Raw genomic sequence first — 57121 nt, forward strand, 5'->3', positions numbered from 1 at the left:
AGTAGACCCCCACTCCTACGAGGCAACCAGCCAGGACCGCCTTAAAATCAAGGACGCAGACATGGTGCTGCTCAACGGCGGCGGCTACGATACCTTTATGGAAGACATGGCGGGTGCTGACTACCCCGACCAGGTCATCGTTAACGCTGTGCGCGTCTCCGGGCTCTTTACCGAGGAACAGCTGGCGGGTGTTGAAGAAGAGCACGCCTCCATGGCACCGGGTGAAAAGCACAACCACGTGCACACCTACAATGAGCATGTTTGGTACGACCTGGACACCATGATTAAGGTGGCTGATGAGGTTGCAGCACAGCTGGGCAAGATCGACCCCGATAACGCCATCTCCTACACTGAAGCAGCGGATGCCTACACCGACGAGCTTCAGACTCTGCTCGACCGCACCAAGAAGGTTGCTACCAAAGAACGCACCTTCATCGCCACTGAGCCCGTACCCGCCTACATGCTCGAAGACGCCGGCTACACCGACGTCACCCCCTTTGATCTCTTCGCAGCGGTAGAAACCGACAGCGATATCGCACCGCTGACCATGCAGGAAGCCAAGGACATTCTGACCAACAACAAGGCAGACCTCCTCGCCTTCAATGAACAGACGCAGACCAACCAGACTAAGGAAATCTACACCTTCGCCCAGGACTCTGACGTCCCCGCCGCCTCCTTCACCGAGACCCTGCCCGAGGGCAAGAACTTTAAGGAATGGATGACGGAGAATATCGACAAGATTGAAAAGGCAACAGCGCAGCGTTCATGACACAGCAGCTAAACCAGCTCGCCCCCGCCATTGAGGTGCGTGGGGGCGGGCTCTCCTTTGGGCACAGAACCCTCTGGGAAGACCTCGACCTCACTATTGGGCAGGGCGAATACTTTGCCGTGCTCGGCCCCAACGGTTCCGGCAAGTCCACCTTTGTTAAGGTGGTGCTGGGCCTCACCCACCTGAGCCAGGGCAAAATCTCTGTGCTCGGCAAGCCCGCCAGCCTGGGTAACCCCGGCGTGGGCTATGTGCCCCAGCAAAAGGCAATCGGTGCCGAAACCCCGCTGCGAGCCCGCGACTTCGTGGGGCTGGGCGTAGACGGGCATAAATGGGGCTTCCGCCTCAAGGGCGCAGGCTACCGTAAAAAAGTAGACGAACTCCTCGAAGCGGTCGGCGCAACAGACTACGCCAACGTACCCGTGGGTCTACTCTCCGGCGGCGAACAACAGCGGCTCCGCATAGCCCAGTCCCTCGCTAACGACCCCAAAATCCTGCTGGCAGACGAGGCACTGCTTTCCCTGGACCTCAACCACCAGTACGCTGTCTCAGAGCTGATTCACCGCTACAACCAGGACCATCAGGCAACCGTTGTCTTTGTGACCCACGAAATTAACCCCATCATCGAGCACGTTGACCGTGTGCTCTACCTGGCGGGTGGACGCTTCACCGTGGGCACCGTAGAAGAGGTCATGCGCTCCGAGGTGCTAACCGACCTCTACCAGACCCCCGTCTCCGTGATTCACACCAACGGCAGGTATGTGGTGGTCGGCGGCGAACACTGCGCCGAAGAACACCACCACGGTAGCCAGTACGGCCAGGATCTGCATCACGGCACCCACCACGACCACCCCGGTGCCACCACGGAAGGCGGTAGGTAAATGACCCCGGTAGCTTTTTCCTTCTCCGATTTCCTCGACCGCGTCTTCGTCTTTGAACGCTATGGCGAACTGCTGGAACTGCTCAGCCAGTCCATCATCGCCGGTGCCGTCCTGGGCCTCATCGGCGGCTTCGTGGGGCTCTTCGTGATGATGCGCCAGCACGCCTTTGCCGTGCACGGTATCGCCGAGATGTCCTTTGCCGGCGCTGCGCTCTTCCTGCTTCTGGGCTACGACGTGGTGACCGGCTCGCTGGTCGGCTCCATCACCTCAGCCCTGCTGATTGGCTTTATGGGAACCAAGGCACACGAGAACGACTCGGTCATTGGTGCGCTCATGCCCTTTGGTCTGGGGCTGGGTATTCTCTTCCTGTCGCTCTACTCCGGGCGCTCAGCCAACAAGTTCTCTCTGCTGACCGGTCAGATAGTGTCGGTGGAGGCCTCCCAGCTCAACACCATGATTGTTGGAGCGGTCGTGATTATCGCTGCCCTCGCTATCCTGTGGCGTCCGCTTATGTTCGCCTCCCTGGACCCCATCGTCGCCCAGGCAAAGGGCGTGCCCCTGCGCGCCCTCTCGCTCATCTTCATGGTGATTCTGGGTATCGCCACCGCCCTGTCGGTGCAGGTGGTGGGCTCCCTGCTGGTTCTTGCCCTGCTGATTACCCCGGCAGCGGCAGCCCTGCAAATCACAGCCTCACCCCTACGCGCCCTGATTCTTTCAGTGCTCTTTGCAGAAACAGCCATGGTGGGCGGTATTCTTCTGGCCCTGGCAGGCTCCTTGCCTATCAGCCCCTACGTGACCACCCTGTCTTTCCTTATCTTCGTGGTCTGCCGCCTGGCGCGAGCCGTCCGCCAGCGCTACTCAGCCTCGGGACGCGTCCGCTCACCTGAAGCCGCAGCAGCACCTAGCCCTGCTGGTGGGCAGAGCAGTTAGCACAGACCCCTGTAATCTCAATGACGTGCTTCACCTCGGTGTAGCCGTTCTTTGCCGCAATCGCCAGTGCTAGCTCTTCAAGCTCGGGAATCTCAAATTCCCGGGCAGCCCCACAGATACGGCAGAGCAGGTGATGGTGGTGGTGCTCAGAATCGCAACGGCGGTAGATAGCTTCACCGTCCTCGGTCTTGAGAGCCTCTACCTCACCGGTGCCCACCATGGACTGCAAGAGACGGTAGGTGGTTGCCAGTGACACCTTATCGCCGCGCGAGAGCATGAGCTGGTACAGATCTTGAGCAGAAATAAAGTCTTCGAGGGTTTCGAGGGTTGCGGTGACTGCCCGGCGCTGTTTAGTGTTGCGGATTTCGGTAGGCTTGCTGGCTAACGACGTTGAGTTGGTGTTCACGGGTCATTCCCTCTCATTGTGCTCTTTATCAGTGCCTACTGTACACCAGCTACCTACCCGCAGGCCCGGCCCTGGTAGGCCCCGGTCCCAGAAAAAGTAAGCCTACTGGAATCAAGGCTACTGTAGCTACTAGGGTGGTAGGTATGAAACTTACGAAATACACCCACTCTTGCGTCAGGCTCGAAAAGGACGGCGCCGTGCTGGTGCTCGACCCCGGAAACTTCTCCGAGGTCGAGCAGGCACTGGACGGGGCCGACCATATTCTGGTCACCCATGTGCACCCCGATCACTTCGATGAGGGCAAGGTGGTCGCTTTTTTGCGGGAGAACCCGCAGGTAACCATTCACGCCCCTGCCGCTGTCATTGACACCGTTCTTGCGGCCCTGCCTGAGGCTCTTGCTAAGTCTGTTGAGACGGACGGGGAGCTGACTCTCTCGTCCTTCTCTATCAAAACTTTCGGTGGTAACCACGCTGTGATTCACCCCTTGCTGCCGGTGATTGATAACGTGGGCTACCTGATTGACGATAACCTCTTCCACCCAGGGGATTCTTTTGTGGTGCCCCACGGCATTGAGGTGGGTACTCTGCTGGTGCCGATTCACGCTCCCTGGAACAAGATCCAGGAGGTCATTGACTTCATTATTGCCGTGCGTGCCCCGCGGGCCTTCCAGATTCATGATTCACTGCTTGCAGAAAATGGCCGAAACATGATTGTTGGCCATGCAACCAACTTTGGTCAGAAGTACGGCACTACCTTTGAGTACCTGGCTCCCGGCCAGTCTGTAGAGATTTAGGAGCAAGCCCCATGAGCACTGTTTTTACCAAGATTATTAACCGCGAACTGCCTGGCCGTTTTATCTGGGAGGACGAGCAGGCGGTTGCCTTCTTGACTATCGAGCCCTTCCAGTACGGCCACACTCTGGTGGTTCCCAAGGCTGAGATTGATCACTGGGTTGACCTGCCCGAGGAGCTCTCAGCCCACCTTTTTGACGTGGCTCAGAAGGTGTCGAAGGGCCTGATGAAGGCTTTTGAGCCCACCCGGGTGGGCATGATTATTGCCGGTTTTGATGTGCCCCATACCCATATTCATGTGTGGCCGGCGGTGGATCAGAGCGAGTTCACTTTCGAGCAGGCTAACCGTAACCCCGATGCGGCTGCTATGGATGAGGCTGCTGAAAAGCTGCGGGCAGCCCTGACGGAGCTGGGCTACGGCGACTCGGTAGCTTCCTAGCCCCGTCGGGTAGGTACCATCTAAATCAGAAAAACCCACCTCGTTGGTGGGTTTTTCTGATTTAGATGGTCTTTTCTGGTGTAGTGGCTGAGTGTCTGTGGTGTGCGGTTCGTCGTTCTAAATATAAGTAAAGTGTGTTTGACATAGCTTCACGCCTGTGTGTAAAGTTTATTTTACATCAGCTGTATAGTAACCTTTACATGAGGAGATAAGATGAGCATCGACAAGACCCAAAGAACCTGGGGTCGTTCTCGCTTTGGCGGTAGTCAAGCAACCCTGATATTTGTCAGTATTCTGGGTGCAACTGTACTGGCCCAGCTGCTGGCCTGGGGTATTATTGCCCTTCAGTCTGAGCAGGTCACCTGGTGGTGGGTGCCGGTTGCCTCGTTAGCTTTTATTCCGGTGTTAGCCGCCACCTTTTGGGTGCTTCTGGTCGACCGAAACACCATCAAAGGAGCCACCCGTAACCCAGAATCCAGCATCGAAAACCACTGGTACGGAAAGGCAGCAGAAACTACCTTTCACCTCATGATTGCAGTGATGGGGGTGGGAGCCGGGGCTTTCGCTATCTTCGACTGGCAGGTATCGCCGTCTCTTCTGCTGGCGTCCGTCACCGTGCTGGCCATGCTGGTCTTCCTGGTGAGCTACCAGGTCTATAAGCGTAAGGGTGCATAGCCTGTGCAGAACCAGCTCAAAGAACTACGCGCTGAGCGGGGCTACTCTCAGCAGCAGCTCGCCGACGTGCTCGGAGTGTCACGTCAGACCGTCATCTCAATTGAAAAAGGACGCTTCGACCCGTCCCTGCCCCTGGCCTTCCAGCTGGCTGAAGTTTTCGGTTGCCGGATTGAGGATATTTTCTTTCCAGACGCACCCGAGAACAACTAGAAGAGAGAAATGACCAGGAAAATCGGAAAAACCCACCTCGTTGGTGGGTTTTTCTGATTTAGATGGTACCTAGGGCGAGGACGGGCGGGCCTAGGCGTTCTTGATAGCCTCCATGGCCTCGCGCAGGGCCTTAGCCACCCGCTTCTCGCTGACCGTGTAGGCAGTGCCGAGTTCCTGGGCGAAGAAGCTGACGCGCAGTTCCTCAATCATCCAGCCCACCTGCTCCAGCTCGGGAGTCGGTACCGTGCCTCCGGGCAGGGACTGCACAGCCTTATCGTAGGCGTCCTCAAGCTCCTGTACGGTTAGCATGAGCTGGTTATCCCGGTTAACGTTGGGCCCCAGTTTCTCAATGCGCTTGGACATCGCCTTGAGGTAGCGGGGCAGGTGGTGTAACTGAACCGCACCGGTCTCGGTCACAAACCCCGGGTAGACTAGGTTTTCCAGCTGGCTCTTCATATCGCTCATGGCGTGAATGACCGCAAGCGAGGTGGACTTCTTAATGAGCTTCTGAACCTTAGCTGTTTCCGACAGAATATCGGCAACCAGCTTAGTCATCACGAAGACCGTGTCAATGAGCTCAGCCCGCACGCTATTGAACAGGGCAGTGTACTCCGCCCTTGTAAAAGGCGGGGTAGCGGGTACCAGCTGGTCAATAGCGGCTACCGTGCAGTCGCTAATGAGCGCGTCAATTGACCCGTGGGGGTTCTGCGTAAAGACCAGCTTTTCGCGGTTGTTCAGGTGCTCAGAGACATAGCGCTCGGGCGAGGGAGTATTGAGTTTGAGCAGGCGGATGACGCCCCCGCGCTGGGCCCGGGTAGCTTCAGCTTTGGTGGGGAAGATTCGCACAGCAACGGATGCCCCCTCATCGACCAGGGCCGGGTAGCCTGCTACCGTCTGGGTGGCAATCATACGCTCGACCTTGCGGGGTAGATCCTGTTCCGGCCAGTCGGTCAGGCCCGAGACCTCCCGCACGGCTTTACTGCCCGGCGTCTGTTCCGGGGCGGACGCTTGTGCCCCCTTAGCACCTGCACCCCGGCTCCCAGCGCCGCTGGGAGCTGCTGAGAGAGCAGAGCCGCCGCGGGCGTCCTGACCTTTCTTACCACCAGCGGCCATTGCCGCCATCTTGCCCATGGTCTCGGGGCTAGCGCCCAGAGAAGCGGCCAGGGCGGAGCGAATCTCGGCGTGTAAAAGACCCTGGAGTTCAACCAGGTCCTTACCCTCACCCAGAATCTTGTTCTGGTGGTTGCGCACCTGGAAGGTGAAGCGTAGGTGCTCGGGTACCGCATCCCAATTGAACTCGGCCGGGTCTACCACATGCCCGCGCAGGCGGCGCAGTACCAGGGCCAGGGCCTCAGTAAGGGAATCAGTGGCGGGGGAGTAGTCGGCGTTGAGTTTCTCAACGGCCTGACGGGCAACGTCCGGTGCCGGAACAAAATTCTTGCGAATCTGCTTGGGCAGGGACTTAATCAGGGCCGTCACCAGCTCCTGGCGCAGGCCCGGAATCAGCCACTCAAAAGGAGCCGGTTCAAGCTGGCCTAAGAAGAGCACCGGAACCTGCACCGCGATACCGTCCGTCTGTGTTTGGGAGGAGCGCACCCCGCCAATCTGCACGCTGGGGGCATACTCGTAGCGCAGGTCAAGGGATAGCTCCCCGCCGGAGGTGCGGGCAGTCCAGGTGCGGGGGAAGAGGGATTCGTCGTAATCGGCGGCCTCTTCGTCAATCAGGTTTTCGGGGGTGAAATCCAGCAGGTGCTCGTTGACCCGGCGTTCCTCTTTCCACCAGCGGTCAAAGTGGCGCTCAGAAACAACGTGCTCGGGTATGCGGGCGTTGTAAAAGTCAAAGAGAACAGCGTCATCAACCCGCAGGTCGCGGCGGCGCAGGCGGGCCTCAAGCTCCTCAACCTCAGCCAGAGCCTTCTGGTTGCGGGCAAAGAAGCGGTGGCGGGTCTGCCAGTCGCCCTCCACCAGGGCAGACTGAATGAAAATCTCGCGGGCAGCTACCGGATCAACACGCCAGTACTGAATACGCCGGTCGGCAATGATGGGCAGCCCGAACAGGGTGACCTTCTCATGGGCCAGCACCGAACCCTGGCGGGCAGACCAGTGAGGGTCAGAATAAGAGTGCTTGAGCAGGGGACCAGCCAGCTCCTCAATCCACTCGGGCTCAATCTGGGCATTCACCCGCGCCCAGAGACGGGAGGTCTCGACTAGCTCGGCAGACACCAGCCAGACCGGGTTCTTCTTGAAGAGAGCTGAACCGGGGAAAATCGCAAAACGGGTTCCGCGGGCGCCCCGGTACTCGTGGCGGTTCTGCTCATCCTGCATACCGATATGCGACAGCAAACCCGAGAGCAGAGACTTGTGCACCTCGGTCTCACTGGCAGCCGGGTCAATATCGCGCCCTCCCTCAACCGTAATACCGGCCGACCGGCCAATCTCCCGCAACTGGGCAAAGAGATCCTGCCACTCACGAATACGCAGGAAGTTCAGGTACTCCCGGTGGCACATCTTGCGGAACTGGCTCGATGACAGCTCGGCCTGCTTCTCATTGATGTACTGCCACAGCAGAAGATAGGAGGTGAAGTCAGACTTCTCATCCTTATAACGGGCGTGCAGGGAATCTGCATCACCCCGGTGCTCGGAGGGGCGCTCGCGGGGGTCCTGGATGGTCAGGGCTGCCGCCAGCGCCATGATTTCCTTGGCAACACCCCGCTTGGAACCCTCCACAATCATGCGGGCTAGGCGGGGGTCAACGGGCAGGGCTGCCATGGCACGCCCGGCGGCGGTGAGCGGTGAGGACGGACGCCGCCCCCCTCTACCGCGTGCCCCGCGCGTATCGCGGGGGAGAGCGTCCGCCCCATCACGGCCGGGGGCAGCAAGTGCGCCTAGCTCGCGCAGTAGGTTGACGCCGTCGTTGATAGCGCGGGTTTCGGGCGGCTGAACGAAGGGGAACTTCTCAATATCGGCGGGGGACTTGACCACACCGATGGCCGTCATTTGCAGAATGACCGCGGCCAGGTTGGTGCGGAGAATCTCGGGGTCGGTGAACTCGGCCCGGGCCTGGAAGTCCTCTTCGGAGTAGAGGCGGATAGCGATACCGTCAGAGACACGACCACAGCGACCCGATCGCTGATTGGCTGAGGCCTGTGAAATACGCTCGATGGGCAGGCGCTGTACCTTGGTGCGGGCTGAGTAGCGCGAGATACGGGCGGTGCCGGTATCGATCACGTACTTGATGCCGGGCACGGTCAGGGAGGTTTCAGCCACGTTGGTTGCCAGCACGATGCGGGGCCTGCCACCGGGTTTGAAGACCTTGTGCTGCTCGGCCATCGACAGGCGGGCGTAGAGGGGCAGCACCTCGTAGTCGGCCAGGCGCCGGGTGGAGCGCACCATGTCTTCGATAGCGTCGGCTGCATCGCGAATCTCGCGCTCGCCCGAGAAGAAAATCAGGATGTCACCGGGAGCTTCTTCCGATAGTTCCCGGATGGCGTCAAGTACGCCCTCAATCGGGTCGCGGTCGTCGTCCTCGAGGCCGTCACCGGCGTCCGCTTCGTCCTCCCCGCCGTCACCGGCGTCCGCTTCGTCCTCCCCGCCGTCGCCAGTGCGGGGCTCGCTCAGGGGGCGGTAACGGATCTCGACGGGGTAGGTGCGACCCGAAACCTCAATAATGGGCGGAGCGTCATCTGGCAGGGTTGCCTCGGCGATTTCTTTTTCTTCGGGGCTGAGGGTCTCATCGACGATGCCGACACCGGGCACAAAGCTGGGGGAGAAGTGGCGGGCGAAACGCTCGGGGTCAATGGTGGCTGAGGTGATGACGATTTTCAGGTCGGGGCGCTGCGGCATAATGCGCTTGAGGTAGCCCAGAATGAAGTCAATGTTGAGCGAACGCTCGTGGGCCTCGTCAATGATGATGGCCGAGTACTGGCGTAGCAGCCGGTCATTCTGAATTTCGGCCAGCAGAATACCGTCGGTCATGAGCTTGATGGCAGAGCTTTCGCCCACCTCGGAGGTGAAGCGCACCTGGTAGCCCACCGTCTCGCCGATTTCCTGCCCCAGTTCTTCGGCGATGCGTTCAGCCACCGATCGGGCGGCCAAACGGCGGGGCTGGGTGTGGCCAATCATCCCCTTTTCCGCCAGCCCTAGTTCAAGAAGCATCTTGGGCAGCTGGGTAGTCTTACCCGAGCCGGTTTCACCCGCAACGATGGTGACCTGGTTGTCGCGAATCGCCGCCATGATGTCATCCCGGCGGGCAGAGACGGGCAGGGCCTCGGGGTAGGTGATTTTCTCAGGAATCAGCGGGGTGTAGGGACGGCGCTGGTTCGGTTTCTTCCCGCCCTGCTTGCCCCGGGGGCGGGAGCCTCGGGCACGGCGCTGGGAGCGGGCAGGTGCATCCGCCCCCTCACGAGGGCCGGATGCCTGCTTCCCCCTGCCACCGCGCTTTTCGGCGGTCTGGGGTTCGGTGGGCTCGGATGCGCGGACGCCCGCGCCGTGCATGGCAGCGGCGATGGCAGACAGCGAGGGGGCGGGGGTGCGGGAAGAATCTGAACTAGACATACTGCCCTCTATTTTAGGGCAGAGCCGGCACGAACGGTCAGGTTTCACTGGGCGCGTGAAGCCTGTCGGCTATAGTCGACAAAATCTTCAAAAAGGGAAATTTATCGACTATAGTCGATAAACTTCTGGAAGCTATTTCCGTATAAGGACGCCCCGCTCTCCTACCCTGGGGCAGGGGAGCGGGGCGCGGGCGTCCTGATGGAAAATTTAGAGGCTGGCAGCGACGGGCAGGACGAGCTCCATCATGTCGGTGAAAGCGGTCTGGCGCTGCTCGGCGGTGGTCTCGACCCCCTTGAAGAGGTGGTCTGAGACGGTGAAGACCGACAGGGCCTGCACACCGGCGGCGGCAGCCACAGCGTAGATACCGGCGGTTTCCATCTCAACAGCCAGCACACCCATCTCAGCCCACTTAGAGGCGTCGGAGAAGTCAGAGCGGTAGAAAACGTCAGAAGACAGCACATTACCCACGTTGAGGGTCTTGCCCTGGGCCTCGGCCTCCTTAGCCACAGCCGACAGCAGGGGCCAGGACGCGGTGGGGGCAAAGGTGCCGGGGAGCTTGTAGTGGTGCATGAAGTTAGAATCGGTCGAAGCTGCTGAGGCCACGACCAGGTCGAAAAGGTCAAGGCCCTCAGCCATGCCACCGCAGGTGCCGATACGGATCAGATTCTTCACGCCAAAGGTGTGAATCAGCTCGTGGGCGTAGAGGCTGGCCGACGGGATACCCATGCCGGTACCCATGACCGAGATACGCTGCCCCTTGTAGTCGCCGGTGAAGCCGAACATATTGCGTACGGTGTTGAACTGCACGACGTTCTCAAGGTAGGTATCGGCAATGAACTTGGCGCGCAGCGGGTCGCCGGGCAGCAGGATGGTTTCGGCAATTTCAGCGCCGTTCGGAGCAATGTGCGGGGTGTTGACGGCTTCTGCCATGTCACTCTCATTTCTGGTGCGAAAGGGTGGGGTTTTCGCCCCTAGTCTACCCGGCTTTATATAAGCAACCCTACTTAGTAACTTGGTAGGCTGGGGTGGGAACGCCGAAAGGAGTATTCAATGACGAAAGCACTCTATCTCACCGCTTGTAGCGGCTTTTGGTGCCTCAATCAGCGGCATCATCGGCCTGTTACGGAGCTTTGTGCTCCCAGAGCAAGAACTGATGCCCTATCTCATCGGTATGACGATTGGGGCAGTCGCCCTGACCTTCATCAGCCTGGCCGCCCTGCGCTTCCCCGGCCCCGACCTTCACCTGATCTACCGTCGGCAGTTTACCGTTCGCCCTTCCGGGGCCTTCCTGCTAGGCGCGGTCTTCGGGCTAGGAATAGGCCTACCCCGCATCGACCCGCAGGACTTCATTTTTGATGCTACCTTCTCCCTCTGGTTCGCCTTAGCCATCGGCGCGATAGCGGCAGTCTGGGTTGCTTTCCGTCGGCCATCCCCTGACCTACACTAGGTACATGGAGTTACGCTACTGGGCACTCACCGATGCCCCCGATCTTCTCTCGGTGTATCGTACGTCCTCTGATCTCGAGCGGCAGATGCCAGCCCTCGCCAGCGACGAGGACGCCCGAAGCCTCATCGAAACCAGCTACCTACCGGCTGAAAACCGGGCTACTTTCTGCCTCAGTGACGAAGGGCGGCCCGTAGGGCTGGTGGGTCTCAACTACACCGCTCGTACGGACGCCGGCGCCTGGGACAGAGCCTGGGTCTACTATTGGATTGCTGACCCCTACCGCGGGCAGGGGTACACAAAAGCAGCTCTCACTGCGGTATGCGCCTGGGCCCTGGGCGAGGCCAACCCCGCGCCTACCGCACCTGTCCTCGATACCGGCCTGCTGGCGTCCTTACCTTCGCCCTGCCTTCGCCGCTTAGAACTGGGCTACCGCACCAATAACCCCGCTAGCGGAGCCGTTGCCGCCGCAGCAGGGTTCCAGGTTGAAGGAATTGAGCGGGAGAAATTCCTCTATGCCGGGCAGACCTACGACGCAGTGATAGCCGCTAGGCTCCGCAAGGACGGACGCACCCCGACCACTACGCCCTCTACCTCGAAAACAAGCAGGGGTTTGAAGTAGAACTCGTCGCCCAAAACTAACCCGCACTTAGTCTGAAAACCCCGCAACTAGTTGCGGCTAAATCAGAATAAATGCGGGGAAGAAGGCGGGCGCCGGGCACAAAAAGAGAAGGTAGGCCAGCGCTTCGCGCATTCTGGCCTACCTTCTCTTTTTGTGCCCTCGAAAGGATTCGAACCTTCGACACCCAGCTCCGGAAACTGGTGCTCTATCCACTGAGCTACGAGGGCAACTCCGAATACTCACTGCACACAGTGAAACTCAGACCTGATTACTCTATCAGAAACCCCGCCCCACAACACAAACCGATTACAGTAGGAACAAAGACCAGCGCACCGAAGGGCTGAATCAATGACCACACTCACCGGCAACTACGCGGGAACCAACCACCCCTCCCAGACCTTTGACTTCTACCCGCCCAGTGCACCCACCGGTGAACACCACCCCGTGCCCCTGCTCATCTACGTCCACGGCGGAGCCTGGAGATTCGGCGATAAATCCTCCTTCCTGCTAGCTGACAACGGTCTACATCGCGTCCGCGAACGCTTCGCCCACGCCGGCTACGCCACAGCCTCCATCAACTACCGGCTCAGCCACGAAGCCCTCTTCCCCGCCCAAATCAACGACCTTAAAACAGCTATCCGCTACTTCAAAACCAGGGCCGAAAACTTCGGAATAGACCCCAACCGTATCGTCCTCGCAGGCGGATCAGCGGGTGGGCACCTGGTTCAGCTGGCCGCCGCCACAGGCCACCTGAACGAGCCCTACCTCGAAGGTCTCTCAGCCAGCGCGCTCGCTGCCCGAACCATCGCCGGTGAGCCGGACTCGTCCGTCCGCTGCGCCGTCTCTATCTACGGGGTCAGCGACCTGCGCACCATCTTCGACGATCGTGTGGCCTGGGGCTTCCCCTACGACCACCCCGAAGATGACGGCGCCGAATGGCGGCTACTCGGCTCCACCTACCCCGCCCTGGCAGGCACCCCAGCAGAGGTTAACTGGGCCAAAGCCCACCCCATCGATTACGCCCAAGAAGCCCAGAGAACCGGCGAACGTACCCACGCCCCGGTCTACTACATCCATGGCACCGCAGACACCTGCGTGCCGCCCAACCAGTCCGTTGATGCCCACCGTGCCCTCTCAGCCGCCGGAATCGCCACCGAACTCACCCTGATTGGCGGGGCGGAGCACTCCGACCCGGCAATCTACGCCAGCGAGAGCACCTGGGAACATATCATTCGCTGGGTAGGTCTACAGCTCACCCTGTAGACTTGACCCTATGACTCCCGAAGAACTCTCAAGTGCAATTGACGGCGCGCTGACCGCAGCGTTCGAAGCCGGCGAACTGACCCTAACCGACGGCGAAACCGCCCCCGCTGTGCGCGTAGAGCGCCCCAAGAACCGCGACCACGGCGACTGGTCCACCAACATCGCCCTGCAGATTTCTAAGAAGGTGGGGAAGAACCCCCGCGAGGTAGCCCAGATTCTGGCTGACCGAATCACCGAGATTGCCGGTGTGGCAAGCGTAGACATCGCTGGCCCCGGCTTCCTCAACATCACCCTGGATGCCGCCGCCGCCGGTGAGCTGGCCAAGACTATCGTTGAGCAGGGCTCAGCTTTTGGTACCAACGAAACCCTGGCCGGCCAGACTATCAACCTGGAGTTCGTTTCCGCTAACCCCACCGGCCCCATCCACCTGGGTGGTACTCGCTGGGCTGCCGTGGGTGACTCCCTGGCCCGTATCTTTATCTCCCAGGGCGCCAAGGTCGTGCGTGAATACTACTTCAATGACCACGGCAACCAGATTGACCGCTTTGCTCGCTCCCTGCTGGCCCGTGCCAAGGGTGAGGAGGCTCCCGAGGACGGCTACGGTGGCGAGTACATCACCGATATCGCCAACCGGGTGCTTGAGGTTCGTCCCGATGCCCTTGATGCCGAAGATCCCCAGGAAGTTTTCCGCGCTACCGGTGTTGAATTCATGTTCGAGGACATCAAGGCATCCCTGCATGACTTCCACGTCGATTTTGACGTCTACTTCCACGAGAACTCCCTCTTTGAGAACGGCAAGGTAGATGAGCTGCTTGAGAAGCTCAAGGAGTCCGAGAACCTCTACTTCAAGGACGGCGCCTGGTGGCTCAAGTCCACCGACTTCGGCGACGACAAGGACCGCGTGGTCATCAAGTCCGACGGTAATGCCGCCTACATCGCCGGTGACATCGCCTACTTCCAGGACAAGACCAAGCGCGCCGAGAACCCCGCTGACCTGGCAATCTACATGCTGGGTGCTGACCACCACGGTTATGTAGCCCGCCTCAAGGCCGCTGCCGCTGCCCTGGGCGATGACCCCAACATGGTTGAGGTCATGATCGGCCAGATGGTTAACCTGGTCAAGGACGGCAAGCCCGTGCGTATGTCTAAGCGCGCCGGTACCGTCGTGACCCTGGAAGACCTGGTTGAAATCGTAGGTGTGGATGCAGCCCGTTACTCCCTGACCCGCTACTCTGTTGACTCCAACATCGATATCGACCTGGATCTGCTGACCAAGCAGTCCAACGAGAACCCGGTCTTCTACGTGCAGTATGCCCACGCCCGTACCTGCGCTATTGCCCGCAACGCTGAGGCAGCCGGCGTCACCACCGAATCCGTCGATACCTCCCTGCTGAACTCAGAGGTAGACTCAGCCCTGCTGGCTGCCCTGGGCCAGTTCGCCGGTGCCGTCAAAGAAGCCGCTGACTTCCGTGAGCCCCACCGTGTGGCCCGCTACCTGGAAACCCTAGCCGGTGCTTATCACCGCTGGTACGGTGTCTCCCACGTTGCCCCCAAGGGCGATGAAGAGGTCACCGACCTGCACCGCACCCGCCTGCTGCTGAACAACGCAACCCGCCAGGTACTGGCCAACGGCCTGGGCCTGCTGGGAGTGAGCGCACCGGAGAAGATGTAAATGGGCGCAGAAACCGCACTGTTCAAGCCCGACTGGCTGAGCTACCCGTCCGCCCCGGCCGACCTCGACCCGGTGATTTGGATGCCCTCCTTCACCCGCTCTGAGGCCGGTGAACTCGAGGTGGACGGCACCCCCATCAGCCGCCTGGTCGCCGACTTTGGCACCCCCGAGTACGTCTTTTCTGAGACTACTTTCCGTTCCCGTGCCGCTGAGTTCCGTTCCGCCTTTGAGACGGCTTTTGAGAAGCACGGGGCTGAGGTCTCGGTCTACTACGCCGGTAAGTCCTTCCTGGCGACCGCCGTGGCCAAGTGGGCTGAGGAAGAGGGCTTGTGCCTGGATACCGCAAGCGGTGGCGAGCTGGCTATCGCCATGCGGGCCGGGGTGCCCGGCGCGAAAATCGCCCTGCACGGTAACAACAAGTCGGCGGGCGAGATTGCCCGCGCCCTGCGTTACGGGGTAGGACGCCTGGTGGCAGACTCGGTGCCCGAGGTGCAGCTGATTGCGCAGGTAGCAGCTGAGCTGGGCGTTACCGCCCCGGTTATGCTCCGCGTGACCCCGGGCGTGCACGCCTCGACCCACGACTTCATTGCTACCGCCCACGAGGATCAGAAGTTCGGCCAGTCTCTGGCAGCCGGTACCGCACCGCTGGCAGGTCTGTCGCTTGAAGAGCTGACCGAGCTGGGAATTACCGCTGATGATGCCTACGCCACTGTGGCTGCCGCTCTGGCCCTGGCCAGTGAGCACATTGACCTGCGCGGTTTGCACTGCCACATCGGCTCCCAGATTTTTGAGGCCGAGGGCTTCGGTAAGGCCGCTGAGAAGGTGCTGACCTACATGCAGCAGCTCAACGAGCGCTTTGGCGTGGTGCTGCCCGAAATCGACCTGGGTGGCGGCTACGGTATCGGCTACACCGAGCAGGATGACCCGCGCGGTTCAGCCGATATCGCCACCGAACTGGCTGACATGGTCTCTAAGACCTGCGCCAACGTGGGCATGGCCATTCCCCACCTCTCCTTTGAGCCGGGCCGCTCCATCTCGGGCCCCTCGGGTATCACCCTCTACACGGTCGGTACTATCAAGGACGTGGCGATTGAGGACGAGAACGGGGATACCCGTGTGCGCCGCTACGTCTCGGTCGACGGCGGTATGAGCGATAACCCCCGCCCGGTGCTCTACGAGTCCGACTACGCCGTAACCCTGGCTAATCGGGCCCCGGCAGGGGAACAGATTCTCTCCCGCGTGGTGGGTAAGCACTGCGAGTCCGGCGATATCGTGATTCGCTACTGCTACCTGCCGGCTGACCTGGCAGCGGGAGACATCCTGGCTGTTCCGGCCACCGGCGCCTACAACCACGTTATGGCCTCCAACTATAACTACCTGACCCGCCCGCCGGTCATCGCTACGGCGGCGGGCAAGGAGCCGCGCGCTATTATCCGCCGCGAAACCGAAGAGGACATGCTGGTCCGCGACCTGGGTCTAGTTTAGGTTCCTTCACCAGGGCGCCGCCTGCCAGCTTCCCTGCCACGAGGCAGGGGAGCAGTGGGGCGGCGTCCTGCCATCAACCACTCCGTTAGAAAATAAAGTTCATACTCTGGGTTACGCTGTCTTAACCGCTAGCATGGTGAGCGTACCCCTGAACCTATTTCCCATCTACGTCAGGAGACGCTCTTGGGCAACACCACCATCAAAGTAGCGCTACTAGGCGCCGGTAACGTCGGCTCACAGGTAGCCCGCATGTTCACCGAAGATGCCGAGTCCCTACAAGACCGCATTGGTGCGCCGGTTGAGCTCATCGGTATTGCCGTGCGCGATACCTCAGCCAAGCGCCACTATGAGGCTGCACCCGAGCTCTACACCACCGATGCCGAGGCGCTGATTGACGCTGCCGACGTGGTCATTGAACTCACCGGCGGTATTGAGCCTGCCCGAACCCGCATCCTGCGCGCCCTGACCGCCGGCAAATCGGTGGTATCAGGTAACAAGGCCCTGCTGGCTAAGCACGGTGTAGAACTGGCTGCTGCCGCGGCCAAGAGCGGGGCCCAGCTCTCCTACGAGGCCGCGGTTGCCGGTGCTATCCCCATTCTGCGCCCCCTGCGCGACTCTCTGGCCGGTGACCAGATCACCCGCGTGCTGGGTATCATGAACGGCACCACCAACTACATCCTTGACCAGATGGATACCACCGGCGCCCAGTTCACCGACGCTCTGGCCGAGGCCCAGCGCCTGGGCTACGCCGAAGCTGACCCCACCGCCGATATTGAGGGCCACGACGCTGCCTCAAAGGCCGCAATCGTTGCCTCCCTGGCCTTCCACTCTGACTTCACCATCGACGATGTTCACTGCGAGGGCATTACCTCTATCACCGCCGACGACGTGGCAGCAGCCGCTGCCGACGGCTACGTCATCAAACTCCTGGCGGTCTGCGAAAAGGACGGCGAGGGCGTCAATATCCGTGTGAATCCCACCCTGGTGCCCCGCACCCACCCGCTGGCGTCCGTCCACGGTGCTTTCAACGCTGTCTTCGTGCAGGCTGAAAACGCCGGTGAGCTCATGTTCTACGGCCCGGGCGCAGGCGGCGCCCCCACCGCCTCTGCGGTACTGGGTGACTTTGTTTCTCTGGCCCGCCGCCTGGTGCTCGGTGGCCCCGGTATCCCCGAGTCCTCCTTTGCCCAGCTGGTTGCCACCCCCATGAACGACGTTGTCTCCCGCTACTCGGTGGGCATCGTCGTGGAAGACAAGTTGGGTGTTCTTGCCAACATCGCCCGTATCTTTGCCGAACACGGTGTCTCTATCGAGACCATGCGCCAGGCTAAGGGCACCGGCGACGGAACCAGCGCCTCCATCCGTATCGTCACCCACCGCGCCACTGACGCTAACCTGCGTAAGACCATGGCTGTGGTGGACGCCCTCGATACCGTCCGCGACATCACCTCCGTTATCCGCGTAGAAGGCTAAGCACCGATTCTTATGTCACTTCCCATGATTGACGGCTCAGACGAGCCCTTCGTCCAGCCCGATGTAATCCCCCTTGGAGCGCGCGTGACCGTCAAGGTCCCGGCCTCTTCAGCCAATCTTGGCCCCGGCTATGACTCCCTGGGTCTGGCCCTGGCCCACTACGATGACCTGACGGTCACCCGCATGCCCGGGGTGGGGGAGTTGGCCTTCGATCTCACCGGTGAGGGGGCGGACGAGGTTCCGCAGGACGCCAGCCACCTGGTTATCAAGGCCATGGTGACTGCCTGGAAGGCCGTGGGGCTTTTTGAGCTTCCCTCCCTGCACGTTCAGGCCCATAACCGCATCCCGCATTCTCGCGGTATGGGGTCGTCCGCTTCGGCCATCGTGGCTGGCGTGACCGCAGCGAACGGCCTGCTCCCCGCCGAACTCCAGCTTGATGACGAGGCCGTACTACAGATTTGTTCGGGTATGGAAGGCCACCCCGATAACGTGGCCCCCTCCCTCTATGGCCACGTCGTAATCTCCTACGGGGACGACTCGGGCTGGCACTCCCTGCCTGTACCGGCCCATGAGAACGTACTGCCGGTCATCGCAATTCCTGACTACGAGGTGCCGACCAAGGTAGCCCGCGGCCTTATTCCTGAGACCGTTCCCCACCGGGAAGCCGCTGCTAACTCCGGCCGCGCGGCCCTGCTGACCCAGGCACTGGCGTCCTACCCCGACTACCTGCTGCCCGCAACCAGCGACCTGCTGCACCAGTCCTACCGCGCCGTTGCCATGAAGCCCTCAGCGGCCCTGGTTAAGTACCTGCGTGGCAAGGGATTTGCCGCGGTCATCTCGGGGGCAGGCCCCACTGTCATGGGCCTGGCCAACGGGGCGGACGAACGCGCCCGAGTTCGCGAAGCCATTGAGGCCTTCGCCACCGAAAGCGAGCCTAATCAGCACGAGAACCGGGCTGTAAGCTGGCGGGTGCTCGATATCGATATCGACACTAAAGGTGTTATGCTTACTTATGAGGAAACCGCCTAGCGCGCTCTAGCACTATTTGTGCCGGGCTCGCCTGTGTTGGCCTCATCCCACGGTTTGGCAGGTCTGTAGAAGCCTCAGCAGGTTCAACCGTTTATTTACGTCTTTCACTGACTAGTGGTGGCGTTCCTTCCCCGGGTATCCCGTCAGCTACCGTGTGGTGCAGCCGGGCACCCGAACCCGGGTCACCTGATACTCTCGCTTTCCCAGCGACAGCGTCACCTGACCCCTGAAACTATCCCTCGCCCGCTCTGGGCATGGCGCATCTGTTGCGCCAGAACAAACCGCGAAATCAACGACATTTCGAGAGAAGGAATCTTCGTGGCAGAAAACACCGACCTGACTGCAGGTACGGAGGCCGCAGCAGCGGCTGAGCAGAAGTCCCCCAGCCTGAGCACCCTCAAACTTGCTCAGCTCCAGTCCCTAGCCTCCCAGCTAGGTATTACCGGCGCCCGCCGTATGCGTAAATCAGACCTGGTTGAGGCTATTTCAGCCCACCAGCGTGGCTCAGCTGTAGCCGACCGTCCTGCTGAAACCGCAGACCAGGCAGAGAAGCCTAAGCGCACCCGTACCCGTAAGACCGCAGCCGAGAAGGCTGGCGAAGCAGAAGCTCCCGCCGAGGCCCAGCCTGAGGTAGAGAAGCCTAAGCGCACCCGTACCCGTAAGACCGCAGCCGAGAAGGCCGCCGAAGCAGAGCAGCCCAAGGGGCAGGACGCTGCCGAGACTGGCGCAGAGGCAGCTGCTGACGCCGCATCTGAGAAGCCCGCTACCAAGCGTCGCGGTAACCGCCGCGCCACCAGCTCAACCGTAGCCGCTGAAGCCCAGAAGGAAACCAAGCTCGATACTTCAGCCCTTGAAGCGGTTGAAGCTGCCCTTGACGGCCTGGAATCCCAGAAGGCTGCCCGTAACGAGCAGAACGAGGACGAAGAGGGTGCCAAGCGCCCCCGTACCCGCACCCGTACCGACCGTCGCCGCAAGAATGAGGGCGAGAGCGTCGATTCCGCCGAGCAGAACGAGGCTTCAGCTGAGAACGGCGAGAAGAACGAGCGTTATGAGCGCAAGAACCGTCGTGACCGCAACGACCGCGATAACCGTCAGGACCGCGGCGGCAAGAATGACCGCGACAACCGCGCTGAGCGTAACGACCGCCAGAACAACAACGGCCCCGACGAAGACCGCCGTAACAACCGCAAAAACCGCCGCGACCGTCAGGCAGAGCGCCGCGAGCGCCGTAACAACCGCCGCGACAACTACGAGCCCGAGATCAGCGAAGACGACGTACTGATTCCCGTCGCTGGTGTGCTTGACGTCCTCGATAACTACGCTTTCGTGCGTACCTCCGGCTACCTGCCCGGCACCAACGACGTTTACGTTTCCCTGGCCCAGGTCAAGCGTTACGGCCTGCGCAAGGGTGACGCTGTGGTCGGTACCATCCGCGCCCCCCGCGAAGGCGATAACAACAACCGCCAGAAGTTCAACGCCCTGGTGCAGCTGACCTCCATCAACGGCCTGACTCCCGAAGAGTCCAAGGGCCGCCGTGAGTTCAACAAGCTCACCCCGCTCTACCCCAAGGAGCGCCTGCGCCTGGAGACCGACCCCAAGAAGCTCGGTACCCGCGTCATCGACCTGATTGCCCCCATCGGCAAGGGCCAGCGCGGCCTGATTGTGGCACCCCCCAAGGCCGGTAAGACCCTGATGCTGCAGTCCATCGCCAATGCGATTACCACCAACAACCCCGAGGTTCACCTCATGATGGTTCTGGTGGACGAGCGCCCTGAAGAAGTCACCGACATGCAGCGCACCGTCAACGGTGAGGTAATCGCCTCTACCTTTGACCGCCCGGCAGATGACCACACCACCGTTGCTGAGCTCGCCATCGAGCGCGCCAAGCGCCTGGTGGAGCAGGGCCGCGACGTCGTCGTCCTGCTGGACTCCATGACCCGCCTGGGCCGCGCCTATAACCTGGCAGCCCCTGCCTCAGGTCGCATCCTCTCCGGTGGTGTGGACGCAGCTGCCCTCTACCCGCCCAAGAAGTTCTTCGGTGCTGCCCGCAACATCGAAGAAGGCGGCTCACTGACCATTCTGGCGACTGCCCTGGTCGAGACCGGCTCCAAGATGGACGAGGTCATCTTCGAAGAATTCAAGGGTACCGGCAACATGGAACTGCGCCTTTCCCGCCAGCTGGCAGACAAGCGTATCTTCCCCGCCATCGACCTCAACGCGTCCTCAACCCGTCGCGAAGAGGCCCTGCTCTCACCCGACGAGGTCAAGATCATGTGGCGCCTGCGCCGCGTGCTGGCCGGCATGGACCAGGAACAGTCTCTGTCTGTTCTGCTCTCCAAGCTGCGCGAGACCCAGTCCAACGTCGAATTCCTGCTCACCGTTGCTAAGAGCGGCCTGGGCCACGGCGAATAAGGAAAGGACATCACCGTGATTGAATCTATCCAGGGTCTGCTCGACGAGCACGCCGACCTCCAGAAGCAGCTGGCTGACCCGGCCGTCCACGCTGACCAGGGCAAGGCCCGTAAGCTGGGTCGCCGCTACTCAGAGCTCAACGGCATCGTTGAAGCCTACAACCGCGTCAACACCCTGCGCGACGACATCGAAGCTGCCCGCGAGATGGCTGCCGAAGACCCCGACTTTGCTGACGAGGTCAAGGAGCTTGAAGCCCAGCTACCCGAGGCTGAAGAGAAGCTGCGCCGTCTGCTGATTCCCCGTGATCCGGACGACGGCCGCAACGTCATTCTTGAAGTCAAGGGCGGCGAAGGCGGCGACGAGGCATCCCTCTTTGCCGCTGACCTGCTGCGCATGTACACCCGCTACGCCGAGTCTAAGGGCTGGAAGACCGAAATGATTTCTTCCCAGACCACCGACGTGGGCGGATACAAGGACGCCCAGGTAGCTATCAAGGGCACCTCGAATGACCCCGCTGAGGGCGTCTGGGCCCACCTCAAGTACGAGGGCGGCGTGCACCGCGTGCAGCGTGTACCGGCGACCGAGTCCCAGGGCCGTATCCACACTTCAGCTGCCGGCGTGCTGGTCTTCCCCGAGGTCGATGAGCCCGAGGAAATCGAGATTAACCAGAACGACCTGAAGATTGACGTCTACCGTTCTTCTGGCCCCGGTGGTCAGTCGGTGAATACCACCGATTCCGCTGTGCGTATTACCCACCTGCCCACCGGCATCGTGGTCGCTATGCAGAACGAGAAGTCACAGATTCAGAACCGTGAAGCTGCGATGCGCGTGCTCCGTGCCCGCCTGCTTGCCTGGCAGCAGGAGCAGATTGACGCCGAGAACGCCGAGAAGCGCCACTCCCAGGTGCGCACCATGGACCGTTCCGAGCGCATCCGCACCTACAACTTCCCTGAAAACCGTATTGCCGACCACCGCACCGGCTACAAGGCCTACAACCTCGATGCTGTACTCAACGGCGACCTTGAGGCTGTTGTGCAGTCCGCTATCGAGATGGACGAGGCCGCCCGCCTTGAGAAGCTCGGTCAGGAAGACAAGTAAGCGTGGCTGATTTTAGCCTGGAGCCCGGCGAAGAGCTTGATTCAGCCCTTCGCCGGGCTGCGCTCTATCTTGGCGCAGCTGGTATTGAATCGGCTGCAGCTGACGCGCAGCTGCTGGCCGCTTACCTGCTGGAGAAGGACGCCGGTGAGCCGGTATCACGGGGACGCGCTCAGTCCCTGGCCCTGCTGGGGCATCCGGTGCCTGAGGGCTTTGCCCGTCTGGTGACCCTGCGCGGTGAGCGCCTGCCCCTCCAACACCTGACCGGCCAGGCCCACTTCCGGGGCCTGACCCTGTCGGTGGGGCCGGGGGTTTTTGTGCCCCGCCCTGAGACCGAGCTACTGGTGGAGCACGCTCTTACCGCCTACCGGGGCATGGCTGGGGCCCTACCCGCTCAGCCCCTGGTGGTTGACCTGTGTACCGGGTCAGGTGCCATTGCAGCTGCCCTCGCTACCGAGCTGGCCGCCGATGAGCAGGTGCCGACCCCGCGCGTCCTTGCCGTTGAACTCTCTACCGAAGCTGCCGCCTGGGCTGAGCGTAACCTGGGCCCTGCCGGGGCGGAACTGATAGCGGGCGATGCTCGTACTGCCCTGCCCGGGTACGAGGGAGCCGTGACCCTGGTGGCCTCCAACCCGCCCTATATCCCTGCCGGGGCAATTCCTAAAGATCCTGAGGTCCGCGATCACGACCCGGCCCTGGCTCTTTACGGTGGGGGAGAGGACGGCATGGAGCTACCTGCCGCCATCGCAGCCCGGGCCTATGCCCTTCTCGCTCCCGGTGGCTATCTGATTATGGAGCACGCCGAAACCCAGCGGGAACTGATGCGTCAGGCCCTTGCCGCCGCCGGCTTTGAAGGTATCGAATCTATTGACGACTTCGCGGGTAAACCCCGTCACACCTCGGGCTATAAACCGCTACCAGGCACCTAAGAATGTGAAAGAATAATGAGCGTGAAAGCAACCATTGTTAGTGCAACCGACCCTGAGACCCTGGGCGACGCCATCGCGACTGCCAACTCAGCAATCGGTGCAGCCAAGACCATCGTGATCCCTACCGATACCGTGTACGGCATCGCTACCGATGCCTTCTCTGTTGCGGGCGTTGGGAACCTGCTTGCCGCTAAGGGCCGCACCCGGCAGATGCCCCCGCCGGTACTCATTTACGACCAGTCTGTGCTGCCGGGCTTGGCCGATGAGATTTCTGAGGACGCCCGCTCCCTGGCGACCGAGTTCTGGCCCGGTGCTCTCACCTTGATTTTCTACTCCCAGCCCTCCCTGAACTGGGACCTGGGCGAGACCCAGGGCACCGTTGCCCTGCGCGTGCCTAATGACCCGGTGGCTATTGAGCTTCTGAAAAACCTGGGCCCCCTGGCTGTTTCGTCAGCCAACAAAACCGGCCGTCCAGCTGCCACCACAGCCCAGGAAGCCATGGCCCAGCTGGGCGATGATGTGGCCGTTATCTTTGATGGTGGGCCACGCCCCGAGAACCGTCCTGAGGGCTTTGAAGCCAAGGATGCCCTACCTTCGACCATCGTGGACTGCACCTCTGACCGCCTGGTTGTGGTGCGTGAGGGCGCAATTTCAGTAGAGCGCCTGCGCGAGGTCGTGCCCGGTGTGCTAACCCGCGCCGAGTTTGAGACCCAGGAAAAGGCCCGCCGCGAAGCCGAGTCAGCTCTGGTAGCAAGCTCAGAGGCGATGGAAGATACCGAGATTTCGCCCCGCCAGGTGGATGAGCCTGACACAGAAGAGGTTGAGGCTGCCTCCCGCCAGGCTGCCGCTCCTGTAGCTGGTTCACTCGCTGCGGGGCTGGTAGGTGGTGCTAGCAACACCGCAGCCGTTGACCAGCGCCGTACCGCCAGCGCTCATGCTCCTGAGACCCGCGTGGTACAAGACAACACCAAGCCCTACTCGGTGGCCGATGCCCGTTCTCTGGTTTTTGGAGCCCAGAAAGAAGCCCCCGCCGAGCCGCTGACCGAAGCGGACGGCGAGGGCAACGAAACTCCTACCGTCTAGTTTTCAACCCTGCGGTCCTGTCTGGTGCCCAGTGCGCTGTGGGCGGTGCGAAGCACCTCGCTCACCCGTGCTTGGGGCACCAGGCCATTTTTTTGAGCCCACGAATCGTCGATATCCTGGCCGAACCACATCACCTCAACCCGGCGGACGGGCCCGGTTAGACGGTCGCCCAGGAGCTTAGAGACCCTGTAACCGGTGGCGACTAGGGCCAGGCAGAGGGGGGCCGGTAGGTGTAGGGGGCGGCGGCGTCCTGCGTCAATAAGGACGGACTCGGTGGTAGCTCCTTCCCAGGGCTGCATTACGATGGCGGGCAGGGGGCCTACGAAACTGGCTACCCGGTAGACGAATTCTGCCAGGGCGTAATTGGAGGAGACCGGGGTACGCCGCGGGGCGCGCCCTGCGACGGACGCCAGCGGGGAGGAAGCGATTTTTGCGAAAGCCTCGGTGGTTCGGCGTCCGCGCCCCTGCACACTTGTGGCCCGGATAATGCAGATATCGACCGCGTGATCCCCGGCTACAGCGACGGGGGAGTGAGAGGGGGCTGCCGGGAACTCTGATGCTTCAGAGCCGGGAGCCTGCCCCTGAGCTGCTGTTTCTTCGATAAAGGTCCGCAGGGAGAGAAGCACCTCTTCACCCAGGGCCTTCGAGAAAGAGTAGGCAGAGAAAGGCTGCGGTTTTGCCTCTGCACTGAGAACAGGAACCGGCCCTAAGACGGCAGCAGAGCTCAGATGGATTACTCTGCTGACCCCGGTGCGCTGGGCGGCAATTGCAATGACCGCAGGCAGCAGGGCATTAGCGCCTAGCAGGGGAGCTAGGTCTTCCTGGTCAGGGGCAGCCAGGCCCGAAGCATTGATGACAACCTCGCACCCGGCAAAAGATTCAGCGAGAGTGTCGATAATGCCGTCTAGCTGCCGGGCTTCGCGTATGAGCTGGTTGGCTTCGGCCGTGCGCGTGAGCAGGCGGGGAGCCTCAACCGCATCGACCTGGACACCTTCGGCAGCTAGCCGGGCTACAATCGATGAACCCACAAACCCGCTTGCCCCAATTACTTTCCATGTGGCCTGAGCCATGCCTTTACTCCGTCCGTGTAGTGGTTACCGGTGGGTTGTCTGTGCCCCTACCCCTAGGGTGACATAGGCCGGACCAAAAAACACGTAGGGCAGGCCGCAAAGGGCTAAGGTTTGGGTTTTTGGCCGCCTGCGCTGGGATAATCCACAGGTGAGTTCGCTAAACTTAGATAGAGTTGTGTGCTTTGTGCCCTGAAATCGGGGCAAGCACGCCTTTGCAGGTGGCCTCACCCCACGAAAGGACCTGTTTGCCCATGGTATCTGCCCCGACACCCCAGGTGCGCCCCCAGGAGCGCATTGTTGCTGTAGTGGTGACCTATAACCGCCGTGAGCTGCTTGAACAGACCCTAGCCGGGATAGAGGCGGGGGAACTGACCCCCGATAGGGTTATCATCGTCAATAACGCTTCTACCGATGGCACCGAAGAGTACCTGGGCGGCTATCGGAGTTCGCTGGCTACCGATATTGTGCACCTGCCGCAGAACGTGGGCGGCGCAGGCGGCTTCGCTGTGGGCATCGACCGGGCCCTGAACCGGCATGCCGCAGATCTGGTCTGGGTCATGGACGACGACACCGAACCTACTGAGAACACCCTGTCTGAGGCCTACCGGGCCTGGGCTGACTATTCCCCGGTGCGGGCAGAGCGCCCGGCCGTTGTGGCTTCTAAGGTGGTGTGGACCAACGGCCAGGACCACCCCATGAACACCATGCGTACCATGTTCGCAGCGGGCCCTGACCGCACCGCGCGGGCAGCCGCTGTGGGCGCCCGCCCCATCCGTTCGGCGTCCTTTGTTTCAATTCTGATGGATGCTGCCGCCATGCGGGCCACCGACCTGCCCCTGGCAGACTTCTTTATCTGGAATGACGACTTCGAATACACCACTCGCCTGATTCATCACAGCAACGGTATTGCTACCGAGCGGTCGGTAGCCCGTCACCACACCAAGACCTTTGGCACCACAGATGCCAAACCTGGCCCCCGCTTCTACAATGATGTGCGCAATAAGCTCTGGGTTTTTTGTGCCCGTCGTACCCTGAACCCGCTGGAAAAGCTGCTCTACGGGGGTTCGACGGCTCGCCTGTGGGCTAGCACCCTGCTGCGCACCGATGAGAAGAAGACCTATACCGGCTACTTCCTCAAGGGGGTTCAGGACGCTGCTGCCGGCTATCGCTCCAACAGTGAGGTGCTGGACGGCATCTACCAGCTTGAAACCCCCCAACTGGCCCAGCGCGTCAAAGAAAACTACGGGAGCGACCCCAAGTTCTCTGTCTTGATGAGCGTTTATGCCGGGGATCAGCCTGAGCACCTGCGCCTGGCCCTAGTCTCGAATACCGAGGGCCAAACCCTGCGTCCCAACCAGCTGGTACTGGTTCAGGATGGCCCCGTGAGCGCTGAGCTTTCTCAGGTTATCGCTGATTTTGAAGAGCAGAGCTCCCTTCCGGTGACAGTGGTACGCCTTGCCGAGAACCATGGGCTAGCTGCCGCTCTGCACGAGGGGCTTACCTACTGCGACTACGATATTGTGGCCCGAGCAGACTCAGACGATGTTTCTGCTCCTAACCGTTTCGCCCAGCAGGTTCCTCTGCTTGCCACGGGCCAGTACGACGTGCTGGGTAGCGCCATGCACGAGTTTACGGACGACCCCGCCCGCTCCGAGGCCGAACGCAAGGCTGTGACCGGGGCGAGAGCTATCCGAGAGATGCTTCCGAAACGCAATCCCATGCTGCACCCCACCGTGGTCTTCCGCAAGAGCGCTGTGGAGGCCGTTGGCAGCTACGTTGAGGTTCCGGGAGCCGAAGACTATTGGCTCTGGGCCCGCATGAGTCGGGCCGGGTTCGTCCTGGGCAATCTGAGCCAGCCCCTGGTGAGCTACCGGGTGGCCACTGCCTATACACGACGCGGGGGGATCCAGGCCCTGCGCAAGGACCTTCAAATCCAGCGCAGGCTCTATACCGGGGGAGTGCTGAGTCCCGTCCGCTTCGCCCAGAACCTAGCCATACGCGGTGTCTACCGCCTAGCCCCAGAAGAACTGCGCACCCGGGCCTTTAGGGCCATGACCGGCCGAAACCCGCAGGGGAAGAAAGAGAAGGTCAGCAATGTCTAAAGAATCGTCCCCGCAGACCACTTCTATTCCCATTCTGACATCGAGCACTGAGCGGAAGACCTGGTGGAAGTACGTGCAGATGGGGCTAGACTCCCTAGCCTGGCTGCTAGCCCTACCCGCTGCCTTTGTTTTGCGCTACGGCATGGATTTGAGCCAGATTGATGCAGGCGGGCTCACCACGGTTGCCCTGGTGGTGGTCGCCCTACAAATTGGTGGGGGCCTGATGATGGGTCTCTACCGTGGCGTCCACAGCTACGGCACCCTGCAAGAGGGAAGCAAGCTCTACCCCCTGATATTAGCTAACACCATCATTATGCAGATACTGCTGATGGTATCGTCCCGTGCCGTTGGTGTGCCCCGCTCGGTGGTACTCATTGCCTTCCCCATCGCTGTTTTGCTGATGATGGGCTTCCGCTACAGCAAGCGAATCTATGAGGAAAAGACCAACCGCCCCAGCGGTAAAGATGTGCAGCGGGTGATTGTTTACGGTGCAGGTTTTCTGGGCCGCAACCTGATTTCAACCCTGATGACCGACCCCAAGGCAAAGTACCTGCCGGTCGCGATTGTTGACGATGACCGTTCGGTGCGTAACGCCCGTATTCATTCGGTAAAGGTTGAAGGAACTAGCGCTGACTTGGCCGCCCTGGTAAAACACCACCAGGCTACGAAGGTGCTTATTGCTATTGGCGAGGAGATTCCTGAACGACGCCTGGTCCGCATCGCCCAGAGCATGAAAAAACTGGGGGTAGAGACCATACGCATTAACTCTGCTGTTCCCGATATGGGCCAGTCCCGTCGCCGCAGCGAAGAGAACAATGAGCGGGAGCTTCTTGAGAAGATTCGCGGCACCATTGACTACAAGATCGACCACGACCTGATTCGTAGCTATGTGCAGGGTCGCCGGGTGCTTGTGACCGGTGCAGGTGGGTCGATTGGCTCTGAGCTCTGCCGCCAGATTAATACCTATCAGCCGGCTGAGCTGATGATGCTCGACCGTGATGAGTCCCTGCTCATGGATACCCGGTATTCTCTGACCGGCCTATCAAGCCTGGACGATCCCAGTGTGATTTTGGCGGACGTGCGGGATTTTGAGGCCCTAGAGGCGGTCTTTACTGAACGTCAACCTGAGGTTGTATTTCATGCTGCCGCCCTTAAGCATGTCTCTGCCCTTGAGGCTTACCCCAAGGAAGCCTATAAAACCAATACTCTAGGCACCGCAAACGTGCTTAAGGCTTCAGCTCAGGTTGATGTTCAGGTTTTTGTGAATATCTCGACCGATAAGGCTGCCGACCCCACCACTGCCCTGGGGCAGTCCAAGCGCAGCGCGGAAATGCTGACGAGCTGGTACGGCGAGCAGACCGGGCATACCTATGTCTCGGTGCGCTTCGGCAATGTTTTTGGTTCTCGCGGTTCTATTAAGCCCCTCTTTACCAAGCAGATCTTAGACGGTGGCCCCCTGACCGTGACCGACCGGAACGCCACCCGCTACTTCATGCTAATTCCGGACGCCTGCCTGCTGGTTATGTTGGCTGGGGCAATCGGGCGAAGCGGCGAGGTGATGGTGCTCGATATGGGCGAGCCGGTCAAGATTCTCAAGGTGGCCGAACATATGCGCAGCCTCTATGAGCGCTTCGACGTAGCCATCGACGTCATTGGCCTGCGCGCGGGCGAAAAGCGCGACGAGGTACTTTTCGGCCAGGACGAGGTACACCAGCGCAGCGAAGAGAACGAAAATATCATGAGGGCTCAAGCCCCCAGGTTTGACCCCGCTGACCTTGACTATGCTCGCTGGCTTGAAAACTACCGTAGCCACCGCGGGTACGACCGCACCGAGCATCGGGGGCAGGAGGCCTAATGACTACCTCAGAACTTCTGGCACTGCTTCTGGTGCCCGCCCTTATCGCCCTGGTCGCCGGTCTGCTCTTACCCTTCGCCGTGCGTCCGCTCCTGCATCGCTGGAACCTGGTCGATATCCCCACTGCACGGTCTTCTCACAGCTTCCCGGTCTTTCGCGGCATGGGGCTGGCAACCGCACTTGCAGCGGTGCTGGCCTACCTGGTTGCCCTCATCGACGGGCAGATTTTTACTGATCGGTCTATCGCCCTCTTCGTACTCTTTGGCATGATGGCATCGGGTGCTCTGGGCTGGATGGAGGACTACCGCGGGGTCTCTATCAAGGTTCGCTTTGCTGCCCAGCTGCTTATCGGCGCTATCGTCGCTCTGGGAATGACCCTGATGCTGGGGACCTCCATCTTCTGGGTCCCCTTAGGGGTCTTTGCGATCGCCGCCTACATCAACGTGGTGAACTTTATGGACGGCATCAACGGCATCTCGGGTCTGCACGGCTTTGCTGTGGGAGGGGCTTATGCCTACGCGGGCTGGGTTAACCAAATGCCCTGGCTACTTGCCGGGGGAGCGGCTGTGGCTGCGGCCTACCTGGCCTTCCTGCCCTGGAATGTGCGTACCGGTAAGAACGTTTTCCTGGGGGACGCCGGCTCCTACTTCCTAGGGGGAGCTATTGCTTCCATGGCGGTGGGCGCCTTCCTCTCGGGGGTTTATGTGGAGTATATCCTTGCCCCCCTGCTGGTCTACCTGGTAGACACCGGAACTACGCTATTGCGCCGAATCGTGCGGGGTGAACAATGGTACAAACCCCATCGCAGCCACGCCTACCAACGGTTGACGGACGTCGGTTTCAGCCACCTGGGCAGTGCGGCCCTTGTGACACTTACTACTTTTGTGGTGACCGCTGTGACAGTGATGGCTCTACCCTTTGAAACCCAGAACGCTATTTGGTCTGCCCTGTTAGTTGTGCTTATCTTGGCCCTTTACATCTTTTTGCCGACTATGCTCGGGAAGGTGCGTCAGAAAAATGGGGCCTAAACCGCTGGGCATCAACGAGATGCCCTGGGTAAAAATCTTCAGGTCTGTCTCACTGGCTTTGGCTATCTTGGCCCTAGTCGGTACGATAGTTGGTGTACTTATCGCAGGTAAACCGGCTGCGGGTGGGTTCCTTACGGGGCTTACCCTGGTTTATCTCAGTTTCGCGGTCGGAATCATGGTTGTGATACCGGCTGAGAAGAAGTCGATGAAAGCGGCGGCAGTGGCTCTAGCGGCCATGTATCCGTTCAAGATTATGGTTTTCACCGGCCTCTTAGTGTTCGCCCCTATACCGCAGGATTTTCGTAACGGCTGGCTTCTCACCGGAGCCGTCCTGGCACTTGTGGCCCAGCTTGTCATTGAAACGAAAATTATCTCGAAACAGAGAATCCTCTATTTCGATTCGGTAGGATGAAACTAGGCAAAGGAGCATACACCCGTGGGCAACACCGACGATAAGTGGTACAAGCAAGATAAGCAGTTACGCTCTGCTGGCGACCTGGTTGCCGGTGGCGGAACAGCCGGGGCCTTTATGACACTTCTGTACGTCATGATAGGCATTGGTATCTGGAGTTTGGTAGGCTATGGTCTGGACCACTTACTAGGTACAACCTGGATTGCTTGGGCAGGCGGATTCGTTGGCGCCTTTGGTGGTATCTACCTGGTATTTATCCACATGCAGCAGCGTAAATAAGACCAACTGAAACCGGTTGGCACACACGTACTTTTGATTCTTTAAACCTCTGAGGTTGCTGGAGCCAGCGGCCAACACGAAGCAATGAAAGGACTTGCCTTGATTTCAAACGGGCTAGTTGTCGCAGCGGGAGAGCAGCAGGGCTACGTTCCGCCCACTATCGATGAGATGCACCTGCCTGCCATCTTCACGATCGGTGATTTTGAGTTCAGCAAGCAGATGCTTCTGGTTATCCTGTCGGTGGTCATCGTTGCTGGCTTCTTCCTCTTCGCTGCCCGCAAGCGTGCCATGGTTCCCTCACGCACTCAGTTCGTGGGCGAAATGGGGTACGGCCTGGTCCGTAACAGCCTGGGCAAGGAACTGATTGGCGCCCACCACTACAAGCCTTTTGTTCCCCTGCTCTTCACCGCTTTCTTCTTCATCCTGGTAAATAACCTCTACGGTTCAATTCCCGTTCTCCAGCTGCCCACCATGTCTCACGTAGGTTCTGCCTACGCCCTGGCAGGTATCGCATACCTGACCTGGGTTGGTGTTGGTATCAAGCGCAAGGGTCTGGGTAAGTTCTTCAAGGACATGACCATGCCCTCCGGTGTTCCCCCGCTGGTCTACGTCATCCTGATTCCCATCGAGTTCATGTCCAACATGCTCATCCGCCCCGCAACCCACGCCCTGCGTCTCTTCGCTACCATGTTCGGTGGCCACCTGGCGATTATGGTTGCAGCATCCCTTACCCAGTACCTGATTGTTGAAGCAGGTGGCATCGCCGCTATCGCCTCGATTGGTTCAGGCGCCCTGGGCCTCTTCCTCTACTTCCTGGAACTCATGATTCAGGTCATCCAGGCCTACGTCTTCACCCTGCTCCTTGCGGTCTACCTGCAGGGCTCGGTCTCAGAAGGCCACTAAAAATATAGGTTTTCTCCGTCGGGCACACCGGCGGACGAGAAAAGCAACCCGCTTTAGCGGGGAGTGTCCACATCAAAACTCTGCCCCTTACACAACACACAAACCGCAAGGGGCACTGTGAAAGGAAACAAACATCATGGAACTCACCGGTTCACTTACCGCAGTTGGTTACGGTCTGTCAGCTATCGGCGGTGGCATCGGCGTAGGTCTGATCTTCGCAGCCTACATGACCTCTGTTGCTCGTCAGCCCGAGTCACAGCGCACCCTGCAGCCCATGCTCTTCCTGGGCTTCGCACTGGTTGAAGCACTGGCAGTTCTCGGCCTGGTTCTTGCGTTTATCAAGTAATTTTTGGCCCCGCCGAAAGATTGACCAAACTATAGAACAGGAAAACCCCCTATGTCTCACTTAATGGCAGCAGCAGAGGGCGCGAACCCTCTGGTCCCCAATGTCTGGGAAATCGCCATTACCGCCATCGGGTTCCTGCTCCTCCTCTTCATCGTCACCAAGTACGTTGTCCCGGCATTCGAAAAGATTTACCAGGACCGTAAAGAAGCAATTGAGGGTGGTCTAGCCAAGGCTGAAAAGGCTCAGGCAGAGGCCGCGGCAGCACGCGAAGAGTACGGCCAGCAGCTCGAAAGCGCTCGTCTGGAAGCTCAGAAGATTCGCGAAGAAGCACGCGCCGAAGGCGACGCCATCGTGGCAGAAGCTAAGGAGCGCGCAAACGCTGAGGCCGCCCGCATCACCGAAAACGCTCAGAAGACCATCGAGGCAGAACGTGCAGCTGCCGCAGCATCACTTCGTGCCGAAGTTGGCGCTCTGGCAACCTCACTGGCTGGCAAGATTGTGGGCGAATCCCTCAACGATGATGAGCGATCCGCACGTGTAGTCGATCGTTTTCTTGCTGACCTTGACGCGCAGCAGCAGGCAGGTGCAGCCCGCTAATGTCAGCAGTATCGACTGAATCACTGAACAAGGTGGAACAGGTTCTGGTGGCCCAGCCTACCGATAACCCGACCCACCTCGCAGAAGAGCTCTTCGCTGTTGTCGATGTTATCGACACCAACGGCGGGTTCCGGCGAGGTCTAACCGATCCTTCCCGCGAAGCAGCGCAGCGAGCAGGCATCGCCCGCTCCGTTCTGGGCGGCAAGATTTCCGACGCCGCTCTGGCTATCGTTTCTGCAGCAGCAGAAGCCCGCTGGAGTGAAGAACGCGATCTGGCTGATGCCCTCGAAACAACCGCTGTCACCTCAGTAGCGCTTTCTGCTGAACAGCGCGGAGGTATCGATGCACTGGAGCAGACCGTCAATGAACTGCTGACCTTCATCAACACCGTTGATGCCTCAGCAGAAGTACAGGCTGCTCTTGCCGATACCAGGGCAAGCAAGGAAGCACTCAAGAAGCTGGCTGTCAGCCTCGGTGGCCGTGTAGCTACCGCTGAAGGCAAGCTTCTGCTAGAACGAGTTGCCACTGCGGCCCGCGGAACCACCGCAGCCCGTCTGGCTAACGAGTTCGTAGAAATCATCGTCAAGCGTCAAAACCGTTGGATCGCACGAGTTACCTCAGCAACCGCGCTGACTGCAGAGCAGATTGCAAAGCTGCAGGGGTCACTCAACAAGACCTACGGCAAGGAGCTGAAGCTCGATATCACCGTAGACCCCGCACTTCTGGGCGGTCTGCGCGTGCAGGTAGGGGACGAAGTCATCGATGGCTCGCTGTCCACCCGACTGTCAGAACTCAGCCGCGCTTTCGCATAGGCGATTTACACAGTCGAGACCTCGACGGTGATTTAGAAGATACACAGACGACATCGGGCAAGCTTAAGAAGCACAACCCGAGCACGTCACACAAGTTTCGGTGGGCCTGCCGCCATTCGGCAGGCACACCAACAAATTAGGAGAGCAGGGACATAAGATGGCCGATTTGACCATCAACGCCGATGATGTCCGTAACGCGCTGAACGAATTCGCAGCGTCTTACGAACCCGGCAATGCAGAGCGCGTAGAGGTGGGTCGTGTTGCATCAGCATCCGACGGCATCGCACGCGTTGAGGGCCTTCCCTCAGTAATGGCTAACGAGCTGCTTCGCTTCGAAGACGGCACCCTTGGCCTGGCACAGAACCTCGACACTCGTGACATCGGTGTCATCATCCTCGGTGACTTCACCGGCATTGAAGAAGGCCAGGAAGTTCACCGTACCGGCGAGGTTCTCTCAGTACCCGTAGGCGACGCCTACCTGGGCCGCGTAGTTGACCCCCTGGGCAACCCCATCGATGACCTGGGCGACATTGAAGCAGAAGGCCGCCGTGCCCTCGAACTTCAGGCTCCCGGCGTTACCCAGCGTAAGTCAGTTCACGAGCCCCTCCAGACCGGTCTCAAGGCAATCGACGCCATGATTCCGATTGGCCGCGGCCAGCGTCAGCTGATCATTGGTGACCGCCAGACCGGTAAGACCGCTATCGCGGTTGACACCATCCTGAACCAGAAGGACAACTGGGCAACCGGCGACCCCAACAAGCAGGTTCGCTGTGTCTACGTTGCTATCGGTCAGAAGGCATCAACCATCGCCGCAGTGCGCGAAACCCTCAAGCAGCAGGGCGCACTGGAATACACCACCATCGTGGCTTCCCCCGCATCTGACGCAGCAGGCTTCAAGTACCTGGCCCCCTACACCGGTAGCGCCATCGGCCAGCACTGGATGTACGGCGGCAAGCACGTCCTCATTATCTTCGATGACCTCTCAAAGCAGGCAGAAGCCTACCGTGCGGTATCACTGCTGCTGCGTCGTCCTCCGGGCCGCGAAGCATACCCCGGCGATGTCTTCTACCTCCATTCCCGCCTGCTTGAGCGCTGTGCAAAGCTCTCCGACGAGCTGGGTGCAGGTTCAATGACCGGCTTCCCGATCATTGAAACCAAGGCAAACGACGTTTCAGCCTTTATCCCCACCAACGTCATCTCCATCACCGACGGCCAGATTTTCCTGCAGTCAGACCTCTTCAACGCTAACCAGCGCCCTGCGGTCGACGTAGGTATCTCCGTCTCCCGTGTTGGTGGTGCAGCACAGACCAAGGCTATGAAGAAGGTCTCCGGTACCCTCAAGCTCGACCTTGCTCAGTACCGCGCCATGGAAGCCTTCGCAATGTTCGCTTCCGACCTGGACGAAGCCTCAAAGGCCCAGCTGACCCGCGGTGCTCGCCTCACTGAGCTGCTGCGTCAGCCCCAGTACACCCCCTACGCAGTTGAGGACCAGGTTGTCTCAATCTGGGCAGGCACCAACGGCTACCTCGATGACCTCGAAGTTTCAGACGTTCTGCGTTTCGAATCAGAGTTCCTCGACCACCTGCGCCGCTCCACCTCAGTACTGCAGGACATCGCAGCATCAGGCAAGCTCGAAGACGAAACCGTAGCAGCTCTCAAGACTGCCATCGTTGACTTCAAGCAGGGCTTCCGCTCAGAAGGCACCAGCCACCTCGTTGAGGCCGGTCACGAAGAGCACCAGCCCCTGTCAGACAGCGAAGTATCACAGGAAACCATCGGTTAGCGATTTTCCTAGCAGGTGAGATGCCCCTCCAACAGAACCTGGGGGAGGGGCTCTTACCCTAGGAGTGAAAGGAATCTCTATGGGAGCCCAGATTAGGGTTTACCGCCAAAAGATTACTTCAACATCGTCTATGAAGAAGATCTTCAAGGCGATGGAGATGATCGCAACCTCACGCATTAACAAGGCACGTAAGAGCGCAGAGGCCGCTAGCCCCTACGCAAATGCGCTGACCAAGGCCGTCACTGCCATCGCGACCCAGCACCACATTGAGCACCCCCTGCTTAACGCACGCTCAAAGGCAAAGACCGGTCGCTCCGCAGTTCTCGTCCTCACCAGCGACCGCGGCCTTGCGGGTTCATACTCCTCATCCGTCCTCAAAAAAACCGAGGGTCTTATTGAGAAGCTCCGCGGTGAGGGACGTGATGTCAAGCTCTATCTCATCGGTCGCAAGGCAAAGTCCTACTTTGACTTCCGCGAACGCGAATACGAGCAGGCTTGGGAAGGCAACACCGACAACCCCAACATCGAGATGGCCGTTGCAGCACGCGACGCCATCCTGGCAGCCTACGAAAACGGCGACGTCGATGACCTTCATATCATCTACACCGAATTCGTCTCCATGGTCAGCCAGGAAACCCGCGTCCTGCGCCTGCTCCCCATTGAGGTAGCAGACGCACGCGAACTCGGTGAAGAAATCCTGCCCGGCGAACGTCTCGAAGACGACCAGTTCCAGCAGAACTCAGTCTTTGAATTCGAGCCCAGCCCCCAGGAAGTTCTCGACGAGTTGCTGCCCCGCTACATCGCCTCCCGCATCTATGCGTGCCTGCTAGAAGCAGCGGCCTCCGAACTGGCGTCCCGCCAGCGCGCGATGAAGTCCGCAGGTGATAACGCTGACGAGCTCATCAAGAAGTACACCCGCCTGATGAACAACGCTCGCCAGGCAGAAATTACTCAGGAGCTCAGCGAAATTGTTGGCGGCGCCGACGCACTCGCCTCCTAATCCACCAGACAACTTTCCACTCTCTACATAGGTAAGTGAGAACAATGACTGCCACTCTGAACGAATCGGCTACTGCGCCGGCTCAGGGCGCAACCGGTCGCATTGCTCGCGTTATCGGCCCTGTCGTTGACGTTGAGTTCCCTGCCGGCCAGGTACCTGACATCTACAACGCGCTGACCGCTGATCTGACCCTCAACGGCACCACCCGTAAGATCACCTTCGAGACTGCCCAGCACCTCGGTGACTCACTGGTACGCGCAATCTCCCTGCAGCAGACCGACGGTCTCGTCCGCGGCCAGGCTGTAGTTGACACCGGCGCTCCCATCTCCGTCCCCGTAGGCGACGGCGTCAAGGGCCACATCTTCAACGTCCTCGGTGATGCCCTCGACGTCTCCAACGACGAAATCAAGGCCGACACCTACTGGCCCATCCACCGCGCAGCCCCCGGCTTCGCAGACCTCGAAGGTTCGACCGAGATGCTGGAAACCGGCATCAAGTCCATCGACCTTCTGACCCCCTACATCAAGGGCGGTAAGATTGGTCTCTTCGGTGGTGCAGGCGTTGGTAAGACCGTTCTGATCCAGGAAATGATTACCCGCGTTGCCCGCAACTTCGGTGGTACCTCAGTATTCACCGGCGTTGGCGAGCGTACCCGTGAAGGTAACGACCTCTGGGTTGAAATGGAAGAAGCTGGCGTTCTGAAGGACACCGCTCTCGTATTCGGCCAGATGGACGAACCGCCGGGAACCCGTCTGCGCGTTGCGCTGACCGGCCTGACCATGGCGGAATACTTCCGTGACGTTCAGAACCAGGACGTTCTGCTCTTCATCGACAACATCTTCCGCTTCACCCAGGCAGGTTCTGAGGTTTCAACCCTGCTCGGCCGCATGCCGTCCGCTGTGGGCTACCAGCCCAACCTGGCCGACGAAATGGGTCTGCTGCAGGAGCGCATCACCTCAACCCGTGGTCACTCCATCACCTCCATGCAGGCAATTTACGTTCCTGCGGACGACTACACCGACCCCGCACCTGCAACCACCTTCGCCCACCTGGATGCAACCACCGAGCTCTCCCGTGAGATTGCTTCACGTGGTCTGTACCCCGCGATTGATCCCCTGTCTTCCACCTCCCGAATCCTGGACCCCCAGTACATCGGTCAGGAGCACTACGACACCGCAATTCAGGTCAAGGCTATCCTGCAGGAAAATAAGGAACTTCAGGACATCATCGCCATCCTCGGTGTTGACGAACTCTCCGAAGAGCAGAAGGTCGTTGTTTCACGTGCCCGCCGCATCGAGCAGTTCCTCTCACAGAACACCTACACTGCAAAGCAGTTCACCGGTGTCGAGGGTTCAACCGTGCCGATCAAGGACACCATCGAATCCTTCCAGATGATCTGCCGCGGCGATGTTGACCACATCCCCGAGCAGGCCTTCTACAACATCGGTGGTATGGACGATGTCATGCGCCGTTACGAGGAAATCAAGGCACAGTCTGGAGCCAAGTAATCATGGCACTGAAAGTTGAAGTCGTTTCCCGTGAACGAGTCGTGTGGGTTGGCGAAGCCAAGTACGTGCGCGCACGCACCGTCGATGGCGACCTGGGTATCATGCCCGGTCACATCCCCACCATGGCCCTTCTCGCTGAAGACGGTGAGCTTCTGATTGAGGCAACCAGCGGTGAGAAGAAGACCACCCGCCTGCACGAAGGTTTCTTGACTGTCTCTAACGATCGAGTCACCATCGCAGCTAAGCACGCACAGATCTAACTAGATTACTGTGACGAAAGGACGCCGCCCTTCCCCAGAGATGGGGGAGAGCAGCGTCCTTATTTTTTTAGCTTTCTTCTTGTTTAGAAGAGGCGGGATTCTACGTCATCTACTCCGCGCATGGCATCGTAGTCGAGAGCCACACAGCGGATGCCGCGGTCTTCTGCCAGTGTGCGGGCCTGGGGCTTGATGCGCTGGGCAGCAAAGACACCCTGAACCGGCGCTAGCAGGGGGTCGCGGTTGAGGAGCTCTAGGTAGCGGGTGAGCTGTTCTACGCCGTCGATATCGCCTACACGCTTGAGCTCGACAGCCACAGAGACGCCCCCGGCATCCTTGGCCAAAATATCTACCGGGCCGATTGCCGTGGGGTACTCCCGGCGTACCAGGCGGTAACCTGCGCCAAGAAGCTCAATCTGTTCAGCCAGCAGGCGCTGTAAGTCGGCCTCAACTCCGTCCTTAATAAGGCCCGGGTCAATACCCAAATCGTGGCTGAGTTCCCCGTGGGTACCGAAGACACGAATCACCAGCTTGTCGTCGCTCTTGGCGGCCTGCACAGTCCACAGCTCGCTCACATCGGGGTCAAGATCCTCGGCTACCGAGGTGCCCTCGAACTCTTCGCGAGGGGAAATATGTAGACGGCAGGGCGGGCTCATCCAGTTCAGGGGCTTGTAGGAGCCGCCGTCGGAGTGAATCAGCACCGAGCCGTCATTCTTGATCATGAGCAGGCGGGTAGCACGGGGCAGATGGGCATTGAGACGGCCCATGTAGTCTACGGAACAATCAGCTATAACTAAACGCACCGTACCACTCTAACAGGTGGCTTGGGCGGGCACACCGGTGCATGAAAGAATGGGGGAATGCCTCGTCGTTCTTCATCTAAGCCCCGCCGTCCCAACTCTAACTCCGGAGCCGCCCCCAGCAAGTGGCAGAAGGCCCGCCCCGCTGGGCGCGACATTTCCCGTATCCTTGACCCTGCCCCGCGAGTGGAACGGGCCCAAGACGGGGACTGGTATGTGCAGTACATCCCCTCCATCAATGCTCTGAAAACCTATAAGTGCCCCGAATGTGAACGGCCTATCCAGCCCGGGGTGGCGCACCTGGTGGTCTGGCAGCAGGACCATATGTTTGGTACCCAGCGGGCTATCGAGGAGCGTCGCCATTGGCACGAGCGGTGCTGGGCAACCCGTAGATTCTGGTAGAACTTGGCGAATGCCCCACACAATCTAGATCAGGATAGAAGCGCAGAAAAAACCGGTAGCGGCCCCTGCTCAAAGGCAGGGCGCTACCGGGTTAAGGAAAACGGACGGTTCGTTAGAGCTGGTCCTGCCGGGGTACGAGTACCTCATTGACCAGAATCAGCAGGGAGGCTGCGACGGGAATCGCAATGAGGGCACCGAGCACACCCCAGAGAGAGCCACCGGCTACCACCGCGATAATAGCTACAGCACCGGGCACGGCCACAGCCCTGCTCATAATGCGGGGGGAGATGAAGTAGGCCTCGATCTGCAGGTAAATCAGGTAGGGGATAAGGAAGAAGAGGGCGGTCTGCCAGCTGTCGATGAGCGAGATGACCGAGACCAGGACGGCGGCGCTGACGCCACCGACCAGGGGAATGAAGGCCAGGAGCAGGACGAAGAGCATGAGCAGCTGGGCAAAGGGCACGCCCACAATCAGCATGATGATGGCGGCACAGGTGGCGTTGCAGATAGCCACGAGAGCCTGGCCCATGACGTACTGGCCAACAGAGCTGGTGATTTTTTCGGTGAGGTAGCCGACGCGTTCACGCTTGGAGGCAGGCGCCAGGCGGATAAACCAGGCCTTGATGGTGGGTAGGGACGCGAGCACGTAGATGGAGAGGAACAGCACGATAATCGTGCCGGTCGTGATTTCTGCCAGGGTGGAGCCCGCGTTCATGAGGGAGTTCATAAAGCCGCTCACCACAGAGGTATCTGAGGTGACCTGTTCAAAGAACTTCTCTACTTCGGCGTCTACCGCTGAGCGGATGCGGTAGCGCTCATCAAGACCTGAGAAGAGATCTGAGTTGAGGAAGTTCTCAAACTGCTGGGGGAAACCGGTGATGAAGGAAACTGCCTGGCGGGCGATGAGGGGCACTAGCCAGAAAATGAGGGCAGCGGCTACCGCAACAAAGAAGAGGAAAACGACGGTGACGCCCGCGCCACGCGGAAGACCCCACTGTTCGAGTTTGCGTACAGCCGGGTCTAGCCCCAGGCCGATGAACACTGCGCCGGTGAGCCAGCCAGCTAGGGCGCCAATGTTGAGCACAAAGTACATGCCCATCCAGGCCAGGCCCACACCGACGGCCAGCATGAAACCAAAATAGATTGGGTTGCTGATGTAGCGTCCCTTGCCGGGGGTAAGGGCGTGGGTTTCTGGGGGAGCGGGGGCGGCGCCGTCCTTATTCTCTTTCAGGTGGGCCGGTTCCTCGGGCAGCTGGAGGCGGTGGCGGGGGCGAGCGCCGGGGATAGCCGGTAGAGCGAACTTGTTGTTTTGCGACTGCCCGGTGCCGCTTTCTTCGGCGTTGGCTGGGGAATCTGGTTGCGCGGATGCCTGTGCTCGGCTGACGCGGGAGGTCAGGGGCCGCAGGAGTCGGGAGGGAGAAAAAGATGAGGGCATGCTGGCTACTTGGGTAGTGGTGTAGTTACTGTGTTCAACCTTATCGTGATTCTGCCCTGGGCTAGAACTAGGGCAGGGGTGCCCGTGCACCGGCTGAGCTTTGGCACCATAGACAGTAGAGATATTTATCGTTGTGAAAGGAAGGCCCAATGGCCGGGATTGACGATCAGAACTTACCCGCTTCGGTACGAAACGCCCTGGACCTGGGGGCTACGAGTTCGGCAGGTTCCAGCGCTGAGCCTGCTGAGGAGAGCACCGCTGCCAGCTGGCGACTGGATGTAACCGATGTGGCCCAGTTCCAGCAGCTGGTGCAGGAATCCAAACGGGGCGCCGTCATTTTTGCCCTGTGGGCACCCCACTCGCCGGCGTCGGCTCAGATGCTGGAGCAGGTCGAGGCCCTGGTGAACTCTGCCGGTGGCAACCTGCTGCTGGCTGCCGTCGATATCACCAAGATTCCCGAAATCGGGCAGGCTTTCCAGATTCAGGGCGTACCTGCGGCCGTGGCTGTGCTCGCTGGCCGACCGGCCCCGCTCTTCAACGGCCCCGTTGAGTCCCAGGCCCTGACCGAGGTGCTGGGCCAGGTGTTACAGCTCGCTGCCCAGCAGGGTTTGCCCGGTGGATTCGAGCCGGTACTGTCGGAGGCTGAGAAGCCTCTGCCTCCCCTGCACCGGGAAGCTATCGAGGCTCTAGACCGGGGCGATTACCAGGGAGCTGAAGCTGCCTACACCCGCGCGCTCAACGAGAACCCGGGCGATACGGACGCCAAAATCGGCCTGGCTCAGGTCCACCTGCTCCACCGCGTCTCTACTCTGAACCTGGCAGAAGAACGCCAGAAAGCTGCCGCCGACGCTACCGATGTGCAGGCCCAGCTCAACGTTGCCGACCTAGATGTAGCTGGCGGACATGTGGAGGACGCCTTCAACCGCCTTATCGCCCTCTTCAAGGCCGTGGATGCGGAGACTAAGACCACGGTGCGCGAACGCCTGCTGGAACTTTTCGAGGTTGTAGGCTCAGCTGACCCCCGCGTCACAAAGGCCCGTTCAGCCCTGATGATGGCTCTTTTTTAAGGAATCACCCTAGCGGGGGAGGGCATAGCACGTGATTCTGGCTACAGTGGAGATATGGCACACGAGAACCTTCCCCCGCAGAATGAACGTTTCGACCAAACCCACAACCGGCCTGAAGAGGCACCCGGCAGCGGCTTTACTGAGCCGGTTTCAGCGCCGGTAGAAGCTGAAGTGGCAGAAGCCAGCAGGGGCAGCGCAGCCCTGGAGATTACCAACCTAGTGAAGGTCTTTGGCCAGCAGGCCGCGGTAGACGGAGTCAACCTGACCGTACCCCGAGGCTCCTTCTACGGGCTGGTAGGGCGCAACGGCGCAGGTAAGACCACCACTCTCTCCATGGCAACGGGTCTGCTCAAACCTACCGCCGGGCAGGTTCTGGTGGGTGGCCTGGATGTCTGGGCCAACCCTCTAGATGCTAAACGCCGGGTGGGTGTGCTGCCCGACGGCGCCCGCCTCTTCGATAAGCTCACCGGCGAGCAGCTCCTCACCTACGCCGGCCGCCTGCACGGGCTGGATAAAGCAACCGTGGCTGAGCGAACCCGCGACCTGCTCACGGCTATGGACCTGACCGGGGCCGCCGGCCGCAAGGTCGCCGACTACTCAGCCGGTATGACCAAGAAAATTGCCCTGACCTGCGCCATGATCCACGCCCCCTCCCTGCTGGTGCTCGACGAGCCCTTCGAAGCGGTGGACCCGGTCTCGGCCTCGAACATCCAGGATATTCTCAAGGCCTATGTGGCAGGCGGTGGCACCGTCATTATCTCCTCCCACGTCATGGACCTGGTTCAGCGCCTGTGTGACCACGTTGCCATTATGAACGACGGCCGTATTTTGGCCTCTGGCACCGTGGAACAGGTGCGCGGCGGCGTATCGCTGGAAGAGCGGTTTGTTGAACTGGTGGGCGGACGCGTTGTATCGGAGGGAATCTCATGGTTGCAGTCCTCCTAAAACTCAAACTCGACCACTTCCTCGCTATCTTCCGCAACGGGAACGCCTGGGCTATCGTGGGCCTGGTCTTTGGCCTGCTCTACGGGGTCGGCGCCCTGGTGGGCGTGGCCGGTGTAGGTTTCACCCTGCAGAACCCCGCCGACTCCCTGCTCATTCTGGGGCTGGCCGGTGGCCTGCTGACCCTGGCCTGGTGGCTGATACCCCTGGTTGCAGCCGGTGCCGACCCCACCCTTGACCCAGAGCGCCTTGCCCCCTATCCCATTACCGTCCGCCAGCTCATGGGCGGCCAAGCCCTAGGGGCTCTGATTGGGGTGCCCGGTGTACTGACGGTACTAGCCACCCTGGCTCTGATAACCTCCAACTTCTACTCGCTAGCGGCTACCCTGGCTTTCATCCCGGCAGGTTTACTGGGTCTTGCCCTCGCCATTCTGGGCGGACGCCTGACCGCGGTGGCCTCTATACCCGTCCGCTCGCGACGCTCAGTGAGTAATGCCCTCACTCTTCTTGCCTTTGCGGCCCTGATCTTTGCCGGGCCTCTGATGCTGGCGACGATCACGGGTATCACCAGCAACACTGAGCAGCTCCGGCAGATTCTCGGCTACCTGCAGTGGACTCCTGTAGCCTCAGCCTGGGCCATTGCCCCGCAGGTAGGAGCCGGCCGCTACGGCCTCGCTCTAGCTCTTACCGCGTTCACCCTGGTCTACTGTGCCCTGGCCTGGTTTATCTGGCAGTTCTTTGCGGCTAAAACCATGGCCAGCGTGGGAGATTCCGCCGGAGTTCAGGACGAAGGCAAAACCCTGGCCCAGGGTAATCTGGGGCTTCTTGGGCGCTTCCCGGCCACCGTGCGCGGGGCTATCGCCGCCCGTACCTTCGACATGATGCTCCGGGATTCCCGGGCCAACCTCAACGTGCTCATGATGCCGCTCATGTATATCTTGATGGTTTTTATCTCGGGAAGCTTTATCATCTCAATGAACGGGGCGGAGGAAGAGATGACGAACCCCATGGCCTTCGTCATGGCGGTTGCCTTCATACCGGCTATGGCAGGCTATGCACAAACCAACCTGGCCTCCCTAGAAGGCACAGCCTTCTCCCTGCACGCCCTCTCACCCCTGCGCGGCATTGACGACAGGCTGGGGCGGGCCTACGGCATGATGCTGCTTTACCTGCCCATGATTGTGCTGGGTACCCTGGCCTTTGCTTTCCTGACCGGTCATGCTTCCTGGGCCCTGCCCCTGCTGGTGAGCGCCATCGGCACCTACTTCATTGCTAACGGCATGGCCAACTACCTGGATACCACTTTCAACGCACCGGTAGTACCCCCGGGAACCAGTCCCTGGAAGACCCCGGAACAGCCCGACGGTATGGCCAAGACAATGGCGCGGGGCTTCCTGCTCTTCATCCCCATGGCTCTATCACTACCGGCTATCATCGGCATGGCGGCCACGGCTATCGTCGGTAGCATGCTCTGGATTTGGCTAGGTGCCGTCGTCACCGCCCTCATCGGGGCAGCAGCCTTCTACCTGGGCGTCCGCGCCGGCGCGAAAAACTACGAACGGCACGTAGCAGACATGTACCAGCGAGTAGCCCGCTACAGCTAACCCGCCCCTCAACCTGCTCGAAGCAGGCAACCCCACCAGCGGCGTCCGGCCCCTGCCCTACAGCAGGAGCCGGAGGCCGTCTTGACGGGGGCACTACACTGGTAGACAAGACCAACCCGCTCTAACCTTAAGGAGACCCGGCATGTCATCGATTCCCGGCATCGAAGACCCCTTCCCCGAAACCGCCCACTCCGGCGGCACCGCCCTGTTGGAACGCGAAGAAGTCCAGAACGTCGAACCCGGCGACCACGAACGCTTCGCCCACTACGTGCGCAAAGAAAAAATCATGGAGTCCGCCCTCACCGGCAAGCCCGTGCGCGCCCTCTGCGGTAAAAAGTGGACCCCCGGCCGTGACCCCGAAAAGTTCCCCGTCTGCCCCGAATGCAAGGAAATCTACGAGGGCCTTGCACCCGGCGACAACGACGAAAACTAACCAATAGCCTAGTCAACCAGACTCATCGAGAGATGACTCATAGCCCCATTCGCCCCCGAATGGGGCTAAACTTTTGTGGTGCCCAAAAACTGTGAGGGCAAAAATGAGGGAAGGGAAGATACGAGATGAACGACAGCCAGTTACCGCTCTTTGGCGAAGGTTCCAACCCGCCCCTGCCCCCGGCCTACCCCGACCGCGCAGCCTGGGGAACCGCACCTAAGCTCCGCGCCTGGCAGGCAGAAGCCATGACCAAGTACTTCACCGAGAACCCCCGCGACTTCATGGCCGTGGCAACCCCCGGCGCAGGTAAAACCACCTTCGCTCTGACCGTCGCCAAGGAACTCTTCAACCGCGGCACCATCAACCGCATGACCGTGGTCGCCCCCACCGACCACCTTAAACGCCAGTGGGCCGACGCCGCCGCCCGCGTCGGTATCTCCATCGACCCCAACTTCAAAAACTCAGACGGCACCATGGGCCGCGGCTACCAGGGCGTTGCCCTCACCTACGCCCAGGTTGCCAACAAGCCCATGCTGCACCGGGCCCGCACCGAAAACGGCCGCACCCTGGTTATCATGGACGAAATCCACCACGCCGGTGACTCCCTCTCCTGGGGCGACGGCCTGCGTGAAGCTTTCGAACCGGCCACCCGCCGCTTAGCCCTGACCGGTACCCCCTTCCGCTCCGACACCGCAGCCATCCCCTTCGTCCAATACGAAGAAGACGCCGACGGTATCCGCCGCTCAAAATCCGACTACTCCTACGGCTACGGCCCCGCCCTCAAAGACCACGTCGTGCGCCCCGTCATCTTCATGGCCTACTCCGGCCAGATGCGCTGGCGTACCTCCGCTGGTGAAGAAATGGCAGCCAACCTGGGGGAGGGTTTCACCAAGGACGTCACCGCCCAAGCCTGGCGCACCGCTCTCAACCCCGACGGTGAATGGATCCCCACCGTACTCGCCGCCGCCGACAAACGCCTAACCGAAGTGCGCCGCACCGTCCCCGACGCCGGCGGCCTCGTCATCGCCACCGACCACGCAGACGCCCGCGCCTACGCCAAACAGCTCCAGAAAATCACCGGTGAAAAACCCGCCCTCATTCTCTCCGACGACAAAGAAGCCTCCAACAACATCGAAGAGTTCTCCGCAGGTCTTTCCCGCTGGATGGTCGCCGTACGCATGGTATCCGAAGGCGTGGACGTCCCTCGCCTAGCCGTCGGTGTCTACGCCACCTCAACCTCCACCCCCCTCTTCTTCGCCCAGGCCATCGGCCGCTTCGTCCGCTCCCGCAAACGCGGCGAAACCGCCTCGGTCTTCCTACCCTCCGTACCCCAGCTCATGATGCTGGCCAACGAAATGGAAACCGAACGCGACCACGCCCTCGACCGCAAAGGCGCAAGCGACGAAGCCATCGACCCTCTCAACGAAGGCCTAGACGACCACCTCATCGAAGAAGCCAATAAAGAAGAAGTCGCCAGCGACCAGCTCACCCGCGGCAAATTCGAAGCCATAGGCTCCCAGGCCTCCTTCCACGGTGTGCTCTTCGACGGCGCCGAATTCTCCACCGGCGGCCTGGAAATCGGCTCCGACGAAGAACAAGACTTCCTCGGCATCCCCGGCCTACTCGACGCCGACCAGGTAGGCACCCTGCTCCGCGCCCGCCAAAAAGACCACGCCTCCCGCCGACCAGCATCCACCGCCCCCCAAGTCGTCGATCACCGCCAGCTCAAAGACCTGCGCAACAAGCTGGCCAAGAACGTCGCCGCCTGGGCAGCCCGCACCGGTAAACCCCACGGCTCTATCCACAACGAACTACGCCGAATCTGCGGTGGGCCCGCCGTTGCGCAGGCCTCAGCAGAACAGCTCCAGGCCCGCCTGGATAAGCTACAGGACTGGTTCGTGGGGCGTAAGTAGGAACTCTTGCCTGGGGCCGGTGCTTGTGGTGCCAGCAGGCACCCTGAAACGCCAGCCCCGGGCCAGCCTGCCGGCACCACAACCACCAGATATCAAAGGGGTCTTTCTTTCCTAACATGGAAAGAAAGACCCCTCGTTGCCCTATTGCCAGATGAGAGCGACCTTCACTGTCAAAGACCTGTAGCGCAGATGACTTACAGCACCTCGGTCACAGTCACCCCGGCGTCCTCAAGCTCCTCGTTGACCTCATCGAGGGCACCCTCATCAACCGGGGCCGTCAAATCAAGCAGCACCCGGGTCTCGTAGCCAGCATCCACCGCATCCAGCGCAGTAGCTTTCACACAAAAATCAGTGGCAATGCCCACCACATCAACATCGGTAATATCGCGCTCAGCCAGCCAATCATCCAAAGATACCTTGGGGGTGTCGTCCTGTACCTGGGCACCGGCCTCGCGCTCGCCGGTCATCACCGAATCCTCGGGAGCCAGCAGCCCCTCAAAGCCGGAATAGGCTGCCTCAAACTTGCCTTTGCGGAAGTAGGCCTCGATGTAGTCGGTATCGAGATCCTCGTGCAGCTCGGCACCGTGGCTCTCGGCCTTGCAGTGTACCGGCCAGGAGTCCTTGAAATCGGGGTTCTCAGAAAAATGGGTGCCGGGGTCAACGTGCCAGTCTTGGGTGGCAACAATCGCCTCGTAGTCGCCGTGGTGGTTCTCTACGTACTCGCTAATGAGGGCAGCAACCTCTGAGCCACGCTCGGTAGCAAGCGAACCGCCCTCGCAAAAGTCGTTCTGAACATCAACAATAATGAGTACTTTGGACATCGGGTAATCCTTCTTCTTAAGAGACAAATTCTGTGGGAATGACCGGGTCGCCGGGGGAGAGGCGGGTAGCGGCTACCGGCAGCTCGGTGAGGGAGCGGGCATGACGCTCGGCGGCTCGGCGCACGCCCTCAGCCCCGGTAAAGCCGGGCTGGATCTGCCCGTCGACCACCAGGTCTATCATGAGGGGTCGGTCGTTGGAGTCAGCAGGAGCCTCAATATCGAGCCCCACCACTTCGGCTGTGGCGGTGCCGGTGGCATCAAGACGGCGGACGGCGGTTTTCTTGCCGCCCACAGATGCCTTACCCGAGGACGCCTTAGCGACAGGCTCCATCACCCCCTGGGAGTTCTCGCGCAGCACCACCTTATAAACCATGGAAGAGGTGGGAACCCCGGAGCCGGTAACCAGTTTTGTACCCACCCCGTAGGCATTGACGGGGGCGGCAGCTAAGGACGCGATGGCGTACTCGTCCAGGTCGCTGGTCACGGTGATCTTGGTGCCGGTATTGCCCAGGGCATCGAGCTGCTCGCGCACCTTCTGGGCCTGGGCAACCAGGTCACCAGAATCCAGGCGGACGGCACCCAGCTCCTTTCCTGCCAGCTCAACAGCCAGATTCACGGCTTGTTCAACATCGTAGGTATCCACCAGCAGGGTGGTGCCCACACCTAGGGAGGCTAGCTGGGCTTCAAAAGCCTGGCGCTCGGAGTCGTGGAGCAGGGTGAAGGCATGGGCGCTGGTGCCGACCGTGTGGAGCCCGTAGCGGCGTCCTGCCTCAAGGTTCGAGGTAGCGGTAAAACCGGCAATGACGGCGGCGCGGGCGGCAGAGACAGCAGCCTGCTCGTGTGCCCGGCGGGAGCCCATCTCAAGGCAGGGACGCTTGCCCGCTGCAACCGTCATACGGGAGGCAGCGGTAGCGACAGCAGAGTCAAAGTTAAGGATCGAGAGAATAAAGGTCTCTAGCAGGCAGGCCTCTGCAAAGGACGCCTCAACCTGCAAGACGGGGGAGTGGGGAAAGAAAACCTCACCCTCGGCATAGCCCCGGATAGAACCGGAAAAACGGAAGTTAGCAAGGTAATCCAGGGTCTGCTCATTGACCACCTTACGGGAGGCTAAAAACTCCAGCTCTTCGGTATCAAAGCGGAAGTTCTCTAGCCCCTCAAGCAACCTGCCGGTGCCTGCCAAGACGCCGTAGCGGCGTCCGCCCGAAAGCCTGCGGGTGAAAACCTCGAAGACGGTGCGCCGGTGGGCAGCGCCTGAGGCTAGGGCAGCCTGCACCATGGTCAGCTCGTAGTGGTCGGTGAGGAGGGAAGTTTTTTGAGTCACGGGTATAACTTTATCCTTTTGACCGCACCTAAGCCCAGCCCCACCGCCGCGGTTCTGCTTGCTCCGAAAGTGAACGAGCTAGGGCACAGCGAAAGAAGAGCCCTATGATAGATAAGGTACAAATGACCTAAGGAGTACACCCTATGCCTTCGGCTGCCTCAGCCACCGATACCCTGGCAGATCTTGAGCTCGATCTAGCCCTAGACGAGAGCACCCAGCTCAACCTGCCCTGGGCGGTCATTGTCTGGGACGACCCGGTTAACCTGATGAGCTTCGTGACCTACGTGCTGCGTACCCAGTTTGGCTACAGCACCGAAAAAGCCCACCAGCTCATGATGCAGGTACACACCGAAGGTAAGGCCACCGTCTTTAGCGGCTCCAAAGAAGAGGCCGAACGGCACACCACCGCCCTGCATACCTGGGGCCTGTGGGCAACCATCGAGCAGGCAGGTGCATAGATTTATGGCTGAACCCTTTACCCCAACCTCCCGTGGTATTGCCGCCCGCTTCACCCCTGAAGAGGTGCAGGTGCTCACCCGCCTGTTTGAGGACGTCGCCCTGGTGCTGGAGCCGGAAGAAGACCCCAACGCCGACCCCCTGGCAGCCCTGGTGGGGATTTCTGAAACCGCCAGCGTGCCCAGTGACCCCGCTGTTGCCCGCATGCTGCCTGTGGCGAGCGACGACCCGGAAGTTGCCGATGAATACCGCCGCTTCACCGACCTTTCCTTACGCCGGGCCAAAATCGAACACCTCACCCAGGCCGCCATGGACCTGCAGGCCGGGGTTGTGCGGCTAGATACCGAGCGGGCCAACAGCTGGGCCGCTGCCCTCAACGACGTGCGCCTTACCCTGGGCACCCGCTTAGGGATTAACAGCGCTGAGGACGCCGACCGCATCGGCGAACACACTGACTGGGGCAGCGTAGAGAGTACCGAAGACTATATGGCCCTGCTCTACAACTTCGTCACCTGGCTGCAAGAAAGCCTCATGCAGAGCCTCCTGCTGGGCTTGGACGATGCCGGGGCGGGGCCGTCCGCCCCCTAAGCGCAATCTTTCGTGACCGAGTATGACGCCTCGCGCGGGCGCCGGGGCGTGATAGTCCACTCAAAAGCCGGTCGCTGCGATAGGCGGCCTACAGTTTTCTTCAACCTTTAGCTAGTGTCAGGTGTGTAATGAGCGAAACCAACTCGAAACTCGTAACCCCCTGGGGTAGTCAGGTGCTTGCCGAACCCACCGCAAGTGCCCCCATTGGCGTGTTCGATTCGGGAGTGGGCGGCCTAACCGTTGCCCGCGCCATCATGGACCAGCTCCCGCACGAGTCGGTGATTTACGTGGGCGATACCGCCCACGGCCCCTACGGCCCCCTGACTATCGCCCAGGTGCGAGCCCACGCCCTGCGTATCATGGACGAGCTGGTGGACTCCGGGGTGAAACTCCTAGTCATTGCCTGCAACACAGCGTCTGCTGCTGTGTTGAGGGACGCCCGTGAGCGCTACACCCGCAAGTACGGCATTCAGGTGGTTGAGGTTATCCAGCCCGCCGCCCGCCGAGCAGTGGCGGCAACCCGCAACCGTAAAATCGGCGTCATCGCCACCGAAGCTACCGTGACCTCCCGTGCGTATGAGGACACCTTCTCGGTCATGAGCGACCTTGAAATCTACTCTGTGGCCTGCCCCCGCTTCGTAGAGTTCGTTGAACAGGGCATCACTAGCGGCCCCGAGCTACTTGAGACCGCCGAAGAATACCTGGCTCCTCTCAAGGAGGCCGGGGTCGATACCCTGGTGCTGGGCTGCACTCACTACCCCCTACTCACAGGCGTCATCTCCTACATCATGGGGGACGACGTCACCCTCGTGTCGTCCTCGGAAGAGTCGGCTAAGGACGTCTACAAGGCCCTGTTGCGAGCCGGGCTAGAGCGCCCTGCCGCCCTGCCGCCCTCCCACGAATTCCTGGCCACCGGTGAAACCGAAACCTTCGAGCACTTAGCCCGCCGCTTCCTGGGCCCCGAGGTCGCCAAGGTGCGCCACACCAACTCGGTGGCAGAACGGTTCCCCACCGGCTCCCTGGCCGTCGTTCCCCCCGAACTCATCGCTCCGTCCGTCACCACCCCGCGCATTACCATCACCACAGACACTCCCTAACCCACAGACACACACCGAAGAAGGAAGGCCACTGATGCGATTGACCGTCATAGGCTGTACCGGTTCTTTCCCCGGGCCCAATGCAGCGGCCAGCTGCTACATGGTCTCGACTATTGATGACCTGGGAAAGACCTGGCGCATTATCGTTGATATGGGCAATGGCGCCCTGGGCACCCTTCAGACCCACATCAACCTCGAAGATATCGACGCCATCCTGATCTCCCACCTGCACCCCGATCACTGCATCGACCTCTCAGGGCTGCACGTAGCGGTCAAGTGGAACCCCAACGGCTGGTCTAAGGGCCCCATTCCCCTCTACGGGCCCAGCGATATTCACCAGTACCTGGTCAACACCCACGGCCTGCCCATCGAACCGGGCATGCACACCGAGTTCGAGTTCCACGAGTGGAACAACCACGCCGAGGTCAAAATTGGCCCCTTCACAGTGACCCCGCACGTGGTCGTACACCCCACTAAGGAGCCCTACGCCCTGCGCATCGAGTGCGAAACCGGCGAGGGCAAGACCGTGCTCACCTACTCCGGCGACACCGACTCCTGCATCGGCCTGATTGAAGCGGCCCGCGACGCCGACCTCTTCCTCTGCGAAGCGGCCTACCAGGAGGGCCGTGATGACGCCCTGCGCGGCATCCACCTGACCGGCAAACGCGCCGGTGAAGCGGCAGCCGAGGCAGGCGTCCGCAACCTGCTGCTCACCCACCTGCCCATCTGGAACGACCCCGCCACTGCCCTGGCCGAAGCCAAGAGCGTTTTTGACGGGCCGATATCGGTGGCTGAGGCCTCGGCAACCTACCGGGTCAACCCCCGCCGTAGCCCCGAGGAATACGCCAGCAACCCGCAGACCACCACCCTGAACGTCATTAGCCGCCACCAGGGGTACTAACACCTGCCGAGGTGGGTAAGGCCCAAAAACCAGACAACACGGGTGCCAAAAGCGCCCGTGTTTTTGTGCGCCTCGGGCAACAGGCGATAGGCTGAACTCATGACAGAAAACATGGCAGCACCCACCCTACGCGGCGACGGCCGCACCCCCGACCAGCTCCGCCCCATCACCGTCACCCGCGGCTGGTCAAAGAACGCCGAAGGTTCGGCCCTGATTGAATTCGGCAACACCCGGGTGCTCTGCACCGCCTCACTGACCGAGGGCGTGCCCCGCTGGCTCAAGGGCCAGGGCACCGGCTGGGTCACCGCAGAATACGCCATGCTGCCGCGCGCCACCAACACCCGTAACTCCCGCGAATCGGTCAAGGGAAAGATTGGCGGCCGCACCCACGAAATTTCTCGACTGATTGGCCGCTCCCTGCGCGCCGTCATCGACACCGCCGAGCTGGGCGAGAACACCATCGTGCTCGACTGCGATGTGCTCCAGGCGGACGGCGGCACCCGCACCGCCGCCATCACCGGGGCCTACATCGCCCTGGCAGATGCCATCAACTGGGCCCAGGCCCAGGGTATTATCCCGGCCAAGGCCAAGCCCCTCACCGGCTCTGTTGCCGCCATTTCTGTGGGCATCATTGACGGCGTACCCATGCTGGATCTGCCCTACGAAGAAGACGTGCGCGCTGAGACCGACATGAACGTGGTCGTCACCGGCGAGGGCAAGTTCGTTGAGGTTCAGGGAACCGCAGAGGGTGCCCCCTTTGACCGCGACGAACTGAACTCCCTGCTCGACTTGGCCCTGCACGGCACCGCGCAGCTAGCCCAGATCCAGCGCGAAGCCCTGGAGGACTAATGCCCGCCAAAATCGTTCTTGCCACCCACAACCAGGGGAAACTACGCGAGTTCCGCGAGATGCTGCGCGGCGCTATCGAGGGGCTGGACGTTGACACCGAGGTGATCGACGCCGGTGCAGCAGGTGCCCCCGACGTGGTTGAATACGGCGTTACTTTTGCCCAGAACTCCCTCTTGAAGTCCCGCGCGGTAGCTGCGGCTACCGGCCTGATTGCTATTGCCGATGACTCAGGCCTGTCGGTCGACGTGCTGGGCGGTGCCCCCGGTATTTTCAGTGCCCGGTGGGCAGGCAAGCACGGGGACGATGAAGCCAACCTCAACCTGCTTTTAGCGCAGCTATCGGATATCGCCGATGACCACCGCCGTGCCCGCTTTGTCTGCGCAGCCTCGATGGTTACCCCTGAAGGTATAGAGGCCGTGGAAGAGGGGGAGCTTGCCGGAACCCTGCTGCGCGAGCCCCGCGGCGAGGGCGGGTTCGGTTATGACCCGATCTTGGCAGCCGACGGTTTCACCGGCGAATACGCTGGCCTCTCCTGCGCCCAGGTGCCCGCTGATGTCAAAAATGCCATCAGCCACCGGAGCCAGGCCCTAACCAAGCTTCTTCCCCACCTACAGGCCGCCCTGGCCCAGTAACAATCCTGTACGAGGTACCCTATGGCAGCGCACCTTACACTCATTGAACAGATGAAGGCTCTTCCCGTGATCACGGCGGTAATGGAGCAAGCCGGTTTGAACATTCCCCGCGACCGCTGGGACGTCCGAACCACCGGCTCTGCCCACATCATCGTCAACATGGGGGCGGAGCTGAGTGTGCGTATCGCCAAAACCCAGCAAACCGGGCACCTGGTAGCCCGCCGCACCGAGATCCTGCGGCGGCTACCCCAGGACCTCCCCTTTGCGGTACCCCGGCCCATTACCCGGGTCATTACCCGAAACGGCTTCACCGCTGTAGGGCTAACCTGGATTAAGGGGGAGCCCCGGCTACAGGGCTCGGCCCCGCCCAAGCAGCTTGCCACCCTGGTCAAAGCTATCCACTCGGTAGATTTCAGCGGCTACGGTCCCTACCTCGACATGGTGCACGAGCACTGGGGCGGGCGCGATAACTGGGAGGTGCTCCTGCGCGAGCAGGTCGTACCCCAGCTGCTCACCGGCGCCCAGAAGGTAGCCCACGCAGCCATAGACCGGGTACTGGAGCTAGAACCCGCCCCACCGGTGCTGGTCCACGGCGACCTAGCCGGTCACAATATTCTCTGGAACGGCGATAAATTGGTTGGCGTTATCGACTGGGACCACGCCTCGGTAGGGGACGCAGCTGTTGACCACGCCGCCCTGGGTAACTTCTACGGCTGGGATTCCCTCTCTAAAGCGCTCGATGAAGCCCAGTTGGAACGCGCCAAAATAGTGGCCCGCCTGCTACCCTTGCAGTCCCTGGCCTACACCATGCGCAACGGCATGGGCGGAGCTATCCAACGCCTGGCTGTGGAGCGCGCCGACGAATGGTACCTGGACCACCGCACCGAGGTGCTTGCAGCTTAAGCACTCTAGGGAAAGTAGGGCAGGCAGGCTCACGCTCACTGCCGCCCCTCTCGCTGGTTCGCAGGCTCGCCAGATTCGCACCAGTCCCGCAGCCAGCAGTTTCGCTGCGAGCCTGCCTGCCCTTGCTTCTGAACGGAAGTCTTACAACCCAAGCTGCTTAAACCAGGCCGCCTCAACCAGGTTCAGGGCTTCTGCGGCATCGGTAGCAGGGGCGAGGTCTGCCGGGAAAGCCGCGTCTCCCCAGAGCGCTCCGAGCAGGGATCCGACTAGAGCCCCAATGGAATCTGAATCGCCGGTGACAGCAATTGCCGCACCCAGGGCCTCACGCACTGCCTGCTTCTGGCTCAGCTTGCCAGCCGCGACGTCCGCCTCTGCCCGCAGGGCTAGGAAGAGGGCGTAGCCGAGCACCTCGGGGGCTACCAGGAGTTCGCCGAAGTGGGAGCGGGCGTCCGCCCCCTGCGCCTCTTGCTGAGCCAGGCGGACGGCGGTGCCCAGCGCCGTGCGGGTAAGCGCGGCATCGCCGGGTAGGGCCTGGCTTTGTTCCACCGTGCCTAGCCAGTTCAGCACCTGCTGAGTACAGGCTTCAAGCACACCGGGGCGGTGAGCCTGCCCGGCACTCTGGCTGGTGTTGCCCAACAGATAGCGAATTAGCAGGGCATAAGCGCTCGCCGAGATGATTGCCTCGGGGTGGCCGTGGGTGAGGGCCGCGGCGTGGGCGGATAGCTTGATGACGGTAGCGTCATCGGCAACCGGCAGGTAACCGAAGGGGGCAGAGCGCATGAGCGCCCCGGTGCCCAGGGCCTGCGGGTTGATGTTTTTAGAGATAAACTGCATTTCCCCCGTGGCAAGGGCTGCCAGGGTGGCCTTGCCCGGGCTCCGCTGCTGGCGCATCACCTGAAGCGTATCGAGGGGGCGGGGAAGGGAATAGGGTGCGGTCTCGGGTAGCGGGTGGCCGGTGCCGGTGTACCAGCGCAGGTAGGCTAGCCAGATGCAGGCCAGCTCGTCGGCTGCCTGACCCTCGTTGTTCCATTCCAGCACCTCGGTGAGCCCGTCGAGGGTTGCCAGGGTGAGCTGGGTGTCGTCTGAGATGAGCAGGGGTTCCTGGGCGATAGCCGCGATAAGGTCGGCTCCTGTACGCTCGCCCCAGTGCTCAGTAATCTGTTCTGCGGTGCTGGTCTCTAGGGGGTAGCCCAGGGCGTCCCCCAGGGCGGTACCCAGCAGGGAGCCGCGCAGGGCCGACCGGTAGGCGGGGGAGAGGGCATCGGGGGCAGGAAAAACAGAATTCATGCTCCCTATTCTAAAGCGGGGTAAGAGCGGGACCACTAAACTGGTGGTATGCGTATCTTGCACACCTCAGACTGGCACCTGGGCCGAACCTTTCACGGTACCTCCCTGCACTCCTATGCCGAGCAGCTACTCGACGAGCTGGTGACTCTGGTTCAGGAACAGGGCATCGACGTGGTGCTGATTAGCGGGGACGTCTATGATCAGGCCCAGCCCCGTATCGAGACCGTGCAGCTTTTCGACCGTACCCTGACCCGCCTGGTGCAGGTTGGAGCGCAGGTGGTAGCAACGAGCGGTAACCACGATTCGGCTATTCGCCTGGGCTTTGGCTCTTCTTTGCTGAGTGCTGCGGGCGTGCACCTGGTGACCTCGCAAACCCAGGTGGGCCAACCCGTCCTGCTCTCCGCCGGGGGCGTTGAGGTGGCCTTTTATGGCATACCCTACCTAGAGCCGCGCCCGATTGCTGCACGCTGGGGCACCGAGGCTAGCCACGCGAGCGTGCTGGCTGAAGCCATGAGGAGGGTAGAAGAGGACGCCGCCACCCGCCAGGTTGCCGCCACGGTGGTGCTTGCCCACTGCTTTGCCACGGGTTCAGAGCCCTCAGAGTCAGAACGCGATATCTCGGTAGGCGGGGTACAGCAGGTGCAAGCGAGCACCTTTGCTGCTGCCAGCTACACAGCCCTGGGGCATCTGCACGGGCGGCAGAAAGTCACCGATACCGTCAGGTATTCCGGTTCTCTCCTGGCCTATTCTTTCAGCGAGCAAAACCACCGCAAGGGGGCCTGGATCATCGACGTAGCCCCTGACGGAACTACCGAGGTGAGCGAGCATACCTGGCAAACCCACCTGGTGCTCAAAACCCTCAAGGGTACCCTCAACGAGGTGCTTGCCGAAAGCACTGTGCAGGCCTACGGCCGGGCTTTTGTCAGTATTACCCTGACCGATGCTGAGCGCCCAGCCGCTGCCCTCGATAGGCTCAAAGTCCACTACGAGCACGTCCAGGAACTTTTCTTCGCCCCCGAAGGCGCTGAGAACCGCCCGGAGTACAGCTACCGCCGCACCCGCGAGAGCCAGAGCGTTCAGGCTATCTGCGAGTCCTTCTACGAGCACGTGCGCGGTCGTGCCCTCAACGAGGCTGAAACCACCTATCTCACCGACGTCCTAGACCAGGCCCGCACCAGGGGAGCAAGCGACTAAATGCGAATTCACCGACTAGAACTGACCGCCTACGGCCCCTTCCCGGGAACCGTTACCATCGACTTTGACGACCTCAACCGAGAGGGCATCTTCCTGCTCAACGGCCCTACCGGCTCGGGCAAGTCATCTATTCTCGATGCCATCTGCTACGCCCTCTACGGCTCCACCTCATCGGGGCGCACCGACCTGAAATCCCGCTTCGCTGACCCCCACGTACAGCCCCGGGTGCTGCTGGATTGCACCATCGGCACTGACCGCTACCGGATCGACCGTAGCCCGGCCTACGAGCGCCCCAAGAAACGCGGTGAGGGCACTACTACTGAGCAGGCCAAAACTCTGATTGAGAAGTTTGATGCCGCCACCGGGA

General features: G+C 60.8%; 55 protein-coding genes and 1 tRNA gene (2 of these 56 cut by a window edge). 46 read left to right on the forward strand and 10 right to left on the reverse strand.

Annotation, left to right across the window (positions count from 1 at the left end; all coding sequences use genetic code 11):
* The 3 genes in view from VSX42_RS08950 to VSX42_RS08960 are tightly spaced (each overlapping or abutting the next) and all read left to right on the forward strand, a layout consistent with a single transcriptional unit that may run on beyond the window.
* A protein-coding gene (locus tag VSX42_RS08950) for a metal ABC transporter solute-binding protein, Zn/Mn family (protein WP_326503958.1) crosses the window boundary here: on the forward strand, window positions 1-769 show its 3' portion. Its footprint begins 212 nt before the window's first position; only the last 769 of its 981 coding nucleotides appear in the window; its start codon lies off the left edge, out of view; it ends in the stop codon at window positions 767-769.
* Window positions 766-1647, forward strand: coding sequence for a metal ABC transporter ATP-binding protein (locus tag VSX42_RS08955; RefSeq protein WP_326503959.1), 882 nt, complete (start codon window positions 766-768; stop codon window positions 1645-1647). The genes VSX42_RS08950 and VSX42_RS08955 overlap by 4 nt, the downstream gene beginning before the upstream one ends.
* The gene (locus VSX42_RS08960) at window positions 1648-2577 is read left to right on the forward strand and encodes a metal ABC transporter permease (protein ID WP_326503960.1); all 930 of its coding nucleotides are present in this window, start codon (window positions 1648-1650) and stop codon (window positions 2575-2577) included.
* On the opposite strand, the gene VSX42_RS08965 is transcribed toward VSX42_RS08960, so the two are convergent.
* Entirely contained in the window at window positions 2549-2983 is a 435-nt protein-coding gene (locus tag VSX42_RS08965) for a Fur family transcriptional regulator (RefSeq protein ID WP_326503961.1), read from the reverse strand. The genes VSX42_RS08960 and VSX42_RS08965 overlap by 29 nt on opposite strands.
* Window positions 2984-3126: 143 nt before the next feature.
* On the opposite strand from VSX42_RS08965, the gene VSX42_RS08970 reads away from it, so the two are divergent.
* From VSX42_RS08970 to VSX42_RS08985, 4 genes are all read left to right on the forward strand, one after another.
* On the forward strand, window positions 3127-3777 hold the full coding sequence (locus VSX42_RS08970) for an MBL fold metallo-hydrolase (protein WP_326503962.1): 651 nt from the start codon (window positions 3127-3129) through the stop codon (window positions 3775-3777).
* Window positions 3778-3788: 11 nt separating this feature from the next.
* Window positions 3789-4214 (forward strand): HIT family protein, encoded by a 426-nt coding sequence (locus VSX42_RS08975; protein WP_237199489.1) that lies wholly within the window; start codon window positions 3789-3791, stop codon window positions 4212-4214.
* A 213-nt stretch (window positions 4215-4427) separates the two neighbouring features.
* The gene (locus VSX42_RS08980) at window positions 4428-4889 is read left to right on the forward strand and encodes a hypothetical protein (RefSeq protein WP_326503963.1); all 462 of its coding nucleotides are present in this window, start codon (window positions 4428-4430) and stop codon (window positions 4887-4889) included.
* Between the two features lie 3 nt (window positions 4890-4892).
* The gene (locus VSX42_RS08985; RefSeq protein ID WP_237206337.1) at window positions 4893-5099 is read left to right on the forward strand and encodes a helix-turn-helix transcriptional regulator; all 207 of its coding nucleotides are present in this window, start codon (window positions 4893-4895) and stop codon (window positions 5097-5099) included.
* Window positions 5100-5189: 90 nt separating this feature from the next.
* Here the strand turns inward: VSX42_RS08985 and hrpA are convergent, their stop codons facing one another.
* Both hrpA and deoD read right to left on the reverse strand, forming a co-directional pair.
* Window positions 5190-9653: an ATP-dependent RNA helicase HrpA gene (gene hrpA / locus VSX42_RS08990; protein WP_326503964.1), complete on the reverse strand. Its 4464-nt coding sequence runs from the start codon at window positions 9651-9653 to the stop codon at window positions 5190-5192.
* A gap of 207 nt (window positions 9654-9860) precedes the next feature.
* Complete coding sequence (deoD, locus tag VSX42_RS08995; RefSeq protein WP_237185850.1) at window positions 9861-10583, reverse strand: purine-nucleoside phosphorylase; 723 nt, start codon at window positions 10581-10583, stop codon at window positions 9861-9863.
* Between the two features lie 223 nt (window positions 10584-10806).
* Between deoD and VSX42_RS09000 the strand changes: the two genes are divergently transcribed.
* Together VSX42_RS09000 and VSX42_RS09005 are read left to right on the forward strand one after the other, a co-directional pair.
* A complete protein-coding gene (locus VSX42_RS09000; protein WP_326503965.1) occupies window positions 10807-11100 on the forward strand; it encodes a hypothetical protein in 294 nt (97 codons plus the stop codon).
* Between the two features lie 4 nt (window positions 11101-11104).
* Window positions 11105-11719: a GNAT family N-acetyltransferase gene (locus VSX42_RS09005; RefSeq protein ID WP_326503966.1), complete on the forward strand. Its 615-nt coding sequence runs from the start codon at window positions 11105-11107 to the stop codon at window positions 11717-11719.
* A gap of 154 nt (window positions 11720-11873) precedes the next feature.
* Here VSX42_RS09005 and VSX42_RS09010 read toward each other — a convergent pair.
* A tRNA-Arg gene (locus VSX42_RS09010) sits at window positions 11874-11946 on the reverse strand.
* Between the two features lie 121 nt (window positions 11947-12067).
* On the opposite strand from VSX42_RS09010, the gene VSX42_RS09015 reads away from it, so the two are divergent.
* From VSX42_RS09015 to VSX42_RS09055, 9 genes are all read left to right on the forward strand, one after another.
* A complete protein-coding gene (locus VSX42_RS09015) occupies window positions 12068-12982 on the forward strand; it encodes an alpha/beta hydrolase (protein ID WP_326503967.1) in 915 nt (304 codons plus the stop codon).
* A gap of 10 nt (window positions 12983-12992) precedes the next feature.
* Window positions 12993-14654 carry an arginine--tRNA ligase gene (argS, locus tag VSX42_RS09020; protein ID WP_326503968.1) on the forward strand — a complete coding sequence of 554 codons (1662 nt, stop codon included), beginning with the start codon at window positions 12993-12995 and terminating at the stop codon, window positions 14652-14654.
* Window positions 14655-16139, forward strand: coding sequence for a diaminopimelate decarboxylase (gene lysA / locus VSX42_RS09025; protein ID WP_326503969.1), 1485 nt, complete (start codon window positions 14655-14657; stop codon window positions 16137-16139).
* Between the two features lie 183 nt (window positions 16140-16322).
* The gene (locus VSX42_RS09030) at window positions 16323-17609 is read left to right on the forward strand and encodes a homoserine dehydrogenase (protein ID WP_326503970.1); all 1287 of its coding nucleotides are present in this window, start codon (window positions 16323-16325) and stop codon (window positions 17607-17609) included.
* 12 nt (window positions 17610-17621) lie between these two features.
* Window positions 17622-18638, forward strand: a complete 1017-nt coding sequence (thrB, locus tag VSX42_RS09035; RefSeq protein WP_326503971.1) for a homoserine kinase — start codon at window positions 17622-17624, stop codon at window positions 18636-18638.
* A 318-nt stretch (window positions 18639-18956) separates the two neighbouring features.
* Window positions 18957-21050, forward strand: coding sequence for a transcription termination factor Rho (gene rho / locus VSX42_RS09040; RefSeq protein ID WP_326503972.1), 2094 nt, complete (start codon window positions 18957-18959; stop codon window positions 21048-21050).
* A 15-nt stretch (window positions 21051-21065) separates the two neighbouring features.
* Window positions 21066-22148 (forward strand): peptide chain release factor 1, encoded by a 1083-nt coding sequence (prfA, locus tag VSX42_RS09045; RefSeq protein WP_135011527.1) that lies wholly within the window; start codon window positions 21066-21068, stop codon window positions 22146-22148.
* Window positions 22149-22150: 2 nt separating this feature from the next.
* Window positions 22151-23074: a peptide chain release factor N(5)-glutamine methyltransferase gene (prmC, locus tag VSX42_RS09050; protein WP_326503973.1), complete on the forward strand. Its 924-nt coding sequence runs from the start codon at window positions 22151-22153 to the stop codon at window positions 23072-23074.
* 15 nt (window positions 23075-23089) lie between these two features.
* Window positions 23090-24157, forward strand: coding sequence for an L-threonylcarbamoyladenylate synthase (locus VSX42_RS09055; protein ID WP_326503974.1), 1068 nt, complete (start codon window positions 23090-23092; stop codon window positions 24155-24157).
* Here VSX42_RS09055 and VSX42_RS09060 read toward each other — a convergent pair.
* Window positions 24154-25227, reverse strand: coding sequence for an NAD-dependent epimerase/dehydratase family protein (locus tag VSX42_RS09060; protein ID WP_326503975.1), 1074 nt, complete (start codon window positions 25225-25227; stop codon window positions 24154-24156). The genes VSX42_RS09055 and VSX42_RS09060 overlap by 4 nt on opposite strands.
* Before the next feature lie 251 nt (window positions 25228-25478).
* Between VSX42_RS09060 and VSX42_RS09065 the strand changes: the two genes are divergently transcribed.
* From VSX42_RS09065 to VSX42_RS09125, 13 genes are all read left to right on the forward strand, one after another.
* Complete coding sequence (locus tag VSX42_RS09065; RefSeq protein WP_326503976.1) at window positions 25479-27329, forward strand: glycosyltransferase; 1851 nt, start codon at window positions 25479-25481, stop codon at window positions 27327-27329.
* Window positions 27322-29184, forward strand: coding sequence for a polysaccharide biosynthesis protein (locus VSX42_RS09070; RefSeq protein WP_326503977.1), 1863 nt, complete (start codon window positions 27322-27324; stop codon window positions 29182-29184). The genes VSX42_RS09065 and VSX42_RS09070 overlap by 8 nt, the downstream gene beginning before the upstream one ends.
* Entirely contained in the window at window positions 29184-30212 is a 1029-nt protein-coding gene (locus VSX42_RS09075) for a glycosyltransferase family 4 protein (RefSeq protein WP_326503978.1), read from the forward strand. The genes VSX42_RS09070 and VSX42_RS09075 overlap by 1 nt, the downstream gene beginning before the upstream one ends.
* The gene (locus VSX42_RS09080) at window positions 30202-30624 is read left to right on the forward strand and encodes a hypothetical protein (RefSeq protein ID WP_326503979.1); all 423 of its coding nucleotides are present in this window, start codon (window positions 30202-30204) and stop codon (window positions 30622-30624) included. The genes VSX42_RS09075 and VSX42_RS09080 overlap by 11 nt, the downstream gene beginning before the upstream one ends.
* Window positions 30625-30648: 24 nt before the next feature.
* On the forward strand, window positions 30649-30903 hold the full coding sequence (locus VSX42_RS09085; protein ID WP_326503980.1) for a hypothetical protein: 255 nt from the start codon (window positions 30649-30651) through the stop codon (window positions 30901-30903).
* A 99-nt stretch (window positions 30904-31002) separates the two neighbouring features.
* Window positions 31003-31806, forward strand: a complete 804-nt coding sequence (gene atpB / locus VSX42_RS09090; protein ID WP_326503981.1) for a F0F1 ATP synthase subunit A — start codon at window positions 31003-31005, stop codon at window positions 31804-31806.
* Window positions 31807-31942: 136 nt separating this feature from the next.
* Window positions 31943-32152, forward strand: a complete 210-nt coding sequence (gene atpE, locus VSX42_RS09095) for an ATP synthase F0 subunit C (protein WP_135011536.1) — start codon at window positions 31943-31945, stop codon at window positions 32150-32152.
* 51 nt (window positions 32153-32203) lie between these two features.
* A complete protein-coding gene (locus tag VSX42_RS09100; RefSeq protein WP_326503982.1) occupies window positions 32204-32749 on the forward strand; it encodes a F0F1 ATP synthase subunit B in 546 nt (181 codons plus the stop codon).
* Window positions 32749-33561, forward strand: coding sequence for a F0F1 ATP synthase subunit delta (locus VSX42_RS09105; protein ID WP_326503983.1), 813 nt, complete (start codon window positions 32749-32751; stop codon window positions 33559-33561). Before VSX42_RS09100 ends, VSX42_RS09105 begins: the two co-directional genes overlap by 1 nt.
* A gap of 157 nt (window positions 33562-33718) precedes the next feature.
* Window positions 33719-35344, forward strand: a complete 1626-nt coding sequence (gene atpA / locus VSX42_RS09110) for a F0F1 ATP synthase subunit alpha (RefSeq protein ID WP_237185867.1) — start codon at window positions 33719-33721, stop codon at window positions 35342-35344.
* Between the two features lie 79 nt (window positions 35345-35423).
* A complete protein-coding gene (locus VSX42_RS09115) occupies window positions 35424-36344 on the forward strand; it encodes a F0F1 ATP synthase subunit gamma (RefSeq protein WP_326503984.1) in 921 nt (306 codons plus the stop codon).
* 44 nt (window positions 36345-36388) lie between these two features.
* The gene (atpD, locus tag VSX42_RS09120) at window positions 36389-37852 is read left to right on the forward strand and encodes a F0F1 ATP synthase subunit beta (protein WP_185174462.1); all 1464 of its coding nucleotides are present in this window, start codon (window positions 36389-36391) and stop codon (window positions 37850-37852) included.
* 2 nt (window positions 37853-37854) lie between these two features.
* Entirely contained in the window at window positions 37855-38112 is a 258-nt protein-coding gene (locus VSX42_RS09125; RefSeq protein ID WP_135011542.1) for a F0F1 ATP synthase subunit epsilon, read from the forward strand.
* Window positions 38113-38195: 83 nt separating this feature from the next.
* On the opposite strand, the gene nucS is transcribed toward VSX42_RS09125, so the two are convergent.
* Window positions 38196-38912, reverse strand: a complete 717-nt coding sequence (gene nucS, locus VSX42_RS09130) for an endonuclease NucS (protein ID WP_237185871.1) — start codon at window positions 38910-38912, stop codon at window positions 38196-38198.
* A gap of 57 nt (window positions 38913-38969) precedes the next feature.
* Here nucS and VSX42_RS09135 point away from each other — a divergent pair, with 57 nt between their 5' ends.
* Window positions 38970-39311: an ATP/GTP-binding protein gene (locus VSX42_RS09135; protein ID WP_326503985.1), complete on the forward strand. Its 342-nt coding sequence runs from the start codon at window positions 38970-38972 to the stop codon at window positions 39309-39311.
* Between the two features lie 112 nt (window positions 39312-39423).
* Here the strand turns inward: VSX42_RS09135 and VSX42_RS09140 are convergent, their stop codons facing one another.
* The gene (locus VSX42_RS09140) at window positions 39424-40746 is read right to left on the reverse strand and encodes an AI-2E family transporter (protein ID WP_326503986.1); all 1323 of its coding nucleotides are present in this window, start codon (window positions 40744-40746) and stop codon (window positions 39424-39426) included.
* Window positions 40747-40895: 149 nt separating this feature from the next.
* Here VSX42_RS09140 and VSX42_RS09145 point away from each other — a divergent pair, with 149 nt between their 5' ends.
* From VSX42_RS09145 to VSX42_RS09165, 5 genes are all read left to right on the forward strand, one after another.
* On the forward strand, window positions 40896-41813 hold the full coding sequence (locus tag VSX42_RS09145) for a co-chaperone YbbN (protein ID WP_326503987.1): 918 nt from the start codon (window positions 40896-40898) through the stop codon (window positions 41811-41813).
* 54 nt (window positions 41814-41867) lie between these two features.
* A complete protein-coding gene (locus tag VSX42_RS09150) occupies window positions 41868-42758 on the forward strand; it encodes an ABC transporter ATP-binding protein (protein ID WP_326503988.1) in 891 nt (296 codons plus the stop codon).
* A complete protein-coding gene (locus VSX42_RS09155) occupies window positions 42740-44359 on the forward strand; it encodes a hypothetical protein (RefSeq protein ID WP_326503989.1) in 1620 nt (539 codons plus the stop codon). Before VSX42_RS09150 ends, VSX42_RS09155 begins: the two co-directional genes overlap by 19 nt.
* A 142-nt stretch (window positions 44360-44501) precedes the next feature.
* Window positions 44502-44792, forward strand: a complete 291-nt coding sequence (locus VSX42_RS09160) for a DUF3039 domain-containing protein (RefSeq protein ID WP_135013381.1) — start codon at window positions 44502-44504, stop codon at window positions 44790-44792.
* Between the two features lie 125 nt (window positions 44793-44917).
* A complete protein-coding gene (locus VSX42_RS09165) occupies window positions 44918-46705 on the forward strand; it encodes a DEAD/DEAH box helicase (RefSeq protein ID WP_326503990.1) in 1788 nt (595 codons plus the stop codon).
* Between the two features lie 194 nt (window positions 46706-46899).
* Here the strand turns inward: VSX42_RS09165 and VSX42_RS09170 are convergent, their stop codons facing one another.
* Together VSX42_RS09170 and VSX42_RS09175 are read right to left on the reverse strand one after the other, a co-directional pair.
* Entirely contained in the window at window positions 46900-47526 is a 627-nt protein-coding gene (locus tag VSX42_RS09170) for an isochorismatase family protein (protein ID WP_326503991.1), read from the reverse strand.
* A gap of 16 nt (window positions 47527-47542) precedes the next feature.
* The gene (locus tag VSX42_RS09175; protein WP_326503992.1) at window positions 47543-48847 is read right to left on the reverse strand and encodes a nicotinate phosphoribosyltransferase; all 1305 of its coding nucleotides are present in this window, start codon (window positions 48845-48847) and stop codon (window positions 47543-47545) included.
* 143 nt (window positions 48848-48990) lie between these two features.
* On the opposite strand from VSX42_RS09175, the gene clpS reads away from it, so the two are divergent.
* The 7 genes from clpS to VSX42_RS09210 all read left to right on the forward strand — a co-directional run bounded on the left by clpS (window position 48991) and on the right by VSX42_RS09210 (window position 54273).
* On the forward strand, window positions 48991-49305 hold the full coding sequence (gene clpS / locus VSX42_RS09180) for an ATP-dependent Clp protease adapter ClpS (protein ID WP_135013391.1): 315 nt from the start codon (window positions 48991-48993) through the stop codon (window positions 49303-49305).
* A gap of 4 nt (window positions 49306-49309) precedes the next feature.
* A complete protein-coding gene (locus VSX42_RS09185; RefSeq protein ID WP_326503993.1) occupies window positions 49310-49891 on the forward strand; it encodes a DUF2017 domain-containing protein in 582 nt (193 codons plus the stop codon).
* A 128-nt stretch (window positions 49892-50019) separates the two neighbouring features.
* A complete protein-coding gene (gene murI / locus VSX42_RS09190; RefSeq protein WP_326503994.1) occupies window positions 50020-50988 on the forward strand; it encodes a glutamate racemase in 969 nt (322 codons plus the stop codon).
* A 34-nt stretch (window positions 50989-51022) separates the two neighbouring features.
* The gene (locus VSX42_RS09195; protein WP_326503995.1) at window positions 51023-51889 is read left to right on the forward strand and encodes an MBL fold metallo-hydrolase; all 867 of its coding nucleotides are present in this window, start codon (window positions 51023-51025) and stop codon (window positions 51887-51889) included.
* Window positions 51890-51988: 99 nt separating this feature from the next.
* A complete protein-coding gene (gene rph / locus VSX42_RS09200) occupies window positions 51989-52738 on the forward strand; it encodes a ribonuclease PH (protein ID WP_326503996.1) in 750 nt (249 codons plus the stop codon).
* A complete protein-coding gene (locus VSX42_RS09205) occupies window positions 52738-53370 on the forward strand; it encodes a non-canonical purine NTP pyrophosphatase (RefSeq protein ID WP_326503997.1) in 633 nt (210 codons plus the stop codon). The genes rph and VSX42_RS09205 overlap by 1 nt, the downstream gene beginning before the upstream one ends.
* Before the next feature lie 21 nt (window positions 53371-53391).
* On the forward strand, window positions 53392-54273 hold the full coding sequence (locus VSX42_RS09210) for a phosphotransferase (protein ID WP_326503998.1): 882 nt from the start codon (window positions 53392-53394) through the stop codon (window positions 54271-54273).
* 141 nt (window positions 54274-54414) lie between these two features.
* On the opposite strand, the gene VSX42_RS09215 is transcribed toward VSX42_RS09210, so the two are convergent.
* Complete coding sequence (locus tag VSX42_RS09215) at window positions 54415-55560, reverse strand: ADP-ribosylglycohydrolase family protein (protein WP_326503999.1); 1146 nt, start codon at window positions 55558-55560, stop codon at window positions 54415-54417.
* A gap of 48 nt (window positions 55561-55608) precedes the next feature.
* Between VSX42_RS09215 and VSX42_RS09220 the strand changes: the two genes are divergently transcribed.
* Both VSX42_RS09220 and VSX42_RS09225 read left to right on the forward strand, forming a co-directional pair.
* A complete protein-coding gene (locus VSX42_RS09220) occupies window positions 55609-56754 on the forward strand; it encodes an exonuclease SbcCD subunit D (RefSeq protein WP_326504000.1) in 1146 nt (381 codons plus the stop codon).
* On the forward strand, window positions 56755-57121 hold the 5' end (the start) of the coding sequence (locus VSX42_RS09225; RefSeq protein ID WP_326504001.1) for an SMC family ATPase. It continues 2777 nt past the right edge of the window; the window shows 367 of its 3144 coding nt (coding positions 1-367); it begins with the start codon at window positions 56755-56757; its stop codon lies beyond the right edge, outside the window.

Source organism: Rothia nasimurium (genome assembly GCF_035916755.1).
Taxonomy (GTDB): domain Bacteria; phylum Actinomycetota; class Actinomycetes; order Actinomycetales; family Micrococcaceae; genus Rothia.

Bases quoted from the DNA above. Each gene is read 5' to 3' on its own strand.
- VSX42_RS08955 (WP_326503959.1), top strand. From the start codon at position 766: ATGACACAGCAGCTAAACCAGCTCGCCCCCGCCATTGAGGTGCGTGGG.
- VSX42_RS08960 (WP_326503960.1), top strand. From the start codon at position 1,648: ATGACCCCGGTAGCTTTTTCCTTCTCCGATTTCCTCGACCGCGTCTTC.
- VSX42_RS08970 (WP_326503962.1), top strand. From the start codon at position 3,127: ATGAAACTTACGAAATACACCCACTCTTGCGTCAGGCTCGAAAAGGAC.
- VSX42_RS08975 (WP_237199489.1), top strand. From the start codon at position 3,789: ATGAGCACTGTTTTTACCAAGATTATTAACCGCGAACTGCCTGGCCGT.
- VSX42_RS08980 (WP_326503963.1), top strand. From the start codon at position 4,428: ATGAGCATCGACAAGACCCAAAGAACCTGGGGTCGTTCTCGCTTTGGC.
- hrpA (WP_326503964.1), bottom strand. From the start codon at position 9,653: ATGTCTAGTTCAGATTCTTCCCGCACCCCCGCCCCCTCGCTGTCTGCC.
- deoD (WP_237185850.1), bottom strand. From the start codon at position 10,583: ATGGCAGAAGCCGTCAACACCCCGCACATTGCTCCGAACGGCGCTGAA.
- VSX42_RS09000 (WP_326503965.1), top strand. From the start codon at position 10,807: ATGCCCTATCTCATCGGTATGACGATTGGGGCAGTCGCCCTGACCTTC.
- VSX42_RS09005 (WP_326503966.1), top strand. From the start codon at position 11,105: ATGGAGTTACGCTACTGGGCACTCACCGATGCCCCCGATCTTCTCTCG.
- VSX42_RS09015 (WP_326503967.1), top strand. From the start codon at position 12,068: ATGACCACACTCACCGGCAACTACGCGGGAACCAACCACCCCTCCCAG.
- argS (WP_326503968.1), top strand. From the start codon at position 12,993: ATGACTCCCGAAGAACTCTCAAGTGCAATTGACGGCGCGCTGACCGCA.
- lysA (WP_326503969.1), top strand. From the start codon at position 14,655: ATGGGCGCAGAAACCGCACTGTTCAAGCCCGACTGGCTGAGCTACCCG.
- thrB (WP_326503971.1), top strand. From the start codon at position 17,622: ATGTCACTTCCCATGATTGACGGCTCAGACGAGCCCTTCGTCCAGCCC.
- VSX42_RS09055 (WP_326503974.1), top strand. From the start codon at position 23,090: ATGAGCGTGAAAGCAACCATTGTTAGTGCAACCGACCCTGAGACCCTG.
- VSX42_RS09060 (WP_326503975.1), bottom strand. From the start codon at position 25,227: ATGGCTCAGGCCACATGGAAAGTAATTGGGGCAAGCGGGTTTGTGGGT.
- VSX42_RS09065 (WP_326503976.1), top strand. From the start codon at position 25,479: ATGGTATCTGCCCCGACACCCCAGGTGCGCCCCCAGGAGCGCATTGTT.
- VSX42_RS09070 (WP_326503977.1), top strand. From the start codon at position 27,322: ATGTCTAAAGAATCGTCCCCGCAGACCACTTCTATTCCCATTCTGACA.
- VSX42_RS09075 (WP_326503978.1), top strand. From the start codon at position 29,184: ATGACTACCTCAGAACTTCTGGCACTGCTTCTGGTGCCCGCCCTTATC.
- VSX42_RS09080 (WP_326503979.1), top strand. From the start codon at position 30,202: ATGGGGCCTAAACCGCTGGGCATCAACGAGATGCCCTGGGTAAAAATC.
- atpE (WP_135011536.1), top strand. From the start codon at position 31,943: ATGGAACTCACCGGTTCACTTACCGCAGTTGGTTACGGTCTGTCAGCT.
- VSX42_RS09100 (WP_326503982.1), top strand. From the start codon at position 32,204: ATGTCTCACTTAATGGCAGCAGCAGAGGGCGCGAACCCTCTGGTCCCC.
- VSX42_RS09105 (WP_326503983.1), top strand. From the start codon at position 32,749: ATGTCAGCAGTATCGACTGAATCACTGAACAAGGTGGAACAGGTTCTG.
- atpA (WP_237185867.1), top strand. From the start codon at position 33,719: ATGGCCGATTTGACCATCAACGCCGATGATGTCCGTAACGCGCTGAAC.
- VSX42_RS09115 (WP_326503984.1), top strand. From the start codon at position 35,424: ATGGGAGCCCAGATTAGGGTTTACCGCCAAAAGATTACTTCAACATCG.
- atpD (WP_185174462.1), top strand. From the start codon at position 36,389: ATGACTGCCACTCTGAACGAATCGGCTACTGCGCCGGCTCAGGGCGCA.
- VSX42_RS09125 (WP_135011542.1), top strand. From the start codon at position 37,855: ATGGCACTGAAAGTTGAAGTCGTTTCCCGTGAACGAGTCGTGTGGGTT.
- VSX42_RS09135 (WP_326503985.1), top strand. From the start codon at position 38,970: ATGCCTCGTCGTTCTTCATCTAAGCCCCGCCGTCCCAACTCTAACTCC.
- VSX42_RS09140 (WP_326503986.1), bottom strand. From the start codon at position 40,746: ATGCCCTCATCTTTTTCTCCCTCCCGACTCCTGCGGCCCCTGACCTCC.
- VSX42_RS09145 (WP_326503987.1), top strand. From the start codon at position 40,896: ATGGCCGGGATTGACGATCAGAACTTACCCGCTTCGGTACGAAACGCC.
- VSX42_RS09150 (WP_326503988.1), top strand. From the start codon at position 41,868: ATGGCACACGAGAACCTTCCCCCGCAGAATGAACGTTTCGACCAAACC.
- VSX42_RS09155 (WP_326503989.1), top strand. From the start codon at position 42,740: ATGGTTGCAGTCCTCCTAAAACTCAAACTCGACCACTTCCTCGCTATC.
- VSX42_RS09160 (WP_135013381.1), top strand. From the start codon at position 44,502: ATGTCATCGATTCCCGGCATCGAAGACCCCTTCCCCGAAACCGCCCAC.
- VSX42_RS09165 (WP_326503990.1), top strand. From the start codon at position 44,918: ATGAACGACAGCCAGTTACCGCTCTTTGGCGAAGGTTCCAACCCGCCC.
- VSX42_RS09170 (WP_326503991.1), bottom strand. From the start codon at position 47,526: ATGTCCAAAGTACTCATTATTGTTGATGTTCAGAACGACTTTTGCGAG.
- clpS (WP_135013391.1), top strand. From the start codon at position 48,991: ATGCCTTCGGCTGCCTCAGCCACCGATACCCTGGCAGATCTTGAGCTC.
- VSX42_RS09185 (WP_326503993.1), top strand. From the start codon at position 49,310: ATGGCTGAACCCTTTACCCCAACCTCCCGTGGTATTGCCGCCCGCTTC.
- murI (WP_326503994.1), top strand. From the start codon at position 50,020: ATGAGCGAAACCAACTCGAAACTCGTAACCCCCTGGGGTAGTCAGGTG.
- VSX42_RS09195 (WP_326503995.1), top strand. From the start codon at position 51,023: ATGCGATTGACCGTCATAGGCTGTACCGGTTCTTTCCCCGGGCCCAAT.
- rph (WP_326503996.1), top strand. From the start codon at position 51,989: ATGACAGAAAACATGGCAGCACCCACCCTACGCGGCGACGGCCGCACC.
- VSX42_RS09205 (WP_326503997.1), top strand. From the start codon at position 52,738: ATGCCCGCCAAAATCGTTCTTGCCACCCACAACCAGGGGAAACTACGC.
- VSX42_RS09210 (WP_326503998.1), top strand. From the start codon at position 53,392: ATGGCAGCGCACCTTACACTCATTGAACAGATGAAGGCTCTTCCCGTG.
- VSX42_RS09215 (WP_326503999.1), bottom strand. From the start codon at position 55,560: ATGAATTCTGTTTTTCCTGCCCCCGATGCCCTCTCCCCCGCCTACCGG.
- VSX42_RS09220 (WP_326504000.1), top strand. From the start codon at position 55,609: ATGCGTATCTTGCACACCTCAGACTGGCACCTGGGCCGAACCTTTCAC.